General features: G+C 40.8%; 60 protein-coding genes, 1 other RNA gene and 1 pseudogene (2 of these 62 running past the window's edge). 25 read left to right on the top strand and 37 right to left on the bottom strand.

Features of this window, described 5'->3' with window-relative positions:
* The 15 genes in view from ftsZ to mraZ are tightly spaced (at most 28 nt apart) and all read right to left on the bottom strand, a layout consistent with a single transcriptional unit that may run on beyond the window.
* Window positions 1-795: the 5' portion of a cell division protein FtsZ gene (gene ftsZ, locus AC27JL_RS01300; RefSeq protein WP_010555688.1), read on the bottom strand. Its footprint begins 450 nt before the window's first position; the window shows 795 of its 1,245 coding nt (coding positions 1-795); it begins with the start codon at window positions 793-795; its stop codon lies beyond the left edge, outside the window.
* A gap of 21 nt (window positions 796-816) precedes the next feature.
* Window positions 817-2,049 (bottom strand): cell division protein FtsA, encoded by a 1,233-nt coding sequence (gene ftsA, locus AC27JL_RS01295; RefSeq protein WP_010555687.1) that lies wholly within the window; start codon window positions 2,047-2,049, stop codon window positions 817-819.
* Window positions 2,046-2,825, bottom strand: a complete 780-nt coding sequence (locus AC27JL_RS01290) for a cell division protein FtsQ/DivIB (protein ID WP_006792148.1) — start codon at window positions 2,823-2,825, stop codon at window positions 2,046-2,048. The genes ftsA and AC27JL_RS01290 overlap by 4 nt, the downstream gene beginning before the upstream one ends.
* A 1-nt stretch (window position 2,826) precedes the next feature.
* Window positions 2,827-3,747 (bottom strand): D-alanine--D-alanine ligase, encoded by a 921-nt coding sequence (locus AC27JL_RS01285; protein ID WP_008126806.1) that lies wholly within the window; start codon window positions 3,745-3,747, stop codon window positions 2,827-2,829.
* Window positions 3,744-5,195 carry a UDP-N-acetylmuramate--L-alanine ligase gene (gene murC, locus AC27JL_RS01280; RefSeq protein WP_008126805.1) on the bottom strand — a complete coding sequence of 484 codons (1,452 nt, stop codon included), beginning with the start codon at window positions 5,193-5,195 and terminating at the stop codon, window positions 3,744-3,746. The genes AC27JL_RS01285 and murC overlap by 4 nt, the downstream gene beginning before the upstream one ends.
* Window positions 5,196-6,272, bottom strand: coding sequence for an undecaprenyldiphospho-muramoylpentapeptide beta-N-acetylglucosaminyltransferase (murG, locus tag AC27JL_RS01275; RefSeq protein WP_008126803.1), 1,077 nt, complete (start codon window positions 6,270-6,272; stop codon window positions 5,196-5,198).
* Window positions 6,269-7,444 (bottom strand): cell division protein FtsW, encoded by a 1,176-nt coding sequence (ftsW, locus tag AC27JL_RS01270; RefSeq protein WP_006792144.1) that lies wholly within the window; start codon window positions 7,442-7,444, stop codon window positions 6,269-6,271. Before ftsW ends, murG begins: the two co-directional genes overlap by 4 nt.
* On the bottom strand, window positions 7,441-8,775 hold the full coding sequence (gene murD, locus AC27JL_RS01265; protein ID WP_008126801.1) for a UDP-N-acetylmuramoyl-L-alanine--D-glutamate ligase: 1,335 nt from the start codon (window positions 8,773-8,775) through the stop codon (window positions 7,441-7,443). Before murD ends, ftsW begins: the two co-directional genes overlap by 4 nt.
* Window positions 8,776-9,858: a phospho-N-acetylmuramoyl-pentapeptide-transferase gene (mraY, locus tag AC27JL_RS01260; protein WP_006792142.1), complete on the bottom strand. Its 1,083-nt coding sequence runs from the start codon at window positions 9,856-9,858 to the stop codon at window positions 8,776-8,778.
* Window positions 9,858-11,240, bottom strand: coding sequence for a UDP-N-acetylmuramoyl-tripeptide--D-alanyl-D-alanine ligase (locus AC27JL_RS01255; protein ID WP_487194609.1), 1,383 nt, complete (start codon window positions 11,238-11,240; stop codon window positions 9,858-9,860). The genes mraY and AC27JL_RS01255 overlap by 1 nt, the downstream gene beginning before the upstream one ends.
* Window positions 11,237-12,715, bottom strand: a complete 1,479-nt coding sequence (gene murE, locus AC27JL_RS01250; RefSeq protein ID WP_008126792.1) for a UDP-N-acetylmuramoyl-L-alanyl-D-glutamate--2,6-diaminopimelate ligase — start codon at window positions 12,713-12,715, stop codon at window positions 11,237-11,239. Before murE ends, AC27JL_RS01255 begins: the two co-directional genes overlap by 4 nt.
* The gene (locus tag AC27JL_RS01245; RefSeq protein ID WP_008126791.1) at window positions 12,708-14,525 is read right to left on the bottom strand and encodes a peptidoglycan glycosyltransferase FtsI; all 1,818 of its coding nucleotides are present in this window, start codon (window positions 14,523-14,525) and stop codon (window positions 12,708-12,710) included. The genes murE and AC27JL_RS01245 overlap by 8 nt, the downstream gene beginning before the upstream one ends.
* Complete coding sequence (ftsL, locus tag AC27JL_RS01240; protein WP_006792138.1) at window positions 14,522-14,851, bottom strand: cell division protein FtsL; 330 nt, start codon at window positions 14,849-14,851, stop codon at window positions 14,522-14,524. The genes AC27JL_RS01245 and ftsL overlap by 4 nt, the downstream gene beginning before the upstream one ends.
* Window positions 14,848-15,786 (bottom strand): 16S rRNA (cytosine(1402)-N(4))-methyltransferase RsmH, encoded by a 939-nt coding sequence (rsmH, locus tag AC27JL_RS01235; protein ID WP_010555681.1) that lies wholly within the window; start codon window positions 15,784-15,786, stop codon window positions 14,848-14,850. The genes ftsL and rsmH overlap by 4 nt, the downstream gene beginning before the upstream one ends.
* A 28-nt stretch (window positions 15,787-15,814) precedes the next feature.
* Window positions 15,815-16,273: a division/cell wall cluster transcriptional repressor MraZ gene (mraZ, locus tag AC27JL_RS01230; protein ID WP_006792136.1), complete on the bottom strand. Its 459-nt coding sequence runs from the start codon at window positions 16,271-16,273 to the stop codon at window positions 15,815-15,817.
* Window positions 16,274-16,771: 498 nt separating this feature from the next.
* Between mraZ and AC27JL_RS01225 the strand changes: the two genes are divergently transcribed.
* Genes AC27JL_RS01225 through AC27JL_RS01215 form a run of 3 tightly spaced genes read left to right on the top strand, consistent with a single transcriptional unit; the run spans window position 16,772 to window position 17,816 of the window.
* The gene (locus tag AC27JL_RS01225) at window positions 16,772-17,110 is read left to right on the top strand and encodes a hypothetical protein (protein WP_006792135.1); all 339 of its coding nucleotides are present in this window, start codon (window positions 16,772-16,774) and stop codon (window positions 17,108-17,110) included.
* A gap of 6 nt (window positions 17,111-17,116) precedes the next feature.
* Complete coding sequence (locus tag AC27JL_RS01220; protein ID WP_008126785.1) at window positions 17,117-17,572, top strand: hypothetical protein; 456 nt, start codon at window positions 17,117-17,119, stop codon at window positions 17,570-17,572.
* Window position 17,573: 1 nt separating this feature from the next.
* Window positions 17,574-17,816, top strand: a complete 243-nt coding sequence (locus AC27JL_RS01215) for a hypothetical protein (protein WP_010555678.1) — start codon at window positions 17,574-17,576, stop codon at window positions 17,814-17,816.
* An 8-nt stretch (window positions 17,817-17,824) separates the two neighbouring features.
* Here AC27JL_RS01215 and AC27JL_RS01210 read toward each other — a convergent pair.
* Window positions 17,825-18,795: pseudogene (locus AC27JL_RS01210) on the bottom strand (glutathione S-transferase family protein).
* 16 nt (window positions 18,796-18,811) lie between these two features.
* Window positions 18,812-19,657, bottom strand: a complete 846-nt coding sequence (locus AC27JL_RS01205; protein ID WP_487194608.1) for a pirin family protein — start codon at window positions 19,655-19,657, stop codon at window positions 18,812-18,814.
* A 274-nt stretch (window positions 19,658-19,931) separates the two neighbouring features.
* Between AC27JL_RS01205 and AC27JL_RS01200 the strand changes: the two genes are divergently transcribed.
* Together AC27JL_RS01200 and AC27JL_RS01195 are read left to right on the top strand one after the other, a co-directional pair.
* Window positions 19,932-22,943: a bifunctional diguanylate cyclase/phosphodiesterase gene (locus tag AC27JL_RS01200; RefSeq protein WP_487194607.1), complete on the top strand. Its 3,012-nt coding sequence runs from the start codon at window positions 19,932-19,934 to the stop codon at window positions 22,941-22,943.
* Between the two features lie 128 nt (window positions 22,944-23,071).
* Window positions 23,072-23,956, top strand: coding sequence for a LysR family transcriptional regulator (locus tag AC27JL_RS01195; RefSeq protein ID WP_487194606.1), 885 nt, complete (start codon window positions 23,072-23,074; stop codon window positions 23,954-23,956).
* 7 nt (window positions 23,957-23,963) lie between these two features.
* On the opposite strand, the gene AC27JL_RS01190 is transcribed toward AC27JL_RS01195, so the two are convergent.
* Entirely contained in the window at window positions 23,964-24,917 is a 954-nt protein-coding gene (locus AC27JL_RS01190; RefSeq protein ID WP_487194605.1) for a YihY/virulence factor BrkB family protein, read from the bottom strand.
* 176 nt (window positions 24,918-25,093) lie between these two features.
* Here AC27JL_RS01190 and AC27JL_RS01185 point away from each other — a divergent pair, with 176 nt between their 5' ends.
* On the top strand, window positions 25,094-26,110 hold the full coding sequence (locus tag AC27JL_RS01185) for a mechanosensitive ion channel family protein (RefSeq protein WP_424072738.1): 1,017 nt from the start codon (window positions 25,094-25,096) through the stop codon (window positions 26,108-26,110).
* Between the two features lie 58 nt (window positions 26,111-26,168).
* On the opposite strand, the gene rnpB is transcribed toward AC27JL_RS01185, so the two are convergent.
* Both rnpB and rsmI read right to left on the bottom strand, forming a co-directional pair.
* An RNA gene (gene rnpB, locus AC27JL_RS01180) (RNase P RNA component class A) lies at window positions 26,169-26,532 on the bottom strand.
* 41 nt (window positions 26,533-26,573) lie between these two features.
* Window positions 26,574-27,431 carry a 16S rRNA (cytidine(1402)-2'-O)-methyltransferase gene (rsmI, locus tag AC27JL_RS01175; RefSeq protein WP_276754156.1) on the bottom strand — a complete coding sequence of 286 codons (858 nt, stop codon included), beginning with the start codon at window positions 27,429-27,431 and terminating at the stop codon, window positions 26,574-26,576.
* Between the two features lie 61 nt (window positions 27,432-27,492).
* On the opposite strand from rsmI, the gene AC27JL_RS01170 reads away from it, so the two are divergent.
* From AC27JL_RS01170 to dolP, 4 genes are read left to right on the top strand one after another with little or no spacing between them, the layout of a single operon-like run.
* Entirely contained in the window at window positions 27,493-29,370 is a 1,878-nt protein-coding gene (locus AC27JL_RS01170; RefSeq protein WP_487194604.1) for a penicillin-binding protein activator, read from the top strand.
* Between the two features lie 9 nt (window positions 29,371-29,379).
* Window positions 29,380-29,751 carry a YraN family protein gene (locus AC27JL_RS01165; RefSeq protein ID WP_243532666.1) on the top strand — a complete coding sequence of 124 codons (372 nt, stop codon included), beginning with the start codon at window positions 29,380-29,382 and terminating at the stop codon, window positions 29,749-29,751.
* A gap of 24 nt (window positions 29,752-29,775) precedes the next feature.
* Entirely contained in the window at window positions 29,776-30,369 is a 594-nt protein-coding gene (locus AC27JL_RS01160) for an SIS domain-containing protein (protein ID WP_487194603.1), read from the top strand.
* Entirely contained in the window at window positions 30,362-30,931 is a 570-nt protein-coding gene (gene dolP, locus AC27JL_RS01155) for a division/outer membrane stress-associated lipid-binding lipoprotein (RefSeq protein WP_008130334.1), read from the top strand. The genes AC27JL_RS01160 and dolP overlap by 8 nt, the downstream gene beginning before the upstream one ends.
* A gap of 61 nt (window positions 30,932-30,992) precedes the next feature.
* On the opposite strand, the gene AC27JL_RS01150 is transcribed toward dolP, so the two are convergent.
* From AC27JL_RS01150 to zapE, 8 genes are all read right to left on the bottom strand, one after another.
* A complete protein-coding gene (locus AC27JL_RS01150) occupies window positions 30,993-31,427 on the bottom strand; it encodes a ClpXP protease specificity-enhancing factor (RefSeq protein WP_487194602.1) in 435 nt (144 codons plus the stop codon).
* A complete protein-coding gene (sspA, locus tag AC27JL_RS01145; protein WP_006792120.1) occupies window positions 31,427-32,053 on the bottom strand; it encodes a stringent starvation protein SspA in 627 nt (208 codons plus the stop codon). Before sspA ends, AC27JL_RS01150 begins: the two co-directional genes overlap by 1 nt.
* 79 nt (window positions 32,054-32,132) lie before the next feature.
* A complete protein-coding gene (locus tag AC27JL_RS01140; RefSeq protein ID WP_006792119.1) occupies window positions 32,133-32,876 on the bottom strand; it encodes a cytochrome c1 in 744 nt (247 codons plus the stop codon).
* Window positions 32,873-34,138 (bottom strand): cytochrome b, encoded by a 1,266-nt coding sequence (locus tag AC27JL_RS01135; protein ID WP_006792118.1) that lies wholly within the window; start codon window positions 34,136-34,138, stop codon window positions 32,873-32,875. Before AC27JL_RS01135 ends, AC27JL_RS01140 begins: the two co-directional genes overlap by 4 nt.
* Window positions 34,138-34,728 carry a ubiquinol-cytochrome c reductase iron-sulfur subunit gene (gene petA, locus AC27JL_RS01130; protein WP_006792117.1) on the bottom strand — a complete coding sequence of 197 codons (591 nt, stop codon included), beginning with the start codon at window positions 34,726-34,728 and terminating at the stop codon, window positions 34,138-34,140. The genes AC27JL_RS01135 and petA overlap by 1 nt, the downstream gene beginning before the upstream one ends.
* Before the next feature lie 578 nt (window positions 34,729-35,306).
* Window positions 35,307-35,699, bottom strand: a complete 393-nt coding sequence (gene rpsI, locus AC27JL_RS01125) for a 30S ribosomal protein S9 (protein WP_086007041.1) — start codon at window positions 35,697-35,699, stop codon at window positions 35,307-35,309.
* An 8-nt stretch (window positions 35,700-35,707) separates the two neighbouring features.
* Entirely contained in the window at window positions 35,708-36,136 is a 429-nt protein-coding gene (rplM, locus tag AC27JL_RS01120; RefSeq protein WP_002957960.1) for a 50S ribosomal protein L13, read from the bottom strand.
* A gap of 270 nt (window positions 36,137-36,406) precedes the next feature.
* Window positions 36,407-37,495: a cell division protein ZapE gene (gene zapE / locus AC27JL_RS01115; RefSeq protein ID WP_487194601.1), complete on the bottom strand. Its 1,089-nt coding sequence runs from the start codon at window positions 37,493-37,495 to the stop codon at window positions 36,407-36,409.
* A gap of 132 nt (window positions 37,496-37,627) precedes the next feature.
* Here zapE and AC27JL_RS01110 point away from each other — a divergent pair, with 132 nt between their 5' ends.
* The 3 genes from AC27JL_RS01110 (at window position 37,628) to AC27JL_RS01100 (ending at window position 40,740) form a co-directional block, all read left to right on the top strand.
* Window positions 37,628-38,071 (top strand): Z-ring associated ZapG family protein, encoded by a 444-nt coding sequence (locus tag AC27JL_RS01110; RefSeq protein WP_008130322.1) that lies wholly within the window; start codon window positions 37,628-37,630, stop codon window positions 38,069-38,071.
* 132 nt (window positions 38,072-38,203) lie between these two features.
* Window positions 38,204-39,556: a Do family serine endopeptidase gene (locus AC27JL_RS01105; protein ID WP_008130320.1), complete on the top strand. Its 1,353-nt coding sequence runs from the start codon at window positions 38,204-38,206 to the stop codon at window positions 39,554-39,556.
* 101 nt (window positions 39,557-39,657) lie between these two features.
* Entirely contained in the window at window positions 39,658-40,740 is a 1,083-nt protein-coding gene (locus AC27JL_RS01100; protein ID WP_010555666.1) for a trypsin-like peptidase domain-containing protein, read from the top strand.
* Window positions 40,741-40,785: 45 nt separating this feature from the next.
* Here the strand turns inward: AC27JL_RS01100 and murA are convergent, their stop codons facing one another.
* From murA to AC27JL_RS01065, 7 genes are read right to left on the bottom strand one after another with little or no spacing between them, the layout of a single operon-like run.
* On the bottom strand, window positions 40,786-42,045 hold the full coding sequence (gene murA, locus AC27JL_RS01095) for a UDP-N-acetylglucosamine 1-carboxyvinyltransferase (protein ID WP_008130314.1): 1,260 nt from the start codon (window positions 42,043-42,045) through the stop codon (window positions 40,786-40,788).
* 13 nt (window positions 42,046-42,058) lie between these two features.
* Window positions 42,059-42,316, bottom strand: coding sequence for a BolA family protein (locus AC27JL_RS01090; protein WP_006792109.1), 258 nt, complete (start codon window positions 42,314-42,316; stop codon window positions 42,059-42,061).
* A 5-nt stretch (window positions 42,317-42,321) separates the two neighbouring features.
* The gene (locus AC27JL_RS01085) at window positions 42,322-42,615 is read right to left on the bottom strand and encodes an STAS domain-containing protein (RefSeq protein WP_006792108.1); all 294 of its coding nucleotides are present in this window, start codon (window positions 42,613-42,615) and stop codon (window positions 42,322-42,324) included.
* Window positions 42,608-43,288 (bottom strand): MlaC/ttg2D family ABC transporter substrate-binding protein, encoded by a 681-nt coding sequence (locus AC27JL_RS01080; RefSeq protein WP_010555664.1) that lies wholly within the window; start codon window positions 43,286-43,288, stop codon window positions 42,608-42,610. The genes AC27JL_RS01085 and AC27JL_RS01080 overlap by 8 nt, the downstream gene beginning before the upstream one ends.
* A gap of 5 nt (window positions 43,289-43,293) precedes the next feature.
* Window positions 43,294-43,842, bottom strand: coding sequence for an outer membrane lipid asymmetry maintenance protein MlaD (mlaD, locus tag AC27JL_RS01075; protein ID WP_006792106.1), 549 nt, complete (start codon window positions 43,840-43,842; stop codon window positions 43,294-43,296).
* Window positions 43,843-43,856: 14 nt separating this feature from the next.
* A complete protein-coding gene (mlaE, locus tag AC27JL_RS01070; RefSeq protein ID WP_487194600.1) occupies window positions 43,857-44,636 on the bottom strand; it encodes a lipid asymmetry maintenance ABC transporter permease subunit MlaE in 780 nt (259 codons plus the stop codon).
* Window positions 44,636-45,451, bottom strand: a complete 816-nt coding sequence (locus tag AC27JL_RS01065; RefSeq protein ID WP_074210176.1) for an ATP-binding cassette domain-containing protein — start codon at window positions 45,449-45,451, stop codon at window positions 44,636-44,638. The genes mlaE and AC27JL_RS01065 overlap by 1 nt, the downstream gene beginning before the upstream one ends.
* A gap of 380 nt (window positions 45,452-45,831) precedes the next feature.
* Here AC27JL_RS01065 and AC27JL_RS01060 point away from each other — a divergent pair, with 380 nt between their 5' ends.
* The 12 genes from AC27JL_RS01060 to mgtE all read left to right on the top strand — a co-directional run bounded on the left by AC27JL_RS01060 (window position 45,832) and on the right by mgtE (window position 55,114).
* A complete protein-coding gene (locus AC27JL_RS01060) occupies window positions 45,832-46,800 on the top strand; it encodes a calcium/sodium antiporter (protein ID WP_033019047.1) in 969 nt (322 codons plus the stop codon).
* Window positions 46,801-46,803: 3 nt separating this feature from the next.
* The gene (locus AC27JL_RS01055) at window positions 46,804-47,775 is read left to right on the top strand and encodes a KpsF/GutQ family sugar-phosphate isomerase (protein WP_006792102.1); all 972 of its coding nucleotides are present in this window, start codon (window positions 46,804-46,806) and stop codon (window positions 47,773-47,775) included.
* Entirely contained in the window at window positions 47,776-48,327 is a 552-nt protein-coding gene (gene kdsC / locus AC27JL_RS01050; protein ID WP_006792101.1) for a 3-deoxy-manno-octulosonate-8-phosphatase KdsC, read from the top strand. It begins immediately after the preceding gene.
* On the top strand, window positions 48,324-48,878 hold the full coding sequence (gene lptC / locus AC27JL_RS01045) for an LPS export ABC transporter periplasmic protein LptC (protein ID WP_008130304.1): 555 nt from the start codon (window positions 48,324-48,326) through the stop codon (window positions 48,876-48,878). The genes kdsC and lptC overlap by 4 nt, the downstream gene beginning before the upstream one ends.
* Complete coding sequence (lptA, locus tag AC27JL_RS01040; RefSeq protein WP_008130303.1) at window positions 48,868-49,404, top strand: lipopolysaccharide transport periplasmic protein LptA; 537 nt, start codon at window positions 48,868-48,870, stop codon at window positions 49,402-49,404. Before lptC ends, lptA begins: the two co-directional genes overlap by 11 nt.
* The gene (gene lptB, locus AC27JL_RS01035; protein WP_006792098.1) at window positions 49,401-50,126 is read left to right on the top strand and encodes an LPS export ABC transporter ATP-binding protein; all 726 of its coding nucleotides are present in this window, start codon (window positions 49,401-49,403) and stop codon (window positions 50,124-50,126) included. Before lptA ends, lptB begins: the two co-directional genes overlap by 4 nt.
* A gap of 69 nt (window positions 50,127-50,195) precedes the next feature.
* Entirely contained in the window at window positions 50,196-51,695 is a 1,500-nt protein-coding gene (locus AC27JL_RS01030; protein WP_006792097.1) for an RNA polymerase factor sigma-54, read from the top strand.
* Window positions 51,696-51,721: 26 nt separating this feature from the next.
* Window positions 51,722-52,009, top strand: a complete 288-nt coding sequence (gene hpf, locus AC27JL_RS01025; RefSeq protein WP_006792096.1) for a ribosome hibernation promoting factor — start codon at window positions 51,722-51,724, stop codon at window positions 52,007-52,009.
* A gap of 4 nt (window positions 52,010-52,013) precedes the next feature.
* Window positions 52,014-52,466 (top strand): PTS IIA-like nitrogen regulatory protein PtsN, encoded by a 453-nt coding sequence (ptsN, locus tag AC27JL_RS01020; protein ID WP_006792095.1) that lies wholly within the window; start codon window positions 52,014-52,016, stop codon window positions 52,464-52,466.
* 19 nt (window positions 52,467-52,485) lie between these two features.
* Complete coding sequence (gene rapZ / locus AC27JL_RS01015) at window positions 52,486-53,331, top strand: RNase adapter RapZ (protein ID WP_039036368.1); 846 nt, start codon at window positions 52,486-52,488, stop codon at window positions 53,329-53,331.
* Window positions 53,332-53,374: 43 nt separating this feature from the next.
* Window positions 53,375-53,647 (top strand): HPr family phosphocarrier protein, encoded by a 273-nt coding sequence (locus AC27JL_RS01010; protein WP_006792093.1) that lies wholly within the window; start codon window positions 53,375-53,377, stop codon window positions 53,645-53,647.
* Between the two features lie 108 nt (window positions 53,648-53,755).
* Window positions 53,756-55,114 (top strand): magnesium transporter, encoded by a 1,359-nt coding sequence (gene mgtE / locus AC27JL_RS01005; protein WP_006792092.1) that lies wholly within the window; start codon window positions 53,756-53,758, stop codon window positions 55,112-55,114.
* Between the two features lie 69 nt (window positions 55,115-55,183).
* On the opposite strand, the gene AC27JL_RS01000 is transcribed toward mgtE, so the two are convergent.
* Window positions 55,184-57,370, bottom strand: a complete 2,187-nt coding sequence (locus AC27JL_RS01000; protein WP_487194599.1) for a YgiQ family radical SAM protein — start codon at window positions 57,368-57,370, stop codon at window positions 55,184-55,186.
* A gap of 107 nt (window positions 57,371-57,477) precedes the next feature.
* On the bottom strand, window positions 57,478-57,671 hold the end of the coding sequence (locus tag AC27JL_RS00995; protein ID WP_058428334.1) for a bifunctional diguanylate cyclase/phosphodiesterase. It continues 2,002 nt past the right edge of the window; the window shows 194 of its 2,196 coding nt (coding positions 2,003-2,196); the start codon falls outside the window, past its right edge — the gene reads right to left on this strand; it ends in the stop codon at window positions 57,478-57,480.

Below are 57,671 nucleotides of genomic sequence, written 5' to 3'. Positions count from 1 at the left end.
GATATTAACTAAGATACCTTTGGCACCTGTTAAATCAACGTCTTCCAATAATGGGCTTGAAATAGCAGCTTCTGCGGCTTCTTGTGCACGATCAGGACCTGACGCAGATGCAGTACCCATCATAGCAGTACCCATAGCAGACATAACAGTTCGTACGTCAGCGAAATCCACGTTAATTAAACCAGAGCGCGTAATGAGCTCTGCAATACCTTGTACTGCACCAAATAATACGTCATTAGCTTTAGCAAATGCATCTAGAAGTGTAGTGCCTTTGCCTAAAACTTTAAGTAATTTATTGTTTGGAATTGTAATAAGCGAGTCTACAATTTCTGACAACTCGCTGATACCTTGTTCAGCTGCCGCTGCACGCTTCTTACCTTCAAAGTCGAAAGGACGCGTCACTACCGCAACAGTTAAAATACCCAGCTCTTTAGCAATTTTAGCAACCACAGGCGCAGCCCCTGTACCTGTACCGCCGCCCATGCCCGCTGCGATAAATACCATGTCGGCACCTTCAAGGCTTGCACGAATAGTCTCTGCATCTTCTTCAGCCGATTCGCGGCCTACTTCAGGGTTTGCACCCGCACCTAACCCAGAGGTTATTTGTGTGCCTAATTGAACTGTTACATCAGCAGCCGAATTTCGTAATGCTTGCGCATCTGTATTAGCGGCAATAAAGCGCACGCCTTCGATTTGCTGTTTTACCATGTGCTCAACAGCGTTACCGCCGCCGCCGCCCACGCCAATTACTTTTATTACAGCTTCTTCGCTGTGTTGTTCCATTATATCAAACATGTTCACTCTCCGACTTGAGTCTTAAAACTCGCCTTGAAACCATTTAGTAATGCGGTTCCACCAATTATTGTTATCCTCTGCTTTCGACTTTTGTGCATTCATCGATTGCATGGTGCGCCCGTATTGTAACAAACCAACAGCGGTTGCGTACGAAGGATCATCTACGTAGTCTGTTAAACCAACCATCCCGATTGGTTTACCTATTCTTACTGGCATTTGAAAAATGTCTTCCGCCACTTCCATTGCACCAGTCATTTTGGCAGTTCCGCCTGTTATAACGAGACCTGCCGCAATTTGGTCTTCTAAACCTGAACGACGAATTTCTTCCATCGCAAGTTCAAATAATTCTCTGAAACGAGGCTCTACCACCTCTGATAATGTATGACGTGACATTAATCTTGCAGGGCGCCCGCCTACACTTGGTACTTCAATAGTGTCTTCGCTGCTTGCCAATTGGCTGCTTGCACATGCGTATTGTACTTTGAGTGACTCTGCATGCGATATAGGTGTACGAAATATTTTTGCAATGTCACCCGTTACCTGATTACCCGCCACAGGGATTACTGCTGAATGGCGCAGCGCACCATTGATATAAATAGTGATGTCCATTGTACCACCACCAATATCGAGTACAGCGACTCCAAGCTCTTTTTCATCATCTGTGAGAACTGAATAACAAGAAGCCAATGCTGTAAATATCAATTGGTCGACTTCAAGGCCGCAACGCTCAACACATTTTTCTATGTTTTTGGCCATGTCATTGGAGCAGGTAATAATGTGAGCACGTGCCTCCATACGCACACCGCTCATGCCTAGTGGGTTTTTAATCCCTTCTTGCATGTCTATGCTGTACTCTTGCGGTAGTGCATGCAGCATTTTACGTTCAGCTGAAATAGGCACAGAACGCGCAATGTGAATCACATTTTCAATATCTTCGTCTGTTACTTCAGTATTATTAATAGCAACAACACCGCTTTCGTTCTGGCATTGAATATGTTTACCAGAAATCCCCAAGTACACCGAACTAATTCGACAATCTGCCATTAATTCGGCTTCGTCTATAGCGCGGCGAATCGACTCAGACACTAAGTTTAAATCGTTAACGCCACCTTTATCCATACCATGGGATACCTGGCTGCCCACACCAACAATGCTGAGCTTGTTATCTGCGGTGATTTCACCTACCGTGGCTACCACTTTCGAGGTACCAACGTCTAATCCAATCACGAGGTTTCTTTCTGCTGACTTAGTCATGCCTTACTCTTATTTTGTAATTGTTCTTCTTGCACTGGCTTAAAGCTCACTGCAAGGCCGGTATCATACCGTAAATCGACTGCATCTATCTGTGCTTTTTCTGGATATTCCATACGTGGGTAAACGTCTATAAAACGTTGAACACGCTTGGCTTTATCCCTACGCCCTAAATTTAAGCGCACCCCGCTATCAAGCCAAAGCTGCCAAGAAAAACGCTCTGATAACGCTAAACTTTTAAGCGTTAACGCGTTTACTTTAAGCATTTCGTCAAACTGCTTAAAAGCAATCCATGCTTCTTGTTCGCTCCCTTCTGGGCCGAATAACTGAGGTAAATCTTTACTTAACTTATCGCTGCGAGCTTGAAAAGCCTCACCGTTGTTATTAATCAACAAGTCACTATTCCAATGCGCAACCGCCTCGTGTTCAACAACGTAAACCTGAATCGTATCAGGCCATTGTTTTCGCACCGATACAGTGGCCACCCAAGGTAGATTTTGCACTAGCTGTTGTACATGTTTTACATCAAGCTCAAAAAAACTACTTAAATCCGCTTTTTTTATTGCTGTTATTATTGCGGTTTCATCTGTGTATTTAGGATGCCCTTGCACCGTTAAGTGCTTTATTTGTGCATCTTTATTTTTTACTAACCAATCAGATACACCCGTTGTAATTTGCACTAAGCCAATAATAACAACTAAAAAAAAGCTCACGCCAAAAATCAGCGACCAATTTAGGTTCTGTTTGATTTTATGAGCTTTTTCTAAAAGGGGATGCATATTAAAGCGTTTGCTCCAAAATGCGAACAACTAATTGCTCAAAACTTGCCCCATTTGCTTTAGCTGCCATAGGCACTAATGATTTTTCTGTCATTCCGGGTACAGTATTAACCTCTAATAAATAAAAGTTGCCTTGCTCATCTTGCATTGCATCTACGCGGCCCCAACCGCTTGCGCCAACTAAGTCAAACGCCTCTAACGACATAGCCTGTAATTGCTGCGTATCGTGCGCCGATAAATTGGCTGGGCAATGATACTGCGTAGTATTTGATTGATACTTTGCCTGATAATCGTAAAAGCCATTTGGCGTTGTCATTTCAATTATGGGCTGTACTTCATCACCTAAAACAGTCACTGTAAATTCACGACCCGTTATCCACTGCTCAACCAACACTTGGCTATCAAACTTAAATGCATTGATTAATGCATCTTCAAGTTCTTGCGCAGTAGTTGCTTGTGCCATACCAATGCTCGACCCTTCATGAGAAGGCTTAACCATCACTTTTTTAAATTCAGCCATGATAGCGTGTGCATCAAAACCTTTTTTAGCATCTACAACGGCATAAGGCGCGGTGCTTAAGCCTGCTGATTTAAACAAGTGCTTACAACGAATTTTATCCATTGCCAGCGCTGAACCCAGTACGTTACTGCCGGTGTAAGGTAAGTTCATAAACTCTAATGCACCTTGAACAGTTCCGTCCTCACCACCTCGGCCATGAAGTGCAATAAAAACACGATCTACATTTAACTCTTTGAGTTCCCACAACGACCGATTTTGAGGATCGAATGCAATCGCATCTACACCGCAATTTTGTAATGCATTAAAAACAGCCTGACCCGACTTTAATGACACTTCACGCTCTGCTGAGTTACCACCAAGCATTACCGCTACTTTACCAAATTGTGCATTTACTTGGGTCATACTTCACCTTGTTTTAATTTTTCTATCGACATGCCTGTTGCTGCTAACGTTTTTACTAACTGACCTATATTACCCGCACCTTGGGTCAATACTAAGTCATTATTTTGCAAGTTATCTGCTAATACACCCGCAAGCTCTTTACTTGATGCTACATGCAATGGCTCTTTGCCACGTTGACGAAGGCTTCGGCATAAACTTTTACTATCAGCGCCCACTATAGGCTCTTCGCCTGCGCCATAAACATCTAATAATAAGAGCTGATCTACATCGGCAAGTACTTTTACAAAGTCTTCATATAAATCACGAGTACGACTATAACGATGCGGCTGATAAATCATTACTAAGCGTTTATCGGGCCACCCCTCGCGTACTGCCGCAATAGTTGCTGCAACCTCTGAAGGGTGATGACCGTAATCATCCACTAACATTATATTGCCGCGTTCGTTTTCAAATTCGCCGTAGTGTTGAAAACGACGGCCAATACCTTCAAACTTTTGTAATGCTTCTAAAATTGCTTGGTTAGCAATATTTTGATCTTTTGCTACTGCAATTGCTGCTGTAGCATTTAATGCGTTATGTTTACCTGGCATATTTAGCGTTGCCGTTAAACACTCACCTTGTTTATTGGTTACCGTAAACGTACACGTATTAGCTGACTGGCTAAAATCACTCATGCGATAATCAGCCGTTGGCGACTCGCCATACGTAATAATAGGACGCCCAAAACGAGGAATTAGTTCGGCGGCTACCTCAGAGTCGATACACACAACAGCCAGACCATAAAACGGCAGGTTATGTATAAAATCGACATAAGTGTCTTTCATTTTTTCAAGGCTGCCACCGTATGTATCCATGTGATCTTCTTCAATATTAGTGATCACCGATACCATAGGTTGTAAGTGTAAAAACGACGCATCACTCTCATCAGCTTCTGCAATTAAAAAATCGCTTTTACCAACCTTTGCATTACTACCTGCACTATTTAATAAACCACCAATAATAAAGGTTGGATCGAGCCCAGCTTGGGCATAAATGCTGGCAATTAAACTCGTTGTTGTTGTTTTGCCATGAGTGCCAGCAATGGCAATGCCATGGCGAAAACGCATTAATTCAGCTAGCATTTCAGCACGACGTACAACAGGAATTCTTGCCGCTTTTGCGGCAATTATTTCAGGGTTAGTTTCGTCAATAGCACTTGAAACTACCACCACATTGGCATCTTTTACGTTGTTTTCGTGATGACCAATGAATACTTCTGCACCCGCTTTAATCAAGCGATCTGTCATCGCACTATGCGCAATATCAGACCCTGTAATACGGTAACCTTCAAAAGCGAGCACTTCGGCAATACCGCCCATACCCGCTCCACCAATACCAATAAAGTGGATGGTTTCTATTCGACGCATTGCAGGTCGTATACTTTTGTTTTGTACTGATGCTTCTTTCACTTACGCTCTCTTATTTGATACTTGCTCACAGTGCGCGGCTACGCTTGCTGTGGCATCTAAAATGGCTTGTTTTTTTGCGTTATTAGCCATTTTATTAATTAAACTAGGGTTTACTAAGTAAGGGGTTAATAGCGCAACAATCGATTGCTCATTAAATGCCCTTTGCTGCATGAGTAACGCTCCATCTGCCTCAACCAAATATTGGGCGTTAGCCGTTTGATGGTCGTCAACTGCATGAGGAAATGGCACAAATACAGCCATTTTGCCCGCTGCTGCAATTTCACTTACCGTTAGCGCACCAGCTCGGCAGATAACAATATCAGCCCAAGCATACGCTGCATCCATGTCATCAATAAATTCCGCAACTTTTACATTATCGCTTTCAAACATGTGCGTTTTGTAGGCTTGCTCAACGCTGTTTAAATGTCCTTTACCTGTCTGGTGCCATACATTTATTGCACTGGTTTTGTTAAGCGCTTTAAATGCAGCTGGAAGTGTTTGGTTAAGTACCTGAGCCCCTAACGACCCTCCGACAACCAACATATTAATCGGTATTGAAACGTCACGCGTTGCTATGTCTATTACACTTTGACGAACTGGATTTCCGACAAGTTCAGCTTGTCCTGCTTCAAAAGCGCTTGGGAAAGCCGCTAAAACGCGATTAGCAAATCGTGAAAGCCATCGGTTACTCATACCAGCAACCGCATTCTGTTCATGAATAACTAACGGAATACCTAAACTTTTTGCAGCAATACCTGTTGGTCCAGTTACGTATCCTCCCATAGCAAGAACAACATCTGGACGTTGATTTTTCAATACCTTACGCGCTTGCAATATTGCATTAATGACCATGAATGGCGCTTTAACAAGGCGTTTTAATCCGTTGCCACGAACACCTTTTACATTAATAAAATCAATTTCTATATTGTGCTTAGGAACAACGCTTGCTTCCATTCTATCGGGTGTGCCAATCCAAGTAACTTGCCACCCCTGCGCTTTTAAGTAATCAGCAACTGCAATACCTGGAAATATATGCCCGCCAGTTCCACCAGCGACTACAACACACTTTTTACTCATCGTTTACCTCCGCCTGAGGTCGCTTGTTTAGTTGCCATTTTAGTTTCAAAATCAACGCGTAATAATATTCCGGTTGCTATGGTCATAATCATCAAACTAGAACCACCATAAGAAATAAACGGTAATGTAAGACCTTTAGTTGGTAAAATCCCCGCACTTGCCCCTACATTCACCATGGTTTGAAACGCAAACCAAATACCTATTGCAAAGGCAAAGTAGCCTTCGTATTCTTTACCGCACTTTAAGGCTTGCTGGCCAATTAATAGTGCTCTAAATACTAAAGTGGCGAGCACCATTAAAATGCTTACCACGCCAACTAAACCAAGCTCTTCGCCAATAACCGCAAAAATAAAATCATTGTGTGCTTCAGGAAGGTATTGCAACTTTTGCACGCTATTACCTAACCCTTGGCCAAACCATCCACCTTGGCTGTACGCCATTAACGATTGAACGAGCTGGTACCCTTTTCCAAATGGGTCGTCCCAAGGGTCTAAAAAGCCAACAACACGCGCCATACGATAAGGCTCAACAATAATCAACAAAACAACCAAGCCAATCCCGGTTAAAATAAGGACAAAAAACTGCCATAGTTTTGCGCCCGCTAAAAACAATAAGCCAACTGTTGTTACAAACATAACAACTACGGTGCCTAAATCAGGCTGCAACAAAATAAGCAATGCATACACAGCAAACACTGCAATAGGCTTTGCAAAACCTTTAATGTTCTCTTGTACTTCTTCACGCTTTCGGACCAAGTAACCCGCTATGTAACTAAAAAAGTACAATTTAGCGGCTTCAGCCACCTGAAAACCAATAGGTCCAATTGGGATCCAACGCTTGGCACCATTAACCTCGCGGCCAATAATTAATACAGCAATGAGCAATACCATGCCCAGTATCAATAAATATGCATTTGAGCGTTTCCACCAATCCATTGGCACACAAACCGTGATCCAAAAAAGAACAAACGCAACGGCCAAAAACATCCCGTGACGAATAGCAATATGATGTGAGTTATCAAAAAGGCGCTCTGCCGTGGGCATAGACGCACTCATCACCATAATAAAGCCAACACCAATTAGCATTAGCATTGAATAAAGCAAAGGCACATCATAAAGCTGCGGCGAAGGTTTTGGTGTTAATGTGTCTTTTATTTGTGCAAGCGCAATCATATGTTATCCGCCAAAACACACTTAACAAAGTCATCACCACGTTGCATATAGTTGTTATACATATCAATGCTTGCACATGCTGGCGCTAATAAAACTACATTACCCGGCGAACTAAGCTGCTTAGCTAAATTAACCGCCTCACTCATGTTATTTGTTAAATGGCTTTTGCTGCTCAGAGCCACTAGCTTTTTGGCATCTTTACCAAAACAGATCAGCGCTTTTACATGCTTTTGTAAGTAAGGTTTAAGCGGGTTTAAATCAGCGCCTTTTGCATCGCCTCCCGCTATCACAATTAAGTTTTGAGTTTCTGTGGCCAAACTGTCTATGGCTGCTATGGTAGCGCCTACGTTTGTTGCCTTTGAATCGTTAAAGTATTTAACGCCATGTTGCTGAGTAACAAATTGGCAGCGATGAGCCAATCCGCTAAACTCATTTAGTGCCTTTTTATAAGCCTCTTTACTAATATTAAAGGGGCTTAGTAACGCCATAACCGCAAGCGTATTTAAATAATTGTGCTTACCTACAACAGCCAGTGTATCAACAGGTAAAAACGCCTCATTGTTAGCGAAAAAATACGTACTGCAGTTATGCTGCCCTAAACAATATTTACCCTGTTGAGTACCAAAACCAATTTTAGCCGTAGCACTGCTACTGGACGGATGCGTTTGTTTGTCATCTTCATTAACAACAAGACATTGTGTACCGTTGTAAATAGATAGCTTTGAGTCTATATATGCTTGGTAGCTATCGTAACGATCTAAATGATCTTCAGATACATTTAACACCGTGGCACTCACCGATTTTAAGCTTGTTGTGGTATCTAATTGAAAGCTCGAAAGCTCAAGCACATAAACATCAAAGTCGTCATTGAGTAAATCAAGCACTGCGGTACCAATATTGCCGCCAAGTGCCGCATTAAAGCCAGCCGCTTTTAACACGTCATAGGCTAAAGTCACTACGGTTGATTTACCATTTGAGCCAGTCACTGCCACTACAGGTTTAGTATTAATGCGCGCAAATAGCTCAACATCACCTATGACTTCAACACCCGAATTAATAGCACTCGCAATGGCAGGCGTTTTAAGGCTTAACCCAGGGCTTACAATAATCATATCACTGCCATTAAGCCCAGCAGCATCTAAGCTTCCAAAGTGTGTATTTAAACTAGGAGCATGACTGCTCAGCCATTCAATCCCTGGGGGATTTGCTCGGCTGTCGACAACCTTTGGCGTTAAACCGTGAGATAGTAAAAAACGCACAATGCCCAGACCGGTTACACCGAGTCCGAGCACTGTTATTTGTTTATTCTTTATCTCGTTTAAATATTGCATTTATCTTATCTTTAATGTCGCAAGACCTGCGAGAACCAACACAATAGATATAATCCAAAAACGCACAATAACGCGCGGCTCTGGCCAACCTTTTAATTCGTAATGATGGTGAATAGGCGCCATTCTAAAAATTCGTTGCCCTCGTAACTTATACGAGCCCACTTGTAAAATCACCGACAACGCCTCCATTACAAAGACACCGCCCATGATAATCAGTAGAAGTTCTTGACGAACCAGCACTGCAATAATCCCCAGCGCTCCACCTAATGCTAATGAGCCTACATCACCCATGAATACTTGCGCCGGGTAGGTGTTAAACCATAAAAACCCAAGCCCTGCACCAACAATGGCAGTACATACAACTACAAGCTCACTGGCTAATGGCAAATGAGGAATATGTAAATAAGCAGAAAAATTAATATTACCGGTTAAGTAAGCAATTATGGCAAGTGCCGCCGCAACTAAAATAGTCGGTACAATAGCGAGACCATCTAGACCATCAGTCAGGTTTACAGCATTTGATGTTCCAACCAATGCAAAATAGGTAATAACAATGTAAAACAAGCCTAACTGCGGTAAAACATCTTTAAAAAACGGCACAACTAAAGACGTTTCTGCAGCTTGCGTACTTGTAAAGTACAATGCAGTTGCAACCACAAGTGCAATTACTGACTGCCAAAAGTACTTCCATTTCGCTATAAGCCCTTTTGGATCTTTACGGATAACTTTTCGGTAATCATCGATAAAGCCGACAATTCCCAGTGAGCCAATTACAAATAACGTTGCCCACACATACTTATTGGAGAGATCGGCCCACAATAAGGTACTTGTAAAAATTGCCGCTAAAATAAGCAGGCCACCCATAGTTGGCGTACCCGATTTTGATAAGTGTGATTGTGGGCCATCATCGCGTACTGTTTGCCCAATTTGCATTTTTTGCAAACCACGAATTAGCTTTGGCCCTAAATACAGAGACATAATGAGCGCAGTTAAAATCCCCAAAATAGCGCGCAGTGTTAAATACGAAAAAACATTAAAACCACTAAAATACTGTGTTAAATACTCAGCCAGCCAAACTAACATTATGATACTCCATTGATGGCTTGTTGCTGGCCATTAACTAAATCGGTTACTAATAATTCCATGCGAGAACTGCGTGATCCTTTCACGACAATGGTCGTTTTTTTATTTACTTGATTAATTGTGGCTTGAATTTGTTGCTGCATCTGCTCACGGTTTGAGAAGTGACGATTCGCAAGCGCAAATACATCGCTTGCACACTTACTCAACACACCTAGCGTAAATAACTCATCAATGCCTTTTTCAAGCGCATATTCGCCAACTTCTTGATGGTATTTACGTGCGTCTTCACCAAGCTCACCCATATCCCCCAGCGCTAAAATACGATGCCCTTGCATATCACTCAGTAAGTCAATGGCAGCCTTAACCGATTTAACATTGGCATTGTAAGTATCATCAACCACTGTGAGCATGTCAGACACTTCTATTAAGTTTACGCGCCCTTTTACATCACCCATCGTCGCCAATGCATGAGCAATATCATCTAAAGTGACATCAAGCTCGCTTGTTAGTGCAGCTGCAATAAGTGCATTGCTAATGTTATGTTTACCCGGTAATGCGAGAGTCACAGGTACTTTTTTTTGTTTTGTACATAACGTAAAGCTTGCACGTGCATTAGCGTCTAAGCTTATATCTTCAGCCCAAATATCGTGTTTTTCAGAGGTTGAAAAGCGCTTTATATTGCGCCCTTCAAGTTTATCTAGCCAATATTGACTAAACTCACTGTCGCAATTAATTATGGCTACGCCATTTTCTTTAAGGCCATCAAAAATTTCGCCTTTTGCTTTGGCCACGCCCATCAAGCTACCAAAACCTTCTAAGTGGGCTGGTGCTACATTACACACTACCGCTACATCAGGTTTAGCCATTGCCGTTGTGTATGCAATTTCACCTAAATGATTTGCACCCAGCTCTATTACTGCAAAACGGTGTTGTGGCTCTAAACGCAACAACGTTAGCGGTACGCCAATATCGTTATTAAAATTACCTTTGGTTGCCAGCACATCGCCATGCACAGATAAAATAGCCGCGCACATTTCTTTTACTGTGGTTTTACCCACACTGCCCGTAATAGCGATTGTTTTAGGTGCTACTTGCGCCATAACCGCTGTACCAATAGCGCCTAATGCTATACGCGTGTCATTCACTATAAACTGGGCAATATCAACATCGACTTTATGATCGACAATAACGCCTATCGCGCCTTTTTGTTTTGCCTCAGCTATAAATTTATGACCATCAAAATTTGGCCCTTTAAGTGCTAAAAACACTTCACCTTCGCATACTGTGCGAGTATCTGTATTTATGTTGAGCACTTGCTGATTATCACCCTGATAATCGGTTGTTAACACATTGGCTAACCAATCAAAATCCATCGGGATCATGCTTGAGTCCCTCTATCTGTTTTTATTAATTGTTCTTGTACAAACTGGCGATCGCAAAAGTCGATACGTTCATCGCCTATAATTTGATAATCTTCGTGGCCTTTTCCCGCAATTAACACCACTTCATTAGAAGCTGCATTATTAATTGCATAACTAATTGCTGACGCTCTATCAGCTTCTAAATGGGCGCTTTGAGGTGCAGCTAAACCTGAAGCTACCTCTGCAATAATCACATTTGGATCTTCTGAGCGTGGGTTATCGCTGGTAATAATCACTTTGTTAGCATTTTTTTCAGCAGCTTGAGCCATTAATACGCGCTTCCCCTTGTCCCTGTCACCACCACAGCCAAATACACAACTCACGCCACCTGGCACATGTTTTTGCAATGCTTGTAGTGCTAAAGCTAATGCTTCTGGCGTATGCGCATAATCAACTACGCAAGTTGGTTTACCCGCAACACTAAATGCTTGCATTCGTCCTGCTACTGGCTGAAGTTGTTGGCAACCTGCAATAAGTTGCTCAAGGGGATAACCTAAACCCAATAACGTGGCTAAAGCAGCCGTTAAGTTATAAAGATTAAATTCACCAAACAGCGGCGATTTTACCTTAATATCACCCCAGCTTGTAGATAATTGCGCCGAAATACCTTCAGCCGAATAATCAACATCTGAAAAGTACACATACTGTGCATTTTTAGGCGCTAAATTTTTTCGTCCGTAGCAAATTAAATTATTAAAATCGTATTTTTCGAGCCACAGCCCTACTTGGTTGTCATCTTGGTTTAGTACAACAAGCTGTGGGTCAAAATCACGAAATAGCATGAGTTTTGCATCACCATAACTCGCCATATCACCGTGGTAATCTAAGTGATCGCGAGAAAGGTTAGTAAATACAGCAGCTTTAAACTGGCACTGTGCAACACGGTGCTGCACAAGTCCGTGCGACGACACTTCCATTGCCACCAGCTTTTTATCTGCTTGATGTAAATCGCTCAATATATGTTGTAAATCGACTGCTGAAGGCGTGGTGTTTATGAGCGGCGTTAAATTATCTGGATGGCCAAAACCAAGCGTACCAATAATTGCTGACTGCGTATTACAATACTGCGCTAAATGAGCAATCATAGCCGTGGTAGTCGATTTACCGTTTGTACCGGTTACACCAATTAAATCAAGATTATGGCTGGGTTTATCGTAAAAACGACTAGCAAGTTCAGCCAACTTTTTATCAAGTTCAGACACTAAATAAAGTGGCTCAAATGCAACATCAAACTCGCACAGTCTGTCGGCAATAACTGCGACAGCGCCCTTTTCAATTGCTTTAGCTATAAACTGCCCGCCATCTAGCTCATGGCCCTTTATTGCTACAAATACATCGCCTGGGTTGACGTCTCGGCTATCTAATCGCAAATGATTTACAAGCTGCGATGGTGCATCTATTTCTATGTATTTTAAAATGCTTTTTAAATCACGCATCGTTCTTTTTACCTTTTACGTACGCAACTTCTTCCTTGTCGGGTGCGACGTTTAATATTCTTAATGCGTTAGAAACGATTTCTGCAAATGCAGGGCCTGCAGTGGCACCTCCATAGTACACATCACCGCCAGGTTCATTGATCATTACTACCACAGCTAAACGTGGATTACTTGCTGGTGCAACACCTGCAAAATAACCAACATATTCATCACCGTAACCACCTACTGCGGCTTTTTTAGAAGTACCCGTTTTACCCGCTGCACGGTAACCATCAACTTTAACGTTATGTGCAGTACCACCACTTTCAAATACGCTTTCCATCATGTTTACTACCGCTTCAACATCTTGCTGTTGAAAAACGCGATCCCCTTCTGGGATAGAATCTTGCTTTAGTACAGTGAGCGGTCTGTTGACACCTCCCGCACCTAACATGGCATAGAAGCGAGCCATTTGCGCAGTACTAACAGCAATATTGTAACCAAATGACAATGCAGCAATTTCGTGATCAGACCAACGACGATTTGGGTAAAATAAACCACTGCTTTCACCTACCATACCCGTGCCAGAGTCAGATCCGAATCCGACCTTTTGGAATAAACCCACCAGGTAGTCTTTTGGAACCAACTGAGTAACCTTAGTTACCCCCATATTTGACGAATATTTTAGTATTTCTCGTAGTGACATTTCACCATGGTTACGCGTATCTTGGACTAAACTTCCCCCTAAACGCATCCAGCCTGGGTAGGTGTCAATTTGTTCATCGGCTTGAATTGCGCCGTAGTCTAGCCCAGCTAAAATGGCCAGTGGCTTAACGGTTGAACCCGGTTCGAACAAATCAGTGATAGCGCGATTTCTGCGTTTATGGGGAGCCGCATCGGTTAGATTATTTGGATTAAAAGACGGGCTATTAACCATTGCTAATACTTCACCGGTTTTAACATCAACCACCATGGCTGAACCCGATGTAGCCTTATAAGATAAAACCGCTGACTTCACAGCCTTATAGGCAATAGCCTGAATACGTTGATCAATACTTAGTTGAATACTTTCGGGCTCTACACGTTCTCGCTCATCTAGCACTTGCACTTCACGGCCTTGGGCGTCTTTTCTTATAGTTCGACGACCTTCTTCGCCGGTTAAAGCGTTTTCATAGAGCTTTTCAATGCCTTCAATGCCTTTACCATCGATGTTGGTAAAACCAATAATATGCGCGGTCACTTCGCCAGCCGGATAGTAACGCTTAGACTCATCCAATAAATGAATACCAGGAAGACGCAAGCCACCAATATAATCGGCTACTGCAGGGGTTACTTGGCGTTTTAAATAAACAAAACGACGACTCGGATCATTTAAAAGTCGGGAATTAATTTTTGCCTGATCAATACGTAATACATCAGCTAATTCGCGCCAACGTAAATCGTTTTTGTAATACTGTGTGGTGCGTTTGTTTAGCTCTACTGCATTATCTAACAGCGCTTGTTTGTCTTCACCATTTTTTCGCGCTTGCCTAACAACTTTAGATACCAGCGATTTATGTAAAGCCTTAGGGTCAGCATACACACTCACAACGGGTACGCTGACCGCGAGCTCTTTGCCATTGCGGTCAAAGATCATTCCGCGTTGCACATGAAGTTTTTCGACACGTACTGTACGTTTGTCACTTTCCGAACGTGCTTTATCAGGTTCAATTACTTGTAAATAGGCGGCACGAGACACTAGCGTCACAAACACCAAAAACACAACCGAACACACCAGCATAAAGCGCCATGTGATTAAGTTGTTAACTGGTTTTTTGCCTCGATTTCTCATTTTACTATAATTACCTGTTCATCCTGACTCGTCGGTCTTTTCATTTTTAATTGCGAGGTTGCCACTTCTTCAATACGCGCATGCTGAGAGTAAAACTCCTCCTCAACTAGTAAGTACCGCCACTCTAAATCAAGTTCATCTCGTTCTTGCAGTAGTTTATCTTGTTCAATTAATTGCCCGCGCGCTAAATGCGTGACTTGCACTACGCTAAAGCCAGAAACAAATATCGTAACCAACAAGGCCAAGGTGAGCTTATTAGCACCAAGGCCTTTAATTATTTCGAAAAATAAATTGGGAGGTTGACGATGATTTGCTTTTGTATTCATCCCAACCTCTGAGCAATCCTAAGTACAGAGCTTCGTGAACGCGGATTGCGCGCTACTTCTTCAGTGCTTGGTTTAATAGCTTTACCCACTGCTTTTAACGTCAGGTTTTGATTTATTTGTGCATCGGTTAAAGGCAGACCTCTGGGTAATGCTTCTCCCTTACTCTGTTTTCTAATAAATTGTTTTACTATGCGATCTTCAAGTGAATGAAACGAAATGACCACTAAGCGACCGCCCGGCTTTAATACTTTTACGGCCGATTGCAGCGCCGTTTGTATTTCTTCAAGTTCGCTGTTTATATAAATACGAATAGCCTGAAAAGTACGTGTTGCGGGGTGTTTAAACTTATCTTTCACTGGTACGGCTTCATCAACTAAATCAGCAAGCTGCTTAGTTGTTGTAATGGGTGTGTGCTCGCGAGTTTCTAAAATTTTATGTGCAATACGCTTACCGAACTTTTCTTCACCCAACTTTTTAATGACGTGGGTGATATCATCTAACTCAGCTTCTGCCAACCACTGAGCAGCACTTCGGCCGCTTGTTGGATCCATGCGCATATCAAGCGGGCCATCTTTCATAAAACTAAAACCGCGCTCAGCATCATCAAGTTGTGGAGATGACACACCAATATCTAATAAAATGCCATCCACTTTACCAATGAGATCGTTTTGCTCAGCTACATCGTAAAGTTTTGAAAATCGAGTGTGTGCTATAGCAAAGCGGGAGTCATCGGCAAATTTTTCAGCCGACTTTATAGCCTGTGGATCTTGGTCTATTGCTTGTAAGCGTCCTGCGTCGCCTAAACGAGCAAGTATTTGACCTGAATGACCGCCTCGTCCAAATGTGCCATCCATATATATGCCGTCTGGCTTAATTGCCAGGGCATCAATGGTTTCGTCCATCAAAACGGATACGTGTTCAAATTGCGCTGTCATTAGCTATTGTTTGCCTTTTTTTGTGCCGTTAAAGTGTAAAGTTATCTAAATCTGAATTAGGCTCAAAATCACCTAGCCTCTCAAGCTCAGTGTCTTGGCGCATTTGTTCGTTCCAACGCGCTTCATCCCAGATTTCAAATTTATTCATTAACCCAACTAGCATTATTTTTTTACCAAGGTCTGCATGCGCACGTAACGACGGCGCTAACAAAATCCGACCATTTTTATCAAGTTGATACTCTGTCGCATTGCCTAACAACATGCGTTGCATTCGACGGGCACGTGGATTCATATTGGAAATTTTAGCTAAGCGACTTTCTATTTCTTGCCATTCAGCCAATGGATACAACCACAAGCAGGGCTCATTTAACGCGACGGTACAAATCACTGTTCCCTGATCTTCAGATAGCAGCGATTCTCGGTACTTGGTCGGCACCGCAAAACGTCCTTTATCATCCAAACTCAGTGAACTCGCGCCACGGAACATAATTAGCCTGCTTTAAATTATTTTAATCAGCTATTAATTTATGCTGATCCAGTTTGATCCACTAAAAACCACTTTTTACCACAGTGCTCCAGTTTAGGGCTTGACAAGCCTTTTTGTCAAGTAAGCTGACCTCCTTTAACGAGTCTCTAAGCTAGAAAAAATAAGGGTTCAGGCGAAGCGGTTGAATTACGTGGGAAAAAGTGGAGATACAAACAAAAAAATATTTTTATCCATTTTAATAACTTTTTGTTTACATGGTTTGATTACTGAATAAGCAATGAATAATTACAATTTTCTAGCGGGTTTTACTCACTTTGTAATATTTACTTAGATCGGCAGTAAGAGTTACTACATCGTTTTTATTATATATTAAAAACGCTTCACCAATAAAATACAATAACAAATAAAATCAACATCTTATGTAAGCATCACAGTCTGGTTTAATTGTTGCTTCAGTTAATGCACTACTTAAATACTTTTACTCATTAAGGATTGCTTATGGCTACTGCTACGACGACTAAACAAAATACGACTACAGATATTAAGTCTGACACTAAAGCACAAACGACTGATGCCCCACTGACAGAAAAAGCAACATCAGCTGCTCATGATGCGGTTGATGCACTGTCTACAAAAGCAGCAACAGCTGAAAGTAGTGTGAGAAAAGGTGCATCTAGTTCTGCTGAGGCACTGAGCGAAAAGCAATTGATTGCTCGCGAAAAGCTAGGCGAGTGCACAGCTAAAACACGTGCCTTCGCATCTGAAAACCCTCTAGCTACAGCAGGGATTGCATTTGCAGCGGGTATGTTAATTACTTCATTATTCCGTCGTAAGTAAAACCTGATGGAAAATTTCCACTCGAGCACAACCAAGGATGGTAAAGCGCAAAACCAAACGACTGATCAACAGTATCAAAAGGACGATTGGCAAGATCATATTGCAAAACTCTTAACGTATTCAAAACAGCTCAAGGATGATTATCATACTCAAGGAAAGATCACCCACCAGCTTGCAAAGGCTGAATGGCGCTTATCGTTAAGATCGCTTGCATTGATCTCTATATTTTTAGGCTGTTTTGCCAGTGGTTTGGTTTTGTTGTGGGCGGGCGTATTAGGTGCGGCAGGTTATGCGATATACGACCTATTTGGTTCTGTGTGGGTAAGTATTGCAACCGTTACACTATTACAGGTCGCATGTTTGTTTTGGCTATGGAAAAGCGTTGCGTACTTAAGCAACAAAATAGGTTTTAGCAAAACCCTTAAAAGCATAAAGCAATTATTAAACTTACAAGGACATTAATATGTTAGTTGATATATTGATTAAAAACCCTGATGCAAACGTAAAAGCACTGACTAAACAAATGGATTTACAAAGCGAGCTTAAGCGACAACACCAAGCCGCGTTTGTATATCGATTAAAGCGTTTTGCAGCCAGTAAAGTAGGCTTAAGCAGCGCATTTATAGCTGGCGTTGCAGTTCAATCAGGTAAAAGTGAAACCAGCCTTATAAGAAAATACGGCTGGCTAATTAGGTTAATTGGTTAGCTAGTTAACTATGCCCTGCCATGTGCTTGCAAATAATTTATTTCTGGCCCTTTTGGTACAATCTGGGTGGGATTGATCATAGTGTGGCTAAAATAGTAATGCCGCTAATGTGATAGAAATTAACCGTATTTGCAACTCCCTCAACTTGGTACAAATCCCTTAAGTATCCACTCAACGAAGGGTAACTCTCAATTGTGCGCAAATTGCATTTAAAATGCCCTACATACACACAATCAAACCTAATTAACGTTGTAAATAAGCGCCAATCTGCTTCCGTAATTTTATCGCCCGCAAGGTAGCGTTTTTTACTCAGTATTTTTTCAACTTTGTCTAGAGCTGTAAACACATCGTCGAATGCTTGTTCGTAAGCGTGCGTTGCAGTTGCAAATCCAGCTCGGTAAACACCGTTATTAATATTTGGATAAACTAGCGCATTAAGTTCATCGATTTCACTACGAAGTGATTCAGGGTAGTAATCGTCTTTATTACCTGTTATTTCATTAAACGCACTATTAAACATGCGTATTATATCGGCAGATTCATTACTAACTATCTTGTTTTGTTTTTTGTCCCACAAGACAGGAACAGTTACTCGCCCTGAGTAATTAGAATTATTTTTAGTATAAACTTGGTGTAAGTAATCACTAGCAAATAAGGCATCACCCGTGCTGTGGTTATTTTGATCAAACTCCCAGCCATTAGCCAACATGTCAGGGCTTACAATCGATACAGAAATAAGTTCATCAAGCTTTTTTAACGTACGGAAAATAAGTGTGCGGTGTGCCCAAGGGCACGCTAACGAAACATATAAATGATAACGCCCAGCCTCAGCTTTAAAACCACCTTCGCCAGTTTCACCTGCGCTACCGTCTGACGTGATCCAATTTCGTAATTGCGCTGCCTCACGCTCAAACTTTCCGTCGCTTGAATCTGTGTCATACCATTTATCTTGCCATTGACCATTAACAAGTAATCCCATTATTTGCTCCTCAAAATTAAATAAGTGTGCCAAATTGACCATTTTGGTAATCATGAACGGCTTGCTGTATTTCGGCTTGTGTTGTCATAACAAATGGCCCCATATGTGCAATGGGTTGCTTGAGCGGATCACCCGCTAAAATTAATACACCTGCACCATGTTGCGTTGCTATATCAATATCGCTACCTGGCTCTAAAATTAGTAACTTACCCGCCTTGAATGTTTGATTATCTGGCGCGATAAGGGATCCCGAATGTATGTAAAGCATCACATTTTGTTGTTTTAAAGGAGCAAGCTTTAGCTGCTTACCAGCAGTTAAAGTTACATCGGCTAAAGCGGCATTTGCAGAGAGCTTTTGAATACTTGATGTTAATTCAACTGCTTCAAATTGCCATGAACCAGCAAGGGCAGTTAATGTAACACCACTTTCATTTTTAAAGGTTGGAGCTGGGCTTTGCGTTGTATCTTGATAAATGGGATCGCGCATTTTTTCTTTGCTTGGCATATTGATCCAAATTTGAAAACCATGGAGTCCGTCTTTGGCATCAGGCAGAGGCATTTCGCTGTGGATCACTCCATTTCCTGTACTCATCCATTGCACATCGCCTGCTCTGATCGCTTTTTTATTACCCATTTGATCTTTATGTTCAAATCCTCCTTTAATAATATATGTAAACGTTTCCATACCTCGGTGGGGATGCGCAGGAAAACCGCCCATATAATCAGCCTCGTTATCTGACTTGAGCTCATCGATCATTAAAAACGGGTCAAGGTATTTACCATCGAATCCAGAGATACGGCTTATATTGACACCGTCACCATCTTGAGTTGCATAGGACGTTAATATTTTTGCTATATTCATTTTTTAAATCACTATCTAAAATATTATCTATACTTATTTAAGCACTGATAAAACCAAACAACCATGTCTTTATATCGCGCTAACCATTCGCTTTTTTAGAATTATTTGATAATGAAATATTTTTTCATAACAACTTATAAAATATGGTTTTTTATATTTTATTGACTACAATCACCATTAAATTTACTCAAAAAAGGGACAGAGTATTTTAACTTCATCGCTCAAAAGTCAATTTTATAGGTTACTAATCATTATTAGTATCCCGGGCATTCTTGTGACATTTTTAGCCCTATGGGCAGAACGTGAGGCTGCGATTGAAAAAAGCGAAGAAAAAGTCGTTAATATTGCTAAGCATTTAACCCACCAACAAACAGCAATGATTGGAGAAACTGAGCAACTCACTCGGTTTTTAGCAAACACAATTGCTGCAGAACCCAACCTTCCGGACACGTGCCCTAGCTATTTTTACCAAATACAAGAGCTCTACACAAACGTTGCCAATATTGGTGTAGTTGATGACAAAGGAAACTTAATTTGTGTAACCAATGGCATAGTAAAAAATGTGTCTATTAGTGATAGGCAATACTTTAAAAATGCCATAGCAAATAAAAGCTTTTCAATTGGGTATTTTCAATACGACAGAAGCATTCAAGCACCCAGTGTTAACTTTGCTCACCCTATTATTGATAAGCAAGAGCAATTAAAGGGCGTTGTTGTTACAGTGATTGCACTTGACTGGTGGAGTGCAGCTTTAGACAAAGCCGAATTCCCAATGGGTTCGAACGCTGTTATTGCTGATTCCAATGGCCTTGTACTGGCAAGTTACCCAAACTCATTGCTACCTTTAGGGGAAAAAATTAACAACAAATACTTTTTACATGGCGATAGCTCATTAGCTATGTTTAAAGACGATAACAACGTCAATCAAATCTTTCACCGAGCAACTATTTATAATGACATTAATAACAATAATTTAGAAATTTACATCACATCGCCCACTGATAAATATATTGATCGAGCAAATAAACACTTTTTAGAAACTATTATTTTATTTTTTAGCGCTATTTTAATTATTGCTTTTATTGGCCACCATTTAATTAAAAAAAGTATTTTTTACCCTATTGAAAAACTCTCCCAAGCAACCGACCTATTAGCACAAGGCAATATGCCCGCTAATAAAATAAAACCTAATAGTCCTGAATTATCAGCTTTGTATACGCGCTTTGAAGCCATGGCTGAAACACGTTTGCAAACAGAAGCCGATTTAAAAAACAAACACGACGAGTTGACAGGGTTACTAAATGCTCTCCCCGATATGTACCTTAGATTCAACAATACGGGTACTATACTTAACGTTAGCGGCACCATTATCCCGCTATTCGCTGCAAGCAGTAAACTGCCTGAAAACTTATTAGACATATTACCAAAAGATATTACTGAACAAATTTTGAGTGAAGCATCCAACCGCGAAGACGTCATCACTTTTGATTTTAAAATCAGTACAGGTGTGGCGGATCACTATTTTGAGGCGAACATAAATCATCTTGAAAAAAGTGATGAGCTAATACTTGTACTTCGTGATATCAGCCAACGCAAAGTAAATGAAGACTCGCTTCACTTAGCGTCTCTTGTTTATGGTAACAGTAGCGAAAGCATGGCAATTACAGATGCCAACGGTATTATTTTTGATGTAAACCCTGCCTTTTGTGAAACAACACAATATTCTAAAGACGAAGTGATTGGCCACTCTACCCGCATACTTTCTTCAGGTGAGCACTCAAAAGAGTTTTATGAAAAAATTTGGGCATCAATAAATGCCACTGGTCGCTGGCAAGGCGAAATTATAAACCGTAAAAAAAATGGGGTACTATTTACTGAGTGGCTAAATATAGACACTGTTTACGATGAAAATAACAAACCTGCACGCCGAATAGCTATCTTTACTGATTTAACTGAAAAAATACAAGCAAATAAAACCATTTGGCGACAAGCTCACTTCGATCATTTGACCGATTTACCAAATCGATTAGAGCTTAAAATACGACTAAATAAACAGTTTTCTAATGCAAATAATGAAAGCTTTGTTGTGATGCTTCTAGATATTGATCATTTTAAAGATATTAATGATACTTTAGGCCACCACTATGGAGACAACCTATTAAAAGTGGTGTCGCAGCGTATTGTCAATTCAGCTAAAAATGCCGAATTTGTTGCGCGTATTGGTGGTGATGAATTTGTTATTGTTTTTAATCATATTAAAAGTACTCGCCATATAAACCAGATTGCTAGCAATATATTACAAAGCTTATCGTCTGCGCTACATGTTGAAAATGAAGAAGTATTTATAAGTGCCAGCATGGGTATAGCCTGTGCGCCCGAAGATGGTGAAAACACCGAGCAGCTATTAAAAGCAGCCGATCAGGCAATGTATAAGGCTAAAAATAATGGCCGTAATGGCTTTGAATTTTTCTCTCGTGATATGAGAGAGCAAGCACAAGCTCGTATGTTGTTACTCAAAGACTTGCGCTGTGCAATAGAATATAACCAGTTCGAATTATTTTATCAGCCTATTGTGTCGCTAAACGATTTACATATACACAAGGCTGAAGGCTTAATACGCTGGCAACATCCACAAAAAGGGTTAATAAGCCCTATCGCGTTTATTCCACTTGCTGAAGAAACAAGGCAAATTAATGCCATTGGCCAATTTGTATTTTCCCAAGCAATAGAAACGCTCACCGATATAAAAAAATTGACTGATGACGATTTTCAAATAAGTGTGAACGTCTCCCCTGTACAATTATCTACTGCTAATAGTGGTATTGATGATTGGTATGCCATGCTTGATGCCGCTAAAATTTCCCCCTCTTCTATTGTTGCTGAAATAACAGAAGGCTTAATGGTTAACCCTGAGGAACTGACGCAAAAGCGCCTCAAACAAATTGTGAAATCAGGGATGCAACTGGCTCTTGACGATTTTGGTACAGGCTACTCATCGCTTGCCTACTTGCAGGAAATGGATACTGACTACTTAAAGATTGATAAACGATTTGTTGATAATATTAAAGCTGATAGCCAAGAACTGTCGTTGTGTGAAGCAATAATTGTAATGGCTCACCAGCTTGGTTTAAAAGTAATAGCAGAAGGCATTGAAACACCATTACAATATCAGCTACTAACTGAGGCTGGTTGTGATTATGGGCAAGGTTACTTATTTTCCAAGCCTTTAAATAAAAGCGATTTTATGGATCTTATTGCTGAGAAAAAAGTGATTCTTTCAAAGTAAACTTACCGAGATTAGTAAGTTTTGTTAGGGCTGGGTTAAACATAAATTAATCTATTTCTGTTATGCAATTAAAAATGCGTCTATACGGTCAAGTCCAAGAAGCAAATAACTTTCTAACAGGATTTCAAATGGCAAAACCCACATTAGATCAATGGCGGATGTTTAAAGCCGTGGTAGAACATGGTGGTTTTGCTGGCGCCAGTGCCGCGGTATTTAAAAGCCAGTCAACGGTTCATCATGCAGTGCAAAAACTCGAAGCCGCTTTGCAAATAAAACTACTTGAGGTGAAAGGCCGTAAAGCGTTTTTAACGGAAAGTGGAAAACTTATATTACGCCGTGCAGAGTTTTTAATTGAAGAAGCGAATAAAATAGAATCTGTTGCAAATACACTAAGTGAAGGAGTGGAAAGTACATTAAAAATAGCAGTTGATGAAGTATTCCCTCAGCCCATTTTGTATCAAGCACTTGCTAAAACAAGTGAGCTTTATCCATTACTAAAAATCGATTTGATCGAAAGCGTGCTAACCGGCGCCAATGAATTACTTAACAATGCGGTGGTTGATTTAGCTATTTCATCAGTTCCTATTTATGGCATTAGTTGTAGCAAATTGACAGATGTTGAGTTTATTGCCGTAGCGCATAAAAATCACCCACTTAACAAATATGAAGAACAATTAAGCTTTCGAGATTTAAAACAACATCGACAAATTGTAGTGCGCGATTCTGCAACACACACTAACCAAGACGAAGGTTGGTTAGGCGCAGATATGCGCTGGACCGTTAGCCACTTACGTAATTCAATTGATATGGTGAGCCAAAATCTAGGTTACGCGTGGCTTCCGTTTGATCAAGTCACTCATCTTATTAATGATCATACACTCAAGGTACTAAACCTTGAGCAAGGCATTACGCGTCCTCTTAACTTATATTTAATGTGTAACGATGTTGATAGATTAGGCCCTGCAGCACAAGAATTTAAAGAGCAACTTACAGCAATAATTGCAGCAGAGTAACGATTGATTAATCGTTTTTGATACCCAGGTGATCAGCAACATACGCGCCGCGTTCACCTAGCTCTTTCTCAGGTCCAATTGTGCTGTCTTTTGCCGTTTGCTGCTCTGTTTCTGCGTTAATCACGGCTCCCATGGTGACGATGTACGCGCTTATGTATAACCACATTAGCATGATGACCACCCCACCCAAGGATCCATAAGTTTCGTTATAACTTGAAAAGCGCGATACATAAAATGAAAAGCCAATAGATGCTATAATCCAAAATACGGTTGCAATAGCAGAGCCGAGCGTTATCCAACGCCATTTAGCCGCTTTTCTATGCGGTGCGTAACGGTATAAAAGCACCAATGCAAAGTTAAACGTAAGGGCTAGTATTGGCCACGACACGACCTTAATTAACAAATCAATACTGTCTTTGAGACCTACTAAATTTAGTACTATAGGCAAAATACCTATAATTAACAGCGCAAAAATAGCGACTAAAATAGCACCTACCGAAAACATAAAACGAACAAACTGCGCCCTCAAGAAAGAACGTTTTTCATATTCATGATAACTTATGTTGCAGGCTGTAATTAATGCTTGGCTTCCCTTAGAGCTACTCCAAATAGTGAGTAATAACGTGCCTAACGCCCCTAAAGTTAGCCGCGCCTGAGAGCTTTGCGTGAGCTCTGAAGTTTGCGATAAAATCAGTTCACGCGAACTATTTGGTATTAAGGTTGTAAACTGCCTAAGGTGCTCACTGATCTCTGCAGGTGAAGCAAAATAAGCGTATATAGAAACCAAAGCAGCAATAGCTGGGAAAATAGCAAGTAACGCATAAAATGCCACTCCGGCAGAAACCAAAGATAAATTGTCTTTGCTCATGCGCGCAAAAATACGCTTAGCAATATCCCACCAGCCCTTCATGGGAATATGTGCTGGTTGCTCTGCATGTTGACCTCTTTTTGGCTTTTTCATACTTAATCTCACTATAATTAGTACTTTAATGAAGCAAAATAACTGCCAACTTAAAAAAAGTGTTTGGTATTAAACTTGCTGTTAAAGTAAAAGTAACTAAACACGGAAGAAACCCAATGCCTACAATAGCATCAGACGTACCATCAGCTACCAGTACCCCCTCATTGAACCCCGTAATGGAAGGAAATGTGTTTTCGTGGCAATTTTTTTATGACCAAAGCATGCAATTAGTTCACGCTACAGCGCAAATATTACCCACCTTGTTGTTAGGTTTACTCTTACTCACTATCAGCTATTTTACAGCAGGCCCTCTTTCACGCATGCTCATAAAACCTATCAATTTAGTAACCGATAGTAAGCTAGTTTTGCTGGTTGTAAGGCGCGGAATTAGCACTTTAGTCATTTTATTAGGCCTGTATCTGTTTTTACGTTTAGCAGGGCTTACTGAATTTGCGGTAGCCATAATGAGTGGGACCGGTTTAATAGGCTTAATATTAGGCTTTGCTTTTAGAGACATCGCAGAAAATTTTATAGCAAGCTTACTTTTAAGTGTACAACGCCCGTTTAAAATAGACGATGTAATTGAAGTAGATGGACGTTTAGGCGTTATAAAAAAAGTAACGGCTCGTGCCACAACGCTTGTTGATTACGATGGTAATCACATTCAAATTCCAAATGCTACGGTATATAAAAATACCATCAAAAATTTAACTGCTAATCCCAAAATGCGCGGTAAAGTGGAAATAGGTATAGGCTACGATAACGACATACGCAGCGCGCAAACGCTTGCTCTAAATATAGCAAACAAACAAACGGCCGTATTAAACGATCCCCCAGCACAAGTACTTATAAAAAATTTAGGCTCATCAACAATAAACTTTATTTTATATTTTTGGGTTAATAGCGAGCAGCATAGTCCACTTAAAGTAAGCTCTCAGCTTATGCGTGAACTAGTTAATGAATTTACTGAGCAAAATATAAGTATGCCGGATGATGCTAGAGAACGAATTTTATTAAATGCCTCTGGCAAGGAATTTTCAAGCTCAGCAGTAAAAGAGCGTTTAAATGAAAAGAAACCACCGGAAACCCACGAGCAAACCGAAACACTTAACGATGTAAGCAGTGATACTGACGAAATACGCGAACAGGCAGAGCAGTCAAGGGATCCTGAACAAGGAAAGAATATTATTTAAGTTAATAAAATTTAGATGCAAAAAAGCCCGCAGCGTTAACTGCGGGCTTTTTATTGAATGAGTGAGTCAGCCTATAAGCCGGGTTTTGTCCTTTCCGAAGAAAGTGATAATCATTCGTCTAGGCCATAAATCGCTCTATGGCTCAAGCAACCTACCCGGTTCCAACGTGGGCCACGCCATAAGGAACCCTATTTGGTCTTGCTCCGAGTGGAGTTTACCTTGCAACCGACTATTACTAGCGGCCCGGTGCGCTCTTACCGCACCCTTTCACCCTTACCAACCGAAGTTGGCGGTCTTCTCTCTGCTGCACTTGTCGTGGGCTCACGCCCCCCAGCCGTTAGCTGGCACTCTGCCCTGTGGAGCCCGGACTTTCCTCCCCCTGATCATTTTCGTCACAGGCAGCGATTATCTTGGCTGACTCGGCGCGCAGTATACATGACGCTAAAGCCAAGCGCAGTAATATTTACTCTTTTTCTTCAATAATTGTTTTGTATAGTGCATTTTTTTTCATGCCAAAGTACTCAGCTACAACACCGCACGCTTTTTTCATTGGCATTTCTTTTTCAAGTAGAGCCAACATTTTACGAGCCTCTGGTGGAATGTCGTCTACCACCTTAGGTTTGCCCGGCAGCATGAGAACTATTTCGCCGCGTTGCTTAGTGGGATCATCTGTTAAAAACTGCTTTAGCTCACTCACTGAGCCATTAAAAAAAGTTTCGAACGTTTTAGTTAGCTCTTTGGCAAATACGACCTGCTGTTCACTGCCAAGTGCAGTTTCTAAATCGTCTAGACTTGCCATAATACGGTGCGTACTTTCATACATTATACTGGTAATACTTGAGTTAATCGCATCGATAAAAAAATCTTGGCGAGCCTTACTTTTAGCGGGCGTAAAGCCAATAAACTGAAAACGATCGGTAGGCAGCCCTGAACAACACACCGCGGTTATAGCAGCGCACGCACCTGGTACTGGGGTTACGCTTGCCCCTTGCTCACGACATAAGTTTACAACCGCATATCCAGGGTCACTAATGAGTGGCGTGCCTGCATCCGATACTAAAGCAATATTTAATCCTTGATTAAGCTGATCGATAATTTGCTGTGCTTTTTGTTTTTCGTTGTGATCATGTAATGCAAATGTTTTTGCCTTAATACCAAAATGGCTAAGGAGCTTACCTGTATGGCGAGTGTCTTCAGCAGCGATTAAGTCAACCTGCGATAATGTCGCGATAGCACGCTGACTTAAGTCGTCATAATTGCCAATTGGGGTGGCAACAACGTAAAGAGTGCCAATTTTATGTGAATTCTCCTCATTTAACATTGAGGTCTCCTGCGTCAGTCAGTAATATAAGCAAATCGCGTTAACGTATTGGGAAATCATTGTGCGACTTAAACTAGTTGGTCTATTAATTATATTGTCAGGGTTATCGGCGTGTAGCACAACCGAAAAACCAATTAAAAAAAGCGATAACTTCAGCAGCAGTGCTAATGCGCTAAAAAATCAAGCGACTAATGCGCAGTCTATCTATCAATTGGCCGTAAATCGCGAAGGTGCAGATAAAATACAATTATTGTATAGCGCACGTGATTCAGCTATTTCTGAAAAAAACTGGCCATTATTAGAGCAAATTGGTAGCGACCTAGAGTTAACAGCGAGTGTCGATCAAACTCAAAATCGCCTTTATATTGCATACGCGCAAAAGCAACAAAATAAAAATGACCAGTCTTTGATTATTTTACAATCGTTAGATGGTCAACTGACACAACCTGAACACTTTGCATGGCATCAGTTTTTAACAGCCAGTATTTACGCCTCACAAAATTTCCCTAAAAAAGCGGCTCCCTATTTTTTTAGAGCATCAGAAACATCTGCAAAAAATAATATTGATATACCACAACTCGACCAACAATTATGGGATAACCTAAAACAGCTGTCTTCCTATGCATTAGAGCGTTTTAACCGTGGCTCTGTTATTCAACAAGGCTGGGTAAACCTTGCTTTATACCATCAAGTATATGCTGGTAGCGGTGTAGAGTTAGATCAAGCAATAAATAATTGGAGACGCCGTTACGTGGGACACCCTGCTGGAGCCGTGTTACCTAAACAAGATGCAAACTTTGTAGAATTAGCGCCTTTGAATATTGACCGCTTAGTTTTGTTATTCCCTCAATCAGGTCCTAACGAACGCCTAGGTGATGCTTTAAAAGCAGGTGCTTTAGCCGCATTAGATAAACAAAATATTAATGAAGCTATTTTTATTGATGAGAATTTAAGTACTGCAGACATTGCAGCAAAACTTGACCAAATTAACCCTGACTTTGTAGTTGGGCCACTACTTAAAGCAAACATAGATAAGCTTACGGCAGCTGAGACACTTATTAATATCCCTACGTTGCATTTAAATACATTCGATGGAGACACTATTTCGCTCCAACACTACTATTTTGCCCTGAATCCAGAGCATGAAGTTGAACAAGCTTTAGAGCATTTTCTAGCTATGGGGTATCAAAAACCCATGCTACTCGCTCCAGAAAATACGAATGGCCAGCGCTTAGTTGATTTTTTTAATCAGCAATGGCAGCGCTACAGCGAGACTAAGCCTCAAATTGGTTTTTATGAAAACAATCAAGACATGCCAAAAACGATTAGTAGTTTATTAGAAGTTGATCAATCTAAAGAGCGTATAAAAACAATAAAAGCCTTATTCAAGCAGGAAGTTGAAAGTGAAACACGCTCACGTAGTGATATTGATGTGATTTATATTTTAGGTGATGCAATAGAAACACGCTTAATTAAGCCCTACCTCGATGTAAATGTGAGTACATTCTCAGAGCGAATTCCGCTGTATGCGAGCTCAAAAAGTCACAGTAAGCAAATTGACTCAACCGACAAAGGCGATTTAGACGGCCTGTATTTCACAGAACTACCTTGGATGCTTAATTCACAAATCACACAACATAACTTACGTGAGCAGTATAATTTGCTTTGGCCCGAGCAAGCCGATATTAGCCAGCGCTTATTCGCCATGGCATACGATGCAGTACTCGTTATTAACGATATTAGGCAGTTGAGCTTAATGCCTGGCAATCAATTTAGCGGTTTGAGCGGTAAGTTATCGGTTAATAGTAATGGGCACCTACAACGCGTACTTGATTGGGCTCGATATACTAATCGCCAAATTAAGTCTGTGCAGTTAAAAACACAACGCCCTGTGCCCTTATTTATGCAATCGGCTAGCGGTGTAAAAACGATAAATTAAGGGGGCGGCATGTCGTGGTTTAAAGAGCTGTGGCAAAATAGTCGTGAAAAAGGTCAGTACTACGAACTACAAGCGCAAAAATACCTAGTAGCGCAAGGTTTAAAACCTATAGAACGTAATTATTACTGCCCCTTTGGTGAGCTCGATATTATTATGAAAGAGGGTAACACCCTTGTTTTTGTGGAAGTGAAGTTTCGCAAAAACAATGCTCGAGGTGGTGCTAATTATGCGCTCAGCACTCAAAAACAAGCACGGCTTAAACGTAGTATTCATCATTACTTAGCAGCTAAAAACTTAACAAATCAGGCATTAAGAATTGACTATGTAGCCATAACCGGAGAATCATCTCCTACATATAATTGGCTTAAAAACGTATTTTAAAATACTAAAAAGAATTGGTAGGCTATGCAAGACACGATAAAAGAAATTTTCACAGAAAGTATTCAAGTTCAAATAGCCGCTGGAGAGGTCCTTCCCAGTGCGCTTGAATCGGCCGCGTTCACAATTGCACAAAGCCTTATTAACGGTAATAAGTTAATTTGTTGCGGGACAGCTAACTGTCATATGCTTGCGCAACATATAGCGGGTATATTGGTCAATCACTACGAAACAGAGCGCCCTTGCTTGCCTGCTATTGCTTTGTCACAAGAAAATATAAATCTTGGACAGAACAATCACAGCGATGATCACGATACATTTTCCCGTCAAATCCGTGCATTCGCTCAACAAGGTGACTTACTATTGGTATTAGCAATTAATGGCAATGAAAAGCAGGTAATTTCAGCCGTTGAAGCTGCACTTACACGCGATATGAAGGTCATTGTAATGGTCGGTGACGATGGCGGTGAATTAGTGGGTTTACTTGGCCCTAATGATGTTGAAATAAGAACACCGTCTAAACGTCCAAGCCGTATTATAGAGTCGCATTTAACTAACTTACATTGTTTAAGTGAACTTATAGATTTAACGCTTTTCCCGCAGGATGAAAATTATGTTTAAACGCTCCCTTATTATTTTAGGTACCGTTGTATTATTACAAGGCTGTGCTGCAGCTGTTGTAGCCGGCACTGCCAGTGCAGTAACCGCTGCAAACGACCGTCGCACTATAGGCTCTCAAATCGATGATAACAATATAGAAATTAAAGCTAGCATTGCTATTAGTGAAGTTGAACGCTTAGAAAAGTCTGCTCGAGTTAACGCTATAAGTGTCAATGGTATTGTTTTGCTTGTTGGTCAAGTTGCTAATCAGGAAATGAAAAACGAAGCACAAATAACCGTAGAAGCGATTGCCGGCATTCGTAAAATTCATAACCAACTTCGTATTGGTTCAAATATTGGTATAACAACTCAAACTCATGATTCGTGGCTTACCTCAAAGGTAAAAGCACAGTTACTAGCAGCTAAAGATATTAGTAGCAATAACATTAAAGTGGTTACAGAAAACGCTGAGGTGTATTTGATGGGCTTGGTGTCTCAAGATGAAGCTAATCGTGCAGTTGATATTGCACGTAATGTGTCGGGCGTCGAGCGAGTAGTAAAGGTATTTGAATATATTAATTAAAAGCCACTAAATTACAGCGATAAAAAAACCGCTTTTAAGCGGTTTTTTTGTAATCTACATATTATTTTATAACACGTAAATGTGAGCCTTTTTTCTTTTCAGGTTTTTCTGGCGGTGTTTCATCTATATTCTCAGATGAATCAACACTTTCTAGCCCTGTATCAAACTCGTCTTCGTCCTCTAAAAACTCGTCTGCAGTGAAGACTGTACCTTCGCCATTCTCACGGGCGTAAATTGCAAGCACAGCACCTAAAGGTACATAAACTTGCATTGGCTGACCGCCAAAACGCGCGTTAAAACTAAGTTGGGTTAGGTCTAACGAAAACTGTGTTACTGCTGATGGGCTAATGTTAAGCACTATTTGTCCATCTTGCACAAATTGTGTAGGCACTTGCACATTCGCAAAACCAGCGTCCACCACAATATGTGGCGTACATTCGTTATCGACTATCCAATCAAAAAAAGCACGTAATAAATAAGGACGATTAGGCGTCATTATAAACGGATCTCACGCTCAGCTTCAGTTAAAGAGGCTTGGAATGACTCACGTTCGAATAAACGGATCATGTACTCTTTCATCTCTTTAGAGCCTGCACCATTAAGCTCAATACCAAACTCAGGTAAACGCCATAGTAGTGGTGCTAAGTAACAATCTACTAAGCTAAACTCTTCACTCATAAAGTAAGGAGCTTCGCTAAAGATAGGAGCTACTGCAAGTAATGCCTCAGTTAACTCTTTACGAGCTTGTGCTGCATCTGATGTATTATTGCTGATTTTAGCAGCTAAGCTGTACCAATCAGTATCAATGCGGTGCATCATTAAACGGCTACGACCACGCATTACCGGGTAAACAGGCATTAGTGGAGGATGAGGGAAACGTTCATCAAGGTATTCCATGATGATATTTGCCTGATATAAACCAAGCTCACGGTCAATCAGTGTTGGCACTGTACCGTAAGGGTTAATTTCGTGAAGTGCTTCTGGCAGATTATCCTTTTCAGCCAAATGAATATCTACACTTACACCTTTTTCTGCAAGTACGATACGTACTTGATGGCTATACATACAGTTAGCCCCAGAGAAAAGGGTCATTACAGGGCGCTTATTGGCAGCTACGGCCATGCCTACCTCCATTAAATAACTAAAACAGCAATAGGGGCTTAAGCCCCTATTGCAAAATTACCTTTAAATATGTTCAAAATTAATGAACATCTCTCCAGTATTCTTTCTTAAGCATAAATGCCAAGATAAACAGGATAACTAAGAACCCAATTACCTTAATACCTAGCGCTTCCGATTCAAGTCGAGTAGGTTCACCTACGTACTCTAGGAAATTCGTTAAATCACGAACTGCTTGGTCATACTCATCTACACTCATCTCGCCTGAACCATCTGTTTCAGTACCTGTGATATGTACAGTTGTTACACCGTCAACAGTTACTTCTTCAGTTATAGGAGTAGGAACACCCTGAAGTTCTTGTAGAACATGTGGCATACCTACTGATGGAAATAACGTATTATTTACACCAAACGGACGAGACTCATCTTTATAAAATGATTTCAAGTACGTGTAAATCCAGTCACTTCCACGTACACGTGCAACATTAGTTAAATCCGGCGGAGCCGCACCAAACCATTTTGCTGCATCATCTTTAGCCATTGAGTTCTTAATATGGCTACCTACTTTTGAACCATCAAAAATAAGCTGCTCTTGGCCAACTTCCGTTGGAATACCAATATCACGAAAAGTACGTTCATAACGCTGATACTGCATTTGGTGACAACCAAGACAGTAGTTCATGAACAACTTAGCGCCGCGCTGCAAAGATGGCTGATCAGATATATCGTTACCCGCGTCCATTAGTGGAACTGACGGGCCTGCCGCCATTGCAGGTAACATATTTACTGATAAAGCGAATAAACCAATTATTAGTTTTTTCATCATTTCGTTAACCTCTCAGGCAATGGCTTAGTTTTTTCATTCTTACTGTAAACAAATAACAGTACGAAGAACATAAAGTAAGTCACAGTACAAACTTGCGAAACAATTGTTTTAAAGTCAGTTTGCGGTGTAGCACCAACCCAACCTAAAAGAACAAAAGTAACAACAAAGCCTGCAATGTTCCATTTGTGGAAACCACAACGGTAACGAACAGAACGAACTGAACCACGGTCAATCCAAGGCAATAACGCAAGTACTACGATTGACGCACCCATTGCTGCAACACCCATTAATTTATCAGGAATTGCGCGCAAGATTGCGTAGAATGGCGTGAAGTACCAAACAGGGAATATATGCTCCGGTGTTTTAAGTGGGTTCGCCGCTTCAAAGTTTGGCGCCTCTAAAAAGAAACCACCCATAGCAGGCATAAAGAACACAACCCAACAGAACAAGATTAAGAAACCAACCACGCCCACAATATCTTTTACTGTGTAATAAGGGTGGAACGGAATCGCATCAATAATGTCTTTTTTATCAGTGTAGTATTCATGGAACTTAAATTTAGGCTTATCTTCTTCAGGAACCGTGCCTTTTTTACGTTTGTTATCAATACCGTCTGGGTTATTAGAACCCACTTCGTGTAGTGCAACAATGTGTAAAAATACTAAGATAACAATAACCAATGGCAGTGCAATTACGTGTAATGCAAAGAAGCGGTTAAGCGTTGCACCAGAAATTACGTAGTCACCACGGATCCAAAGTGTAAGGTCATCACCAATAACAGGAATGGCCCCGAATAATGAAATGATTACCTGTGCACCCCAGAACGACATTTGGCCCCATGGTAATAAGTAACCCATGAATGCTTCAGCCATTAGGGCTAAGAAAATAAACATACCAAACAACCACAGTAACTCACGTGGTTTTTGGTAAGAACCGTAGATCATGCCACGGAACATATGCAGGTATACAACAATGAAGAATGCTGATGCACCGGTTGAATGCAGATAGCGCAGTAACCAGCCATAATCTACATCACGCATGATATATTCTATTGATGCAAATGCACCTTCAGCAGACGGTACGTAGTTCATTGTTAGCCAAATACCGGTCAGTATTTGGTTAACTAGTACTAACATTGCTAATGAGCCAAAGAAGTACCAAAAGTTAAAGTTTTTAGGTGCTGGATACTGTGCAATATGCATGTTCCAAACACGTGTCATTGGAATTCTGTCGTCAATCCAACCAATAATCTTACCAAACATTAGGCCACCCCTTGTTCTTCGCCCACTAAAATAGTGGTTTCATCAAGAAAAGTATATGGTGGAATTTCTAAGTTTAATGGTGCTGGAACCGATTGAAAAACACGGCCAGCCATATCAAATTTAGAACCGTGACATGGACAATAAAAACCATCATCAGTCCCTTCCACTTTTTCACCAAAGCCACCTTGTAAAAAGCTAGGTGAACATCCTAAATGCGTACAAATACCTACAGCGACAAAAATCTCTGGACGTAATGAACGGTAGTCATTTGTTGATGATTCTAATTGTTGTGGCTCTTGCGATTGCGGATCACGAAGTTGACCTTCGTGTTCTTTCATTTGCTCAAGCATTTTTGGGGTTCGTGATACAACCCATACAGGTTTACCACGCCACTCGACACGTATTAATTGTCCTGGCTCAAGTTTGCTTATATCTACTTCTACAGGCGCACCCGCAGATTTAGCTCGCTCACTTGGATTCCAAGACGCAATAAAAGGAACAGCAGCCCCAGCCGCACCAACACCACCAACAACAGAGGTAGCTATGGTTAAAAAGCGACGTCGGCCATTGTCTACAGGCGCATTGCTCATCCACTTATCTCCACTTACGATTCTCAACACTTGCTATATTGAGAACATCAGTTACAGCAGGTTAATTATTCGAAATTTTTAAAATAGAAATGATCATAATTAAAACCCTTGTTTAAAACAAGGTTATTAACAACTCAGGTCTTGAAAAATATTAATTTCACCAATGGTTTGATTAAGCTAGTTCGAGCACGAGCCGAAAAGTAATAATATCACTTCTGTAAAAACGATGTAGTGACCAAGATCAACTCCACTAAGCGGAAGTTTTAAGACTACACATAGTGTTATAAAACTTGATCGTTTTACTTCCACGCCAATTGTAGCAAAAAATTCCATCAATTAACTGATGGATTTAAACTAATTACGATAATTATTTAACTTTTTTGCACCTATCTGGCTATTTACTTCCTTTCGTTCAATTAATACGCCGTTATTGCACTGTGTGATCATCATAAACAGTAATTTGCAATTACAGCTTAGGCTAACAATTTTTTAAAGCTCAAAGGAATCAGAAGAAATTTATCGCCAATAACAAAAAACCCAGCATAAGCTGGGTTTTTGAATTCTTGATAACGTATAGATTAACGTTTTGAGAACTGTGGACGCTTACGCGCTTTCTTAAGACCCACTTTCTTACGTTCAACTTTACGTGCATCACGAGTAACAAAACCTGCTTTACGAAGTTGTGGACGTAGTGACTCGTCAAACTCCATAAGTGCACGAGTGATACCGTGACGGATAGCACCAGCTTGACCAGTTGTACCACCACCAGAAACGGTGATGAAAAGGTCAAATTTTTCAGTCATATCAACAAGCTCAAGAGCTTGATGAACAACCATGCGTGCTGTTTCGCGACCAAAGTACTCTTCTAAAGAGCGCTTGTTGATTACGATGTTACCAGTGCCTGGGCGTAAGAATACGCGAGCACTTGAACTTTTACGACGACCTGTACCGTAGTATTGATTTGCCATGATAGTGCTCCTTAAATGTCTAGAACCTGAGGCTGTTGTGCAGCATGGTTATGCTCAGTACCTGCGTAAACTTTAAGTTTACGGTACATAGCGCGGCCTAAAGGACCACGTGGCAACATGCCTTTAACTGCTTTTTCGATGATCATTTCAGGCTTTGCAGCTTGAAGTTTATCAAAAGTAGTAGACTTAAGGCCACCTGGAAAACCAGAGTGAGCGTAGTACACTTTATCTTTGAATTTGTTACCAGTTACAGTAACTTTCTCAGCGTTGATAACGATGATGTAATCACCAGTATCTACGTGTGGAGTGTATTCAGCTTTGTGCTTACCGCGTAGGCGATGAGCGATTTCAGTAGCGATGCGACCTAAAGTTTTACCTTCAGCGTCAACTACGTACCAGTCACGTTTTACTGTTTCTGGTTTAGCAACAAACGTTTTCATTTATAAAAATCCAATGTTTTTCAATTAAAACCACAAGTAGTTAATATTAACTACTGCTCTAAGTTTGCTATAACCCCTTCGAGTTTTAGACTTTTGCGCCGCTCATTAGTGGCTAAACTATATGAAGGCATAGAACGCAACGTGGCAGACGCGGGAGTATACCAGCACTTAAATCACATTGCTACCGATCGGTTGTTTTTCCCACAAGAAAATTATCGCTATTTACAAATAAGAGTTGGAAGCGCGCAACGACCGGCATTCTAATTTTTATTAAGCTAAATGTTCTCTTGCTAAATACTCTAACGACTGCATTTCTTGTAAACGGCTTATGCAGCGTTTAAATTCAAAATTTAAGTTACCTTGGGTGTAAAGTTCGGTAATCGGTTTTTCTGCTGAAATAATTAGCGTCACGTGGCGTTCGTAAAATTCATCTACTAGAGCAATAAAGCGCCTTGCTGCATCGTCATTACTTTGGCCAAGCTGTTTTACATTAGAAATAATTACCGTGTTATATAAACGGCTAATTTCCATGTAATCAACTTGGCTACGTGCAGTCTCACACAATTCACTAAATTCGAATAGCACCACACTTTGAGCTACTTTGCGCGTTTTTATTAAGCGCCCTTCTATTTCTATAGATTGATCGAGTTGACCCGGTTCAGCTGACAACTTATCAAAATATTCAAATAGATTTTTATCCGCTTGTTCATCAAGCGGGCTGTGAAAAATCTCAGCTTGTTCTAAGGTTCTCAGTCGATAGTCAATACCCGAATCTACATTCACTATTTCAGTATTAAGTTTTACCAGTTCAATGGCAGGCATAAAACGAGCCCGCTGTAGGCCATTTCTATATAAATCGTCAGGCACAATATTAGAGGTAGCGACTAAAACAATTCCACGAGCAAAAAGCGCTTCCATTAAACCACCCAGTAACATGGCATCCGTTATGTCTTGCACAAAGAATTCATCAAAACAAATGATGTCTGTTTCTGATTTAAATATATCCGCTACTTTTTCCAACGGATTGGTCGTGTTATTTAGTTTTTTTAATTCATCATGCACACGGTGCATGAAACGGTGAAAATGCACGCGTATTTTTCGATCACTTGGTAATGCCTCATAAAAAGTATCAACTAAATACGTTTTTCCACGCCCAACTCCGCCCCAAAAATACAAGCCTTTTATAGGTTCTGGTTCGTTTTTACCAAATAAATTAGCGAAAAAACCTGTTGATTTTGGTTTTGCTTGCGTGAGGTCATCGTATAAACGTTGCAAGTGGCGCACAGCATTTTCTTGTGCTGCGTCGTGTACAAAGTCATCTCGTTTTAAATCTTGTTGATATGTTTGCCAAGGAGTCATATGTATTTTCAGTCAAAACGCAGTTTAATTTGTAAAGCATATTAACACGCATCATAACTCGGGGTATATTACACTTAATATGATTTATAAATGAATCAGCATTCTTTCGTTATTTTCCCAAAGGGGTAGTTTATGGGCACAGTTATATGGGTAGGTTTAATCGTTATTGTTGCGGTTATAGCATTTTTTATTGGTGCATTTGTTACTAAAAAACAGTTCAAACAAGATGAGTTAAAAGAGCAAGCGGAACAAGCGCAAAGCGAACTTGAGCAATACCGCCAAGACGTAGCTGATCATTTAGCAAGCACCAGCAAGCTTGTAAATAAAATGAAAGATAACTACAACCAGCTCTTGAGTCATGTAGAAGAAACTAATCAATTACTGTTAGAAGATAGAAATAAAGAACCAGCAGCCCCTTACTTTTCAAAAGAAACAACAGAGCAATTACAAGCATCTTTAAAAGAGCGTCGTTCTGATCGCTCTTCAGCAGAGGCTCAACCGGCAGACTTTGTGTCAGGTGAGTCTGGTTTATTTGCTGGTGAAAATAAAGTACAGGACCGCTCTAAAGCATCTTGATGAACTTTTTTTTGACCCCATAGTCTTTAGATATAACAGCTTTGTTGTTTTATCTTACTAACAAACTAAAAAAAGGCTGCTTATGCAGCCTTTTTTAATTTTTGTTTTTCCTAAGTGGAGTAAACCTTGACTATGAAAATGAAATTATCACTTATCAGTGCTGCTATTTTATCTACAAGCTTATTAATGAGCCCGGTAGCGTCTTACGCAAAGTTACCAATAGCAGTTAATGGGCAACAGCTACCGACTCTTGCACCTATGCTTGAACAAATCTCCCCTGGTGTTGTGAGTATTCAGGTTTCGGGCTCTAAAGAGGTTCGCCGCCGCGCCGATCCACTTGAGTTCTTTTTTGGCCAGCAACAACCTCGCAGCCAAAAGCGCCAATTTAGTGGTTTGGGTTCAGGTGTGATTATCGATGCAGATGAAGGTTATGTGGTTACTAATAATCACGTGATCCAAGATGCTGAAAAAATGATCGTTACACTCGAAGATGGACGTGAATTTGAAGCTACTAAAATTGGTACAGATAAAGAGTCTGACATTGCACTACTACAAATAGACGCTGATGACCTGACAGAAATCAAACTTGCTAACTCAGACCAATTACGAGTCGGTGATTTTGCAGTTGCTATAGGCAACCCGTTTGGCTTAAGCCACACCGTCACCTCAGGCATTGTTAGTGCCCTTGGACGCAGTGGTTTAAACATTGAAGGTTACGAAGATTTCATTCAAACAGACGCCGCAATTAACCAAGGTAATTCTGGCGGTGCTTTAGTGAATTTAAATGGAGAACTAATTGGCATTAACACCGCTATTTTAGGTGCATCTGGTGGTAACGTTGGAATTGGTTTTGCTATTCCTTCTAACATGATGAAAAACTTGGTTGATCAGATTATTGAGCATGGTGAAGTACGCCGTGGCTCGCTAGGCATATCGGGTCGTCCACTTGATGCGGGCTTAGCCAAAGCACAACAGCTTGATGTTAAACAAGGTGCTTATGTGATGCAGGTAATGGATGATACTGCTGCTAGTAAAGCAGGCATAAAAGCCGGGGATGTTATTGTAAGCATTAATGGCAGCGATATAAGCGGCTTCCATGAACTGCGCAGTAAAATTGCTACATTAGGTGAAGGCAGAGAAATAAAGCTCAGTATTTACCGAGATGGAAAAATAAAAACGCTCAAAGTCACACTCGACGGTGCATCTGGTGTTAAAGCGGTTGGCGAAGAACTGCATCCCGCATTTCAAGGGGCTGAATTAGAAAATGTTCAGAAAAATAACGCAAAGGGGATTGAAATTACCTCTGTCGATCCTCGCTCTCCTTCTGCACGGGTAGGCCTAGAAGAAGGTGACATGATAGTCCAAGTGAACCGCCAACGTGTTGAGACTATTCGCGATATGAATAAAATCATCGAAAATACTAAAGGTAATATTGTACTAGGCGTTAAACGTGGACGTGAGTCTATATTTATCCTAATTCAGTAATTAATCGCAGTATATGTGTAATAAAAATAACAGCGGCACTTGCCGCTGTTATTTTTTTTGTGCCATCATAAAGGGATTGCTCCTTTAATAATAAGAAACTTGTGCTGAAATTCATTAAATTTGTCCTCCCTCCTCTATTTGCAGGTCTCAGTATTGCTTTTTTAGTGGTTTTTTTCAGCCCAAATATGAGAGCAGCGCTGCTGCCTAATGTTCCTATCCCCAGTGCAATGAGTGCAAGCCACTTAAGCTTTTCTGATGCAGTAAAGCGCGCAGCCCCGTCTGTCGTTACTATTTTTTCTGAAAGTATTTCAAAGGAGCCCCGCTACAAAAGAAAAAACACCGTTCAGGAGTTAGGCTCAGGCGTTATTATGTCGCCAGATGGCTATATACTTACTAATTATCATGTTGTTAATAATGCTGATGTCATTATGGTGATTTTAACTGACGGCCGACGTTTTTTTGATGTTCAGCTGATAGGCTTTGATACAATTACAGATCTAGCACTACTTAAAATAAATGCAGAACACCTTCCTGTTATACCCGTAAACGATGACTATACGACTAGCGTGGGAGATGTTGTATTAGCTATTGGCAACCCACTCAACTTAGGGCAAACCATTACACAAGGGATTATTAGTGCCACAGGTAAACAAAAAATCACCGATAGCCCGTTTAATAACCTACTGCAAATGGATGCAGCAATTAATGTAGGAAATTCCGGTGGTGCACTCGTTAATTCAAATGGTGATTTAGTAGGTATTACTTCAGCGCAATTTAAAACCCGCGAAAACTTAAACATTCAAGGCATCTTTTTTGCTGTCCCCTACACCCTAGCTAAGGAAGTAATGGCTAAGCTAATTCGTCATGGCCGTGTAGTGCGTGGTTACTTAGGGTTTGAAGGCACAGCCGTAGACAGTACAGGCAAAGAGGTTAATGACAACTTAACCCCTGTGAGCGGCATGCGTATTACAAATTTAGATCCATTAGGGCCTGCGTGGCAAGCAGGCATTGAAGAACAAGATATTGTAATAAAAATTGCGGGGCTTTCAGTGGCTAATCCACAAAAGGTACTCGAAAAAATTGGCAATACTGAACCAGGTAAAGAAATAGAGTTTGAATTGTATAGAGATGGGAAAATCGAAAAAATAATGGTTACTGTGGCTGAGCTTGAAACCAAACTCTAAATAAAGAAAGGTCGGTGTAATCACACCGACCAGCATTTAAACGTGTTAGCTTGCTTTACGCTTTATGTTAGCGCCTAGCGCGCTGAGTTTATCCTCAATACGCTGATACCCTCTATCAACGTGATAAATACGATCAACAACTGTTTCACCTTGCGCTACAATCCCTGTAAGGATTAAGCTTGCTGATGCTCGTAAATCCGTAGCCATAACTTGAGCGCCAGAAAGACTTTTAGTCTCACCACATATTGCTGTGTTGCCTTCTAAGCGAATGTTTGCACCCATGCGCTGTAACTCAGGCACATGCATGAAACGGTTCTCAAAAATAGTTTCTGTAATTGTCGCGCTGCCGTTAGCCACTACATTAAGTGCAGTAAACTGAGCTTGCATATCGGTTGGGAACCCTGGATGCGGGGCGGTTTTAACATTCACCGCTTTAAGCTCACGACCACGCATATCCAGATAAATAGAATCGTCTTTCACTTCAAGTAAGGCATTTGTCGCGCGCAGTTTTTCAATAACCGGTTCAAGTGAATGAAAGTCTGTGTTTTTACACAATACTTCACCGCCAGCCATTGCTGCAGCAACTAAGAACGTACCTGTTTCAATACGATCCGGTAAAATTTTATGTTCACAACCGGATAAGCGTTCTACGCCTTCAATTTCAATACGGCTCGTCCCTGCGCCCGTAATTTTAGCACCCATTGCAATCAAGCAATTTGCTAAATCGGTAATTTCAGGTTCACGGGCTGCGTTTTCAAGTACTGTTTTACCATCGGCCAACGCTGCTGCCATCAACAAGTTCTCGGTTGCGCCTACACTGACCATCTCCATAAAGATCTCAGCGCCTTTAAGGCGACCATCCACTTTTGCATTGATGTAACCATTTTCGACGCTAATTTGCGCACCTAAACGTTCCATGCCTTGAATATGAATATCAACAGGGCGAGCACCAATAGCACAGCCGCCTGGCAATGAAACTTGTGCCTCACCAAAGCGAGCAACTAAAGGCCCTAATGCTAATACAGACGCGCGCATTTGCTTTACTAAATCGTATGGGGCCAACGTTTTATCAACAGTTGCACCATCAATGACGAGGGTATCACTCTGCCAATTTACATCTGCACCTAATGTTTTTAGCAAAGCTTCTGTAGTTACAATATCGCGTAAGCGTGGCACATTGGTAAATGTACTTTTACCGTCGGCCAAAAGTGAGGCAAATAAAATAGGCAGTGCTGCGTTTTTAGCACCAGAAATAGTCACCTCACCAGCAAGTGAAGTGCCACCTTGAATTACAAATTGATCCATTAGGAGGCCCTATTTATTGCGGTAAAATAAATTTTTGTTCGCGTTTCCACTCAGTCGGTGTAAAAGCACGAATAGAAACTGCATGAATAGTACCGTCTGAAATAGTATTCATTAGTGGACCATATACTAGCTGTTGCTTTTTAACTCGGCTTAAACCGTCGAAGCACTCACCCACGGCAACAACTTCATAATGGCTTCCATTGGCTTTTACATGAACTTCTGCTAATTGAAGTTCTTCGCGTAATAATGTTTCGACTTGGCTAGTTTCCATAACTCTCACTCAAATAGGGTTGTAACTTGACCCAATTGCATTAAATTTTGCAATTGCTCAGGTGGATTTTGCAATTCAAGGCGAATACCTTGCTGCTTTAATTCTGCAAAAGAGTGAATTAACCAAGCTAAGCCGGCTGTGTCAACCCTTGACACCCCACTTAGGTCAAAATAGATGGTTTTATGCTTAGTTTGTAGCTGCTTGTTCAGAAGTTGTTCATCGCCAATTGAATTTCGAGAGAGCTCGCCGCTCGCTCGAAACTGTTGATCATCAATTTGGCTTATCGCCAATTTAGTCATTCGAGCTACTGCCTCTAAATTGAACTGGAAGCTTACTTTTTTGCTCTAAAAGGTCACTTACCTTATCAATACCTTGCTGACGCAAAATACCTTGTAGCTCACTTTGCTTAGCATCTAACAAGCTTATCCCTTCAGCAATCATGTCGTATGCACGCCACTGACCACTACGATCTTCACGAACTTTAAAATCAATGCGGATATCTGGCTTACCATCTTCGATAATTTTTGTTTTTACTACAACCACATCCTGACCTTTAAATGGTTGCGGTGCACCAAATTCAACGTGTTGGTTAGTATATTGGGTAAATACACCTGCATACGTAGCAACTAAATACTCTCTAAACACGCCAATAAAGCGCTGAATATCTTTAATTGCTTGTGCTTTTTCAGCATCATCTGTGATTGCGCGCACTTTAGATACTTCACTTCCTAATACACGCAGTGCTGCGTATTTATAATCAATATAGGGCATCAACTCTTCTTCAACGATAACGCGAAGATACTCTTGATCTTTAACAATCAATGGTTGATCTTTTTTGATTCGGTCAAATGTATGCTCTGATACCTTGCGCACCATTTTATTTGGATCGTCTAACTTTACTTCTGCAGCACTCACCGTTTGCATTAGGCTTAATGCGCTAAGCGTTATAATAGCTAAATACTTTTTCAACATAATAATTACTCACTACCTTGGTTGAATAAAAACTGCCCAATTAATTCTTCTAACACAATGGCAGACTTGGTATCAATAATTGAATCCCCATTCCCTAGCGCCTTACTTTCTACGCCAAATAAGTCATCAATTGCAGTATCTTGTTCATTGTTGGTTACTGTTTCACCTAAACAACGCTGTTCAGCTGAGCTGGAGGCAATAACAGGATTTATACCTAAGTATTGCTCGCCTAAAATACCCGATGTAAGTATGGATATTGAGCTTGTATCTGAAAAACGACATAAGTATTGCGCATCAATAGTCATATCAACCACAGGTAAAAACTCTTTTGGATGAACATAAATTGACTCAACGCGACCAATTACCACACCACCTACTTTGATGGGGGCTCGTGCTTTTAATGAGCCAATGTTTTCAAACTTTGCATTGAGTGAATAGGTTTCGCCTGAGCCACTAATACCTGCATTCGCTACTTTAAGCGCTAACATAGCAAAAGCTAAAATGCCAAGCGCTACAAAAAAGCCAACTAAAATTTCTAATTTCCGTGAATTCATTATTTATACCCTAATTAGCTGGTAAACATTACCGCTGTCAAAATAAAGTCGAAACCTAAAACGGCCAATGACGAATGTACAACTGTCTCGGTAGTTGCCTTGCTGATCCCTTCCGACGTTGGAACACAGTCATAGCCTTTGTAAAGTGCAATCCAAGTAACCACTATTGCAAATACAAAGCTTTTAATTATGCCGTTTAGTACATCAGCCTGAAACGACACTTGCGATTGCATAATTGACCAAAAGCTACCGGTATCTACACCTAACCAATCAACCCCGACTAAATGAGCCCCTATAATTGCAACGGCAGAGAATATAATTGCAAGTAAAGGCATGCTAATAAAACCGGCCCAAAAGCGAGGTGCAATAATACGTTTAAGTGGATCAATTGCCATCATCTCTAATGATGAGAGTTGTTCGGTGGCTTTCATTAGGCCTATTTCTGCGGTAAGTGCACTACCTGCACGCCCAGCAAATAATAGCGCGGTAACTACAGGGCCTAGCTCACGCAGTAAACTCAATGCTACAAGTGGCCCTAAGCTATCTTCAGCACCATACCCTACTAATACGGTGTAGCCTTGCAATGCGAGTACCATACCGATAAACAAGCCTGATACCATAATAATAAGCAGCGACTGCGAACCCACCATATAAAGCTGGCGAATAAGCAGCGGAGTGCCTTTTTTAAGATTAGGAACATGCGCGAGTGCACTGAACAACATGTAAGCTGAGCGACCAAGGGCAGCAAAGCGACCCAGAGTTTTATGCCCTAACTTTTGAAACAAATCCAACATTAGGCTTTTTCTCCAAGCAACTCATCTGCATAGGCTTGCGCGGGGAAATGAAATGGCACAGGACCATCAGACAAACCTTTTAAAAATTGCTGAACTAGCTCAGATTCATGATTGCGCATTTCATCTGGCGTACCTGAGCCTATTACGCCCTGATCGGCAATAATAATAACGTGATCGGCAATACTCATTACTTCAGTTACATCATGGGTCACAATTAAAGACGATAAACCTAATACTTGATTGAGCGATTTAATTAACTTTACAAGCACGCCCATTGAGATAGGATCTTGGCCAGCAAACGGTTCGTCATACATGATGAGCTCTGGATCGAGCGCTATTGCGCGAGCAAGAGCAGCACGCCTTGCCATCCCACCTGATAACTCTGAGGGCATTAAATCTTTAGCTCCGCGTAAACCCACAGCCTGCAGCTTCATTAACACCACTAAACGAATAAGATCTTCACTTAGTTTTGTGTGCTCACGAATCGGAAAAGCAATATTGTCAAACACAGACATGTCGGTAAACAAGGCACCACTTTGAAATAGCATGCTCATTTTTGTACGCGCTTCGTATAATTCTGAACGCGTCATGGAAGGAATACTGCCACCTTCAAATAAAATATCACCCGAATCAGGTTTTAATTGGCCACCAATTAAACGCAACATCGTGGTTTTACCAATACCGCTTGGCCCCATAATCGCAGTGATTTTGCCTTTAGGCACACTAAAGCTCATATTTTTATATATGACCCTATCGCCCCTGGAAAAGCTAACATCCTTGACTTCTACTATTGATTGCGACAAGTCGCTCTCCATAAAAATGTTCACTAGTGCCCCTATTTTAAATCTTTTTGATCCAATATGGAAAAAACAATTCGTAAGATTTTGTAATGTACGTTTAAAACACACATTAAGACTCACTCATCTTCACTTAACCAACACTTAAACTAGGGCTGTTACCTATTAAGGTTAAATTTTCAGCAACCTATTTAGAATTTTGGCAAGTCAGTACCTGGTGGTGTAGTTATTCCCCATACATCAGTAAAACTTTAGTACTGAAAGCCTAACAGGCTCGACTAATTAATTTAGTAAAATGAATAAGCCTACGTAGTTGACCTTACTCTTTTATTTATACTTTCATCGTGGCATTTGTTACTATTCGCGCCATTCCTATTTTGAATAACTGGCTTAATACAATGGTTACCTCGTTTGTTATTTTGATTCTTGGTTTTGCAGCCCTAGTTTGGAGTGCTGACAGGTTTGTTTATGGTGCGGCCGCACTGGCTAAAAACTTTGGCGTACCAACCTTAATTGTTGGTTTGACTGTTGTTGCCATGGGCTCATCAGCACCTGAAATGATGGTGTCAGCCTCTGCCGCATTGGCTGGAAAAACAGACACAGCGGTAGGTAACGCAATTGGCTCAAATATCACAAATATTCTACTGGTATTAGGTATTACCGCTTTATTTAGGCCTCTTAGCGTTTCTTCAAGTACATTAAAACGTGAAATCCCGTTAGTGCTTATTGTATCTCTAGCTACTTGGTATATTTTTTCAGATAACTACTTTTCGCTTGCTGAAGGCGTTGCCTTATTAATTGGTTTTGTCGTCTTTATTGGCGGGCTGATTATTGTTTCGCTACGTGCTAAAAATCAAACAGACCCATTTGTATCAGAAGCATGTGATGAAGTACCCAATGACGTACCAACAAAAAAAGCAGTAATTTGGTTAGTTATTGGTATGGTATTACTTCCTGTCAGTGCACATTTTTTAATAGATTCAGCGGTTGATATCGCAAAATATTTTGGCCTAAGTGATTTAGTGATTGGCTTAACAATTATTGCAATAGGTACAAGTTTGCCCGAGCTTGCAGCTTCAATTGCAGGGGTTCTTAAAAATGAAGATGACTTAGCACTGGGTAATATTGTTGGCTCTAATATTTTTAATATTCTTGCCGTGCTGCCTTTCGCAGGCATTATTAACCCTTCTGTTATTGACCCGTCTGTTGCTAACCGCGACATACTTATTATGATTGGTGCCACGGTTGCGCTTATTATCATGTCATTGAACTTTAGAGGTGCTCAGCGCATCAATAGAGTAGAGGGCGGCTTATTATTAATCGCTTTTTTAGGCTACCAAGGGTATATTTTCAGTCAAGTAGGGTAAGTAATGGCAACGCTAAATTTTATTGAACAAGGCCTACGTGTATTAGACATAGAGCGCCAAGCATTGAGTGATATTGCACAATATGTGGATGAAAATTTTCATCAAGCATGTCAGTTAATATACGACTGCCAAGGGCGAACTATTGTTATAGGCATGGGAAAATCGGGTCATATTGGTAATAAAATAGCGGCTACATTAGCAAGTACTGGCAGCCCTGCATTTTTTGTACACCCAGGTGAGGCAAGCCATGGCGACTTAGGTATGATCACTAAAAATGATGTGGTTATGCTCATTTCTAATTCTGGTGAAACAAGCGAAGTCCTCAATATAATTCCTGTTTTGAAGCGCCTTGGCGCAAAAATGATAGCCATGACAGGTAACGCAAGCTCAACAATGGCAACGCTTGCAAACGTTCATATTTGCATAAAAGTTCAAAAAGAAGCCTGTTCGTTAGGCTTAGCCCCTACAGCAAGCACAACAGCAACACTTGCAATGGGCGATGCCATGGCGGTTGCACTGTTAGAAGCCCGCGGTTTTACAGCTGATGACTTTGCGCTATCTCACCCCGGCGGCAGTTTAGGTAAACGTTTACTGCTGACCCTAAAAGATGTCATGCATAGCGGTAAAAACACACCTATTATTAACGTTACGCAAACTATAAAAGATGCACTGATAGAAATGTCGGCAAAAGGCTTAGGCATGACAGCCATAGTTGATTCTCAGCAACAACTTGTAGGGCTCTTTACCGACGGTGATTTACGTCGTATTTTAGAACAACGAATTGATATACATACAACACAAATAGATGTTGTAATGACCAAGTCCTGCACAACGGCAACGCAAGATATTTTGGCCGCTGAAGCACTTAATATTATGGAGCAAAAGCGTATTAATGGTTTAATTATCGTTAATGAGCAAAACCACCCTATTGGTGCATTAAATATGCAAGACTTATTAAAAGCAGGAGTATTATAAATGCAATTTGAAGAGCTCTATCAACCATTGAGTGAAGACGCAAAAGCACGTGCAAAAAAAGTAAAGCTACTTATTTGTGATATTGATGGTGTGTTTTCTGATGGTCGCATTTATTTGGGTAACCAAGGCGAAGAGCTCAAAGCATTTAATACAAAAGATGGCTTTGGCATTAAAGCGCTAATTAATAGCGGCTTTGAAGTTGCGGTAATTACAGGACGCCACTCAAAAATAGTACAACAGCGTATGACAAGCCTAACAGTACAACATATATATCAAGGCCAAGAAAATAAGCTACTCGCTTATGAAGAACTAAAAACAAAGCTCAATTTAAATGATGAGCAAATTGCCTACATTGGCGATGATGGCCCAGACATGCCAGTAATGGAGTTAGTAGGGTTTGCTGTTGCAGTAAATGACGCCCATCCGCTAATAAAACGTTTAGCGCATTATACAACACAAATGCTAGGTGGCTTTGGTGCAGTGAGAGAACTTACCGACCTACTAATGCTTGAAAATAACAAACCTTTGACCACAAAAGGGACTAGTTCATGAATGCAGCGCGCATAATATTAAGCGTTTTATTCATCAGCTGTATGGTTTGGCTTTGGTACCCTTATTTCACACAAGTAAATTTACCACAACAAACCGAAGCAGACATAATTGCAAAGCCCGATTACACAGCCATAGAGCTAAAACAAACAGCGTATGACGAAAATGGGAAAATCAGCCATAAAGTAACGGCAGCGCGAATGGAGCTATATCAAGAATTAGGGTTTACCTTTTTTGATAAACCTATTTTTACGCTATACAACGACAAACAAACATGGCGAATTAACGCTAATGAAGCAACATTATACGAAGGCAGACAACTAATATTAGAAGGTAACGTTGTTGCTAGTAATTTAACTGATAACGCAATGATAGATAAAATTAATGCTGATAACATTCAGGTAGATATAAAATTACTAACGATGCAATCAGAGCAGCCTGTCATTGTTACAGGGCCCAATTTAAAAATCACCGGTAAAGGCTTAGAAGCCGATTTAAAAACCGAAGTGATAAAATTAATTAACCATACGCGAACTATTTATTATGACCAATAAACTATCAACACTCTTTATTATTCCAACATTTTTACTTGCATTAGGTACTAATGCCGCTGAAACAACAGCGCCAATTTCTGCAAATCAAATTTCGATTAGTGCGGATAAACAAGAGGGTCAACTAAAAGAAAACGTAGGTATCTTCGAAAAAAATGTTGAAATTATTCATGGCGACAGAAAAATTACCGCAGACCGCCTTGAGGTTCACAAGCGCGATGAGCTAGGCGACAACAAGCAATTGTTAATTGCCACAGGTACGCCTGCATATTTTGAAGAAAAACAAGCCGACGGCACAATAATGAGCGCCAGCGCTAATGAAGTTAGGTACGATGTTTCAACGCGTTTTTTAACATTAATTGGAGATGCAGAGATATCTCAAGCTGGGCAAAAAATGAATGCTAAAAGCATTACCTACGATATAGAACAGCAGCTTATTAGCGCCGAAAAAGATGAAAGCTCAACTGACCGTGTACACACTATCTTAGTGCCTGTGGAGCCTAAAAAAAATGACAAAGGCCAACCATGAGCACATTAAAAGCAGAGCTACTAGCCAAAAGCTACAAAGGCCGTGAAGTTGTAAAAAATGTGGGCTTAGAAGTTAAAGCTGGCAGTATTGTAGGCTTGCTTGGGCCAAACGGCGCAGGTAAAACAACAACCTTTTACATGATTGTAGGCTTAGTCCCTAGCGACAAAGGCAAAATATCTATCGATGATAACGATATTACGCTTTTACCTATGCACAGTCGTGCTAGATTAGGCATTGGCTACTTACCACAAGAGTCGTCTATATTTAGAAAATTAACAGTGTATCAAAACTTAATGGCTATTTTAGAAACTCGAAAGGAGCTCACTAAACAAGCCAGAGAAGATACATTGAATAATCTATTAGATGAATTTAGCATTCAACACATTCGCGACAGCAAAGGCATGGCATTATCGGGCGGAGAACGTCGCCGAGTGGAGATTGCACGTGCTTTAGCCGCAGATCCAAAGTTTATTTTGTTAGACGAACCATTTGCCGGTGTTGACCCTATCTCAGTATTAGATATTAAAAAAATTATTGAACACCTGAAAAACCGTGGGATTGGCGTATTAATAACAGACCACAATGTAAGAGAAACCCTTGATGTTTGCGAAAAAGCCTACATTGTTTCTCATGGGGAACTGATTGCTTCTGGTACCCCTGAACACGTATTAAATGATAAAACTGTACGCGATGTATATTTAGGCGAGCAATTTAGGCTGTAACATTTACGCCTTATTTATAAGCATCTGCTAGTATTAACTATAACAACTTAAAAGGATTGTTAGAGATACATGAGGCAATCACTACAGCTGCGCATGGGCCAGCAACTTACAATGACACCTCAGTTGCAACAAGCTATTCGCTTGCTGCAATTAAGCACATTGGATCTTCAGCAAGAAATACAAGAAGCGCTCGACAGCAACCCATTACTTGAGGTTGAGGAGCAAGACTATGCCGATGATCTTGCGGGCAAAAATGAGCAAAAAGCAGATAACGATGAAGTTACAGTAACCGTATCTGCCGATGAAGCCCCTAGCGAGTATGAACAAGACAGTGGTGAAGCGCTTGCTAAAGATACCGTAAGTGACGACATGGCAATGGATGTTAGCTGGGATGAGTATATGAGTGCAGCCCCTGCATCATCTTCAGGCCCAATGCCTGAAGATGAGTCTATATATCAGGGCGCATCAACTGAAACGCTTCACGAATACTTAATGTGGCAATTACAATTAACGCCATTTAGCCCTACAGATGAAGCCATCGCTATTGCTATTGTAGAAGCGGTGGATGATTCAGGCATACTGACACTCAGCTGCGAAGAGATTTTAGAGAGCTTTAATCAAGATAACGACGATGACGTTGAGGTTGAACTTGACGAAATAGAAGCGGTTTTAAAGCGCATTCAGCTATTTGACCCAGTGGGTATTGCGGCACGTAGCTTACAAGAGTGCTTGTGTATTCAGTTAAATCAATTTGATAAAGGCACGCCTTTTATTGATGAAACAAAAATGATTTTAACAGAGCACATTGATTTGTTAGCTGCTCGTGACTACCGTACATTAATGAAAAAAACGAAGCTCAAAGAAGATGAGCTTAAAGAAGTAATGACACTTATTCATACTCTCAACCCTAAGCCTGCAGACACAATAGTACGAGAAGAGTCTGAGTATGTAATACCTGATGTGTCAGTTAAAAAAATTAAAGGCCGCTGGATTGTAGAGTTAAACCCAGACAGCATGCCAAAAATTCGTGTAAACAGCCAATATGCAGCGATGTCGCGTACAGTTAAATCAAGCGGCGACAGTCAATTTATTCGCTCACATTTACAAGAAGCTAAATGGTTTATAAAAAGCTTAGAAAGTAGAAATGATACACTTTTAAAAGTAACTAACTGTATTGTTAAACAACAACAGGGCTTTTTTGAACACGGGCCAGAAGCCATGAAACCGATGGTTTTAAATGATGTTGCCGAAATGGTAGAAATGCACGAATCAACAATTTCGCGCGTAACTACGCAAAAGTATATGCACACACCGCGTGGAATATTTGAGCTTAAATACTTTTTCTCAAGCCACGTAAGTACCGAAAATGGTGGAGAATGTTCATCTACGGCAATACGTGCACTTATTAAAAAATTAATCGCAGCAGAAAACTCAGCAAAACCATTGAGTGATAGCAAAATTGCGGATATATTGGCTGAGCAAGGAATTAAAGTAGCGAGACGTACAATCGCAAAATATCGCGAATCTCTGGCTATTCCACCGTCAAATCAGCGAAAGAGCCTGATTTAAGACGCTAAACAAAGAGGGTAATGCTTATGCAACTAAATTTAACTGGTCGTCATGTAGAACTAACTGATTCATTAAGAGACTATATAAATACCAAATTTGCGAAGCTAGAAAGGCACTCTGATCATATTAATAATGTTCATGTCATTCTTGATATAGAAAAATTAAATCAAAAAGCAGAAGCAACTATTCATGTAAGTGGTGCTGAATTATTCGCATCCACTGAACATCAAGATATGTATGCAGCTATTGATTCATTGATTGACAAGCTTGACCGTCAAGTAATTAAACACAAAGAGAAGCTTGCTCGACACTAATATGATGAAATTAAGTTCACTTATATGCCAGGACTGCAGTAAAGCTGCGGTCCTTTTTAATAGTAAAAAAAGAATTTTAGAGTTTATTAGCGAGCTGGCTCACGATAAATTACCGTATTTATCTCAACAGGATATTTTGGGCGCTTTATTAACCCGCGAAAAGCTAGGCAGCACAGGGATAGGAAGAGGCATTGCTATTCCACATGGCCGAATGAGCGGCGCACAAGAACCTTTAGCATTGGTGTTAGTAAGTGAAACACCGATTAATTTTGATGCTATAGACAACCGCCCTGTTGATATTTTTGTTGCACTCATCGTACCTGAAGGCGATAACCAACAGCATTTAAAGACGCTAGCAACGATAGCTGATAAACTAAAAAATAAAGAATTTTGTAAGCAGCTTCGCTGTGCTAAATCGGATGCTGAGTTGTATCAAATTATTGTTGACCAATCGTAACAAATTTAAAGGGTGATTAATGGAGTTGATTATCATAAGTGGCCGTTCTGGTTCTGGTAAGTCGGTTGCTTTACGCGTTGTTGAAGATCTAGGTTATTATTGCGTAGATAACATTCCAGTAAATTTATTACCTTCTTTAATTAGAAGCGTTTCTGATAACTACGATAAAATTGCCGTTAGTATAGATGTGCGAAATTTACCAAAAGAGCAAGATGAATTTAATCACATCATCGAATACTTACCGGGTTTTACAAAACCAACGCTGTTCTACTTAGACAGTGAAGATCAAACCCTTATTAAGCGCTTTTCTGAAACCAGACGCTTACACCCTTTATCAATAGATTCACTTCCGCTTGATTTAGCCATAAAAAAAGAAAAAGAACTTCTCGATGTGCTAATTACGCGCGCCGATTACATGATCGATACCAGTGAGCTAAGCGTTCATCAACTTGCTGAATCAATTCGCGAAAAAATACTAGGTAAAAAAGACAAGCAGCTGATTGTTACATTTGAATCTTTTGGTTTTAAACATGGCATTCCTAAAGAGGCAGATTACGTATTTGATGCACGTTTTTTACCTAACCCGCACTGGGAGCCTGAGCTAAAACCACTTAATGGCCTAGACCAACCAGTAAAAGATTATTTGGCTAGCCACAGCATAGTTCAAAAATTTACATGGCAAATACAAACCTTTGTACAAACATGGCTACCACACCTAGAGCGAAATAACAGAAGCTATTTAACTATTGCGATTGGCTGTACTGGCGGGCAACATCGCTCTGTATATTTAGCGCAAACAATTGGCGAAAGCTTTGCCGTTACGCATCCCAATGTAAAAATACGTCACAGAGAACAAGAAAAGTAATTTTACAAAACTAATAACCTGTTCAGCTTTGATAGAGTAATGTATGCGTATAGAAGACACTTTTTTAATACAAAATAAATTAGGACTGCATGCCAGAGCCGCGACTGTATTAGCCCAACTCGCTGTAAAATTTGATGCTTCAATCACCTTGTTTCAAGATGATAAAGAAGCTGCTGGTGATAGTGTATTAGCACTGATGCTACTTGAAAGTAGCCAAGGTAAAGAAGTTAAAGTGGTATGTGAAGGGCCTGATGCAGAGCAAGCTTTAAATGCCATTGGAGAACTTATTTCGCAACGATTTAACGAACAAGAGTAACGTTAATTTTTAACATTTAAATAAAATAACTATAATCAAAATAACTGGCTGCTAGGTCGTACTCCCCCACCCACTAGGTAACAGTTACAGTATAAATAAAGGACGCCAATGCCCGAAGCTTTTGAACAAGACTACCCACTACAACAACTAAAGCAAGTGACCAAGTCACTTAATAGTGGTCAGTTTGTTCAAGTTAGGCGCATGCTCGCAAAAACAGCGCCATGTGATACTGCGTTATTATTAGAATCATCTCCACACAAAATTCGACGCTTGCTATGGCAGTTAGTTGATCCTGATGTTCAAGGTGATGTACTCGAAGAATTATCAGAAGACGTGCGCCTGGGTATTATTGCCCAAATGGAGCCTGAGCACATTGCTGCTGCCACTGAAGACATGGGTCACGATGACCTAGGTGAAGTATTACGTAGTTTGCCTGACACCGTTTACCAAGACGTTGTTAGCGCCATGGACACCCAAGATAGAGAGCGCGCAACACAAGCGCTATCTTATCAAGAGCGTTCTGCTGGTGCACTCATGAACACCGATACGGTAACTATTCGCCCAGATGTGACCATTGATGTCGTACTACGTTACATTCGACTTCGCGGAGAGTTACCTGAAGGCACTGATGACCTGTATGTGGTTGATAAGCATAACTGCTTTATTGGTGCTTTATCGCTGAGTACATTGCTAACTAATCCACCAGAAAAAATTGTTCGCGATTTAATGGATGAAGAATGTGAGTCAATTCCAATTTCAATGGATGAAAGTGAAGTTGCACAACTTTTTGAGCGCCATAATTGGATCTCGGCCCCAGTTGTTGATGACAACGATCAGCTACTTGGTCGTGTCACGATCGATGATATTGTTGACGTAATTCGTGAAGACGCAGAACATAGTTTACTGAGTTTGGCGGGCCTTGATGATGAAGAAGATACCTTTGCTCCTGTCTTAAAAAGCTCTAAAAAACGCTCAGTATGGTTAGGAGTTAACTTATTAACTGCGCTTGCGGCCGCCTTTGTAGCCAGTTTTTTTGAAAGCACACTCGATATCTTACCCATTTTAGCAGTGCTTAATGGCATTGTTCCTTCTATGGGCGGTGTGGCTGGCAGTCAATCACTTACACTTGTTATTCGTGGTATAGCTGTTGGTCATATAAATCAAACCAACCAACGCTTTTTAATGATGAAAGAACTCGCTATTGGAGCACTCAATGGCATTTTGTGGTCATTGTTGATCGCGGGTGTCATTGCACTTTGGCAGTGGGACTTTATGCTCGGCGGCGTACTCGCTTTTGCCATGTTTATGAACTTAGTTGTGGCAGGGGTCGCTGGTGCAAGTATTCCAATTTTACTTAAAAAAATGAATATAGACCCTGCACTTGCAGGCAGCGTAGTGCTAACAACAGTGACAGATATTGTGGGTATTTTTGCCTTTTTAGGCACCGCCACTTGGTTGTTAATATAAATTTAAAAGCTGTTATAAAAAAACGCGCAGTTAATTTATAGCTGCGCGTTTTTATTGTCTCGGTAATAACTATCTGGCTTTGTGCCTATTTCCACCCACTTTAGGTTTTGTATTAGCCTTTTTAAACTGACTAAATCCCGTATGACGTGTAAGCGCTGGGCGAGCCCCTTTACGGCCTTTATTAACGGTTTTACCCGCTTTTTCATCACGGCCTTCTTCTGGCACTAAACAGTTTGGCCCTTTGCCAATTAAGTTGGCTTTACCCATTTTGCGAAGTGCTTCACGTATCATTGGCCAGCCCGATGCATCATGGTAGCGCAAAATAGCTTTGTGTAATCTGCGCTGGCGTGCTCCTTTTGGCACTGGCACTACTTCACTATTATTCTTGATATTACGCAGTGAGTTCATCTCTGTATGGTAAATAGTGGTCGCATTGGCCATTGGGGATGGGTAAAAGTTTTGCACTTGATCCAACTTAAAGTCGTTAGACTTAAGCCATAAAGCCATGTTTACCATATCTTCGTCTTTAGTTCCTGGGTGCGCAGAAATAAAATAAGGAATTAAATACTGCTTTTTACCCGCTTCTTTCGAGTACTTATCAAATAATTCTTTAAATTGATCGTAAGCCCCCATGCCCGGCTTCATCATTTTTGATAATGGACCGTCTTCAGTATGCTCTGGCGCTATTTTTAGATACCCGCCCACATGATGTGTCACCAGCTCTTTAACATAGCGAGGATCGCGTACAGCAAGGTCATAGCGAACGCCCGAAGCGATAAGAACTTTTTTAATGCCTTTTACATCACGTGCTTTTTTGTATAAATCGATTGTTGGCGTGTGATCCGTGTCCATATGCTTACAAATATCAGGGTATACGCACGATAAGCGTCGGCAGGTACTTTCTGCTTTTTTGCTTGTACAACGTAATTTGTACATGTTGGCCGTTGGCCCACCTAAATCGGAAATAATGCCGGTAAAACCGGGCACTTTATCTCTGATCTGTTCAATTTCTTCAATAATAGACTCTTGCGATCGGCTTTGAATAATTCGCCCTTCGTGCTCTGTAATCGAACAGAATGAACACCCACCAAAACAGCCGCGCATAATATTCACCGACGTTTTTATCATGTCGTAAGCAGGTATTTTAGCGTCGCCATAACGTGGATGAGGAATTCGTTGATAAGGTAATCCAAATACCGCATCCATTTCATGAGTTTCTAAAGGATAAGCCGGTGGGTTAACCCAAATAGAGCGATCGCCATGACGCTGGAATAAAGCTCTTGCACAACCAGGGTTAGTTTCTTGGTGTAATATTCTTGAGGCATGTGCGTATAAAGGTTTGTTAACACTTACTTGCTCGTACGCTGGAAGTTTAACATACGTTTTCTCCCATGGCTTAGGACGCGCTGGCTGCACGGTAATAGGCTTTGCAGCTTCTGCTTTTAAATCAATACCAGCTTGTTTAAATTCAGACTTACTGCAGCCAACATCATCGGCTCCGTAAGGGTTTGGAATGGGGTCTATTTTACCTATTTTATCAATAGCTGTTGAATCACTCCCCCGCCAGCCCGGCAAAGGTTCTTTACGAATCACAGCGGTACCACGAATGTCTTGAATCGTATCCATCGTTTCACCACCGGCAATACGGTGGGCAACTTCTACTAATGGGCGCTCAGCATTTCCGTAAATCAATATATCGGCTTTTGAGTCAAACAAAATGCTACGGCGCACTTTTTCTTGCCAATAATCATAATGGGCTATCCTGCGAAGGCTGGCCTCAATACCGCCAATAACAATAGGAATACCTTTGTATGCTTCACGACACTTCTGAGAGTAAATCATCACCGCTCGATCCGGGCGTTTACCACCTACGTTGTCTGGTGTATAAGCATCATCGTGGCGCATACGCTTTTCAGCTGTGTAACGGTTAATCATTGAGTCCATGTTACCAGCAGTTACACCAAAAAATAGGTTTGGCCTGCCAAGCTCCATAAATGCGTCTTTTGTATCCCATTTGGGCTGAGCAATAATACCTACTCTAAAACCTTGCGCTTCGAGCACACGTCCGATTACTGCCATCCCAAAGCTTGGGTGGTCAACATACGCATCACCACTAATTATTATTATGTCGCAGCTATCCCAGCCAAGTGCATCCATTTCTTCGCGTGATGTAGGTAAAAATGGTGCAGTGCCGTAACACTCAGCCCAATACTTGGGGTAAGAGAATAAGGCGCGCTTAGCTTTGAGTGTGCTCATAAATGTGACCGTAGAATAACAAAAGGCGCAAATTATACATCATAGACTTGTTTATATATACAACATTACAACGTATGAAATACCTTTAACACTAAGCCTATAACTATCTATGTTTTTCGTTTACTAATGAACTCTAATAACTTGTTTTCAGGCATAGGTTTAGCATACATAAACCCTTGTACTTCATCGCATCCTAAGTCTTTTAAAAACTTAGCTTGTTCCTGCGTTTCAACACCCTCTGCTATTGTTTTTAAACCTAACTTTGCACCTAACGATATTACTAATCCAGCAACGGCACCGG

Source organism: Pseudoalteromonas sp. 4NS20-0020 (genome assembly GCF_057554385.1).
The sequence above is the reverse complement of the archived record's forward strand: the minus strand, read 5'-3'. Positions and strand labels throughout refer to the sequence as shown.

Excerpts from the sequence above, each read along its gene's own strand:
- AC27JL_RS01030 (WP_006792097.1), top strand. The coding sequence starts at position 50,196 with ATGAGGCAATCACTACAGCTGCGCATGGGCCAGCAACTTACAATGACA.
- petA (WP_006792117.1), bottom strand. The coding sequence starts at position 34,728 with ATGAGCAATGCGCCTGTAGACAATGGCCGACGTCGCTTTTTAACCATA.
- rsmH (WP_010555681.1), bottom strand. The coding sequence starts at position 15,786 with ATGACAGCGCAATTTGAACACGTATCCGTTTTGATGGACGAAACCATT.
- lptA (WP_008130303.1), top strand. The coding sequence starts at position 48,868 with ATGACCAATAAACTATCAACACTCTTTATTATTCCAACATTTTTACTT.
- AC27JL_RS01225 (WP_006792135.1), top strand. The coding sequence starts at position 16,772 with ATGGCTACTGCTACGACGACTAAACAAAATACGACTACAGATATTAAG.
- AC27JL_RS01090 (WP_006792109.1), bottom strand. The coding sequence starts at position 42,316 with ATGGAAACTAGCCAAGTCGAAACATTATTACGCGAAGAACTTCAATTA.
- mgtE (WP_006792092.1), top strand. The coding sequence starts at position 53,756 with ATGCCCGAAGCTTTTGAACAAGACTACCCACTACAACAACTAAAGCAA.
- AC27JL_RS01195 (WP_487194606.1), top strand. The coding sequence starts at position 23,072 with ATGGCAAAACCCACATTAGATCAATGGCGGATGTTTAAAGCCGTGGTA.
- AC27JL_RS01105 (WP_008130320.1), top strand. The coding sequence starts at position 38,204 with ATGAAAATGAAATTATCACTTATCAGTGCTGCTATTTTATCTACAAGC.
- AC27JL_RS01215 (WP_010555678.1), top strand. The coding sequence starts at position 17,574 with ATGTTAGTTGATATATTGATTAAAAACCCTGATGCAAACGTAAAAGCA.
- murE (WP_008126792.1), bottom strand. The coding sequence starts at position 12,715 with ATGCGTGATTTAAAAAGCATTTTAAAATACATAGAAATAGATGCACCA.
- rplM (WP_002957960.1), bottom strand. The coding sequence starts at position 36,136 with ATGAAAACGTTTGTTGCTAAACCAGAAACAGTAAAACGTGACTGGTAC.
- AC27JL_RS01255 (WP_487194609.1), bottom strand. The coding sequence starts at position 11,240 with ATGATCCCGATGGATTTTGATTGGTTAGCCAATGTGTTAACAACCGAT.
- AC27JL_RS01220 (WP_008126785.1), top strand. The coding sequence starts at position 17,117 with ATGGAAAATTTCCACTCGAGCACAACCAAGGATGGTAAAGCGCAAAAC.
- AC27JL_RS01000 (WP_487194599.1), bottom strand. The coding sequence starts at position 57,370 with ATGAGCACACTCAAAGCTAAGCGCGCCTTATTCTCTTACCCCAAGTAT.
- AC27JL_RS01190 (WP_487194605.1), bottom strand. The coding sequence starts at position 24,917 with ATGAAAAAGCCAAAAAGAGGTCAACATGCAGAGCAACCAGCACATATT.
- AC27JL_RS01165 (WP_243532666.1), top strand. The coding sequence starts at position 29,380 with ATGTCGTGGTTTAAAGAGCTGTGGCAAAATAGTCGTGAAAAAGGTCAG.
- ftsW (WP_006792144.1), bottom strand. The coding sequence starts at position 7,444 with ATGATTGCGCTTGCACAAATAAAAGACACATTAACACCAAAACCTTCG.
- AC27JL_RS01060 (WP_033019047.1), top strand. The coding sequence starts at position 45,832 with ATGGTTACCTCGTTTGTTATTTTGATTCTTGGTTTTGCAGCCCTAGTT.
- AC27JL_RS01160 (WP_487194603.1), top strand. The coding sequence starts at position 29,776 with ATGCAAGACACGATAAAAGAAATTTTCACAGAAAGTATTCAAGTTCAA.
- ptsN (WP_006792095.1), top strand. The coding sequence starts at position 52,014 with ATGAAATTAAGTTCACTTATATGCCAGGACTGCAGTAAAGCTGCGGTC.
- AC27JL_RS01135 (WP_006792118.1), bottom strand. The coding sequence starts at position 34,138 with ATGTTTGGTAAGATTATTGGTTGGATTGACGACAGAATTCCAATGACA.
- AC27JL_RS01185 (WP_424072738.1), top strand. The coding sequence starts at position 25,094 with ATGGAAGGAAATGTGTTTTCGTGGCAATTTTTTTATGACCAAAGCATG.
- mraY (WP_006792142.1), bottom strand. The coding sequence starts at position 9,858 with ATGTTAGTTTGGCTGGCTGAGTATTTAACACAGTATTTTAGTGGTTTT.
- dolP (WP_008130334.1), top strand. The coding sequence starts at position 30,362 with ATGTTTAAACGCTCCCTTATTATTTTAGGTACCGTTGTATTATTACAA.
- murG (WP_008126803.1), bottom strand. The coding sequence starts at position 6,272 with ATGAGTAAAAAGTGTGTTGTAGTCGCTGGTGGAACTGGCGGGCATATA.
- AC27JL_RS01285 (WP_008126806.1), bottom strand. The coding sequence starts at position 3,747 with ATGACCCAAGTAAATGCACAATTTGGTAAAGTAGCGGTAATGCTTGGT.
- AC27JL_RS01150 (WP_487194602.1), bottom strand. The coding sequence starts at position 31,427 with ATGACGCCTAATCGTCCTTATTTATTACGTGCTTTTTTTGATTGGATA.
- AC27JL_RS01205 (WP_487194608.1), bottom strand. The coding sequence starts at position 19,657 with ATGAATATAGCAAAAATATTAACGTCCTATGCAACTCAAGATGGTGAC.
- mraZ (WP_006792136.1), bottom strand. The coding sequence starts at position 16,273 with ATGTTCCGTGGCGCGAGTTCACTGAGTTTGGATGATAAAGGACGTTTT.
- lptB (WP_006792098.1), top strand. The coding sequence starts at position 49,401 with ATGAGCACATTAAAAGCAGAGCTACTAGCCAAAAGCTACAAAGGCCGT.
- rapZ (WP_039036368.1), top strand. The coding sequence starts at position 52,486 with ATGGAGTTGATTATCATAAGTGGCCGTTCTGGTTCTGGTAAGTCGGTT.
- murD (WP_008126801.1), bottom strand. The coding sequence starts at position 8,775 with ATGCAATATTTAAACGAGATAAAGAATAAACAAATAACAGTGCTCGGA.
- AC27JL_RS01065 (WP_074210176.1), bottom strand. The coding sequence starts at position 45,451 with ATGGAGAGCGACTTGTCGCAATCAATAGTAGAAGTCAAGGATGTTAGC.
- AC27JL_RS01010 (WP_006792093.1), top strand. The coding sequence starts at position 53,375 with ATGCGTATAGAAGACACTTTTTTAATACAAAATAAATTAGGACTGCAT.
- mlaD (WP_006792106.1), bottom strand. The coding sequence starts at position 43,842 with ATGAATTCACGGAAATTAGAAATTTTAGTTGGCTTTTTTGTAGCGCTT.
- kdsC (WP_006792101.1), top strand. The coding sequence starts at position 47,776 with ATGCAATTTGAAGAGCTCTATCAACCATTGAGTGAAGACGCAAAAGCA.
- AC27JL_RS01080 (WP_010555664.1), bottom strand. The coding sequence starts at position 43,288 with ATGTTGAAAAAGTATTTAGCTATTATAACGCTTAGCGCATTAAGCCTA.
- hpf (WP_006792096.1), top strand. The coding sequence starts at position 51,722 with ATGCAACTAAATTTAACTGGTCGTCATGTAGAACTAACTGATTCATTA.
- murA (WP_008130314.1), bottom strand. The coding sequence starts at position 42,045 with ATGGATCAATTTGTAATTCAAGGTGGCACTTCACTTGCTGGTGAGGTG.
- rsmI (WP_276754156.1), bottom strand. The coding sequence starts at position 27,431 with ATGTTAAATGAGGAGAATTCACATAAAATTGGCACTCTTTACGTTGTT.
- lptC (WP_008130304.1), top strand. The coding sequence starts at position 48,324 with ATGAATGCAGCGCGCATAATATTAAGCGTTTTATTCATCAGCTGTATG.
- zapE (WP_487194601.1), bottom strand. The coding sequence starts at position 37,495 with ATGACTCCTTGGCAAACATATCAACAAGATTTAAAACGAGATGACTTT.
- sspA (WP_006792120.1), bottom strand. The coding sequence starts at position 32,053 with ATGGCCGTAGCTGCCAATAAGCGCCCTGTAATGACCCTTTTCTCTGGG.
- AC27JL_RS01290 (WP_006792148.1), bottom strand. The coding sequence starts at position 2,825 with ATGCATCCCCTTTTAGAAAAAGCTCATAAAATCAAACAGAACCTAAAT.
- AC27JL_RS01245 (WP_008126791.1), bottom strand. The coding sequence starts at position 14,525 with ATGAGAAATCGAGGCAAAAAACCAGTTAACAACTTAATCACATGGCGC.
- AC27JL_RS01055 (WP_006792102.1), top strand. The coding sequence starts at position 46,804 with ATGGCAACGCTAAATTTTATTGAACAAGGCCTACGTGTATTAGACATA.
- AC27JL_RS01110 (WP_008130322.1), top strand. The coding sequence starts at position 37,628 with ATGGGCACAGTTATATGGGTAGGTTTAATCGTTATTGTTGCGGTTATA.
- ftsL (WP_006792138.1), bottom strand. The coding sequence starts at position 14,851 with ATGAATACAAAAGCAAATCATCGTCAACCTCCCAATTTATTTTTCGAA.
- mlaE (WP_487194600.1), bottom strand. The coding sequence starts at position 44,636 with ATGTTGGATTTGTTTCAAAAGTTAGGGCATAAAACTCTGGGTCGCTTT.
- AC27JL_RS01140 (WP_006792119.1), bottom strand. The coding sequence starts at position 32,876 with ATGATGAAAAAACTAATAATTGGTTTATTCGCTTTATCAGTAAATATG.
- ftsA (WP_010555687.1), bottom strand. The coding sequence starts at position 2,049 with ATGACTAAGTCAGCAGAAAGAAACCTCGTGATTGGATTAGACGTTGGT.
- AC27JL_RS01085 (WP_006792108.1), bottom strand. The coding sequence starts at position 42,615 with ATGACTAAATTGGCGATAAGCCAAATTGATGATCAACAGTTTCGAGCG.